This is a genomic window from Extensimonas perlucida, from assembly GCF_007655255.1.
Lineage (GTDB): Bacteria > Pseudomonadota > Gammaproteobacteria > Burkholderiales > Burkholderiaceae_C > Extensimonas > Extensimonas perlucida.
The window spans coordinates 218,982-274,098 of the sequence record NZ_VMYE01000001.1 but is presented as its reverse complement, the minus strand read 5'-3'; the positions used below and the strand labels follow the sequence as shown (position 1 = coordinate 274,098).

Genomic DNA, 55,117 nt, shown 5'->3' with positions numbered 1-55,117 from the left:
CTGCATTGGCGAGGCCGGGCGCATGATCGAATACGGCGATGCTGACGTGGTGGTTGCCGGCGGCACCGAGGCCACGGTATCGCCGCTCGGGGTGGGCGGTTTTGCCGCGATGCGCGCGCTCTCCACGCGCAACGACGATCCGCAAACCGCTTCGCGCCCCTGGGACAAGGACCGCGACGGCTTCGTGCTCGGCGAGGGCGCGGGCATCATGGTGCTCGAATCCTACGAGCACGCCAAGGCGCGCGGCGCGAAGATTTATGCTGAGCTGACGGGCTTTGGCATGAGCGCCGACGCCGGCCACATCACGGCGCCGAACATGGACGGCCCGCGCCGCGCCATGCTCAACGCGCTGCGCAACGCGGGCGTGGCGCCCGAGGCGATCGATTACCTCAACGCACACGGCACTTCGACACCGCTGGGCGACGTCAACGAGACCAAGGCGATCAAGGCCGCGCTCGGCGCGCATGCGCACAAAGTCGTGGTGAGTTCGACCAAGTCGATGACGGGCCATTTGCTCGGTGGAGCCGGTGGCGTGGAGAGCGTGTTTACGGTGCTCGCGCTGCACGAGCAAAAAATTCCGCCCACGATCAACCTGCTTGCGCAAGACCCCGAGTGCGACCTCGACTACTGCGCCAACGTCGCGCGTGACGCAAAAATCGAAGTCGCGATGAAAAACAATTTCGGCTTCGGCGGCACGAACGGCACCTTGATTTTCCAGCGCGTCTGAACGGCGCGCCGGTGTACCGCCCGCCAGCCCACCTTGCCGTCAGGCTGTCAGGCCGTCTTTTTCTGCAAGGGCTGATGCGCGTGGCATCCCAGCAAACACCCCCTCCTGTGCAGTACCCCGTCGGGCGCACGCGGCTGCTCGGCGTGGCTTTGCTGGCGCTTGCTGCGGCGGGCTGGGTGCTGCTGGCCTTGTGGGCCGTGCAAGGGGCCGGCGGCTTGCCCTGGCGCGTCGCGCTGGCGGGTGTGCTGTGTCTGGCCTGTAACGCCTGCGCACTGCATTTTTGGCGCCGCCTGCCGCAAGGCGTGCTGCATTGGGATGGCCAGCACTGGTGCTTCGAAAATCGCAGCGCAGGTCGAGGCCAAGGCCGCGGGCCGGGCGCTGCGCCCACCGAGGGCGCCCCTGAAGTGCTGCTGGACTTGCAAAATCACCTCGCGCTGCGCTGGCGCAGCGCGCTGGGGCGCAGCAGATGGCTTTGGCTCACGCGCGCGTCCGATCCGGCATGCTGGCCGGACTTGCGCCGCGCCGTGCACGCACGTACCTTGGCCTTGGGCGCGCTGCCCGGGACGGATACGGCAAGTGCGGACAATGCCCGGGACGCATCCCAAGACGAGGCACGACCAGCATGAGCGCGCCCTCGCCCCCACCCCCACGCCCACCTCCTCCTGCAGCGCCCGACAGCGACCTGCCGCTGGTCGAGCGCGCGCGCGCGGGCGATCAACATGCATTTGCGCTGCTCGTGCACAAATACCAGCGGCGCATAGAGCGCCTGATCGCGCGCATGGTGCGCGATACCGATCTGGTGCCCGACATCGCGCAGGAGACTTTCCTGCGCGCCTACCGCGCCCTGCACCAGTTCCGCGGCGACGCGCAGTTCTACACCTGGCTGTACCGCATCGCGGTGAACACCGCGAAGAAGGCGCTGCTCGAATTGAAGCGCAACCCCGTGGTGTATGAAAACGCCGCAGCCCCCGCCAGCGCGGACGAAGAAACTTTTCGCCCCGAGCCGGAACCAACGAGTGCCGAGACCCCGGAAGCTGAACTCGCGGCGCGCGAGGTGGCGGCTGCCGTGCAGGCCGCCGTGGCGGCACTGCCCGAAGACCTGCGCGAGGCTTTGCTGCTGCGCGAGATCGAGGGCCTGAGCTACGAGGAGATCGCCGCGGCCATGGGCACGCCCATAGGCACGGTGCGCTCGCGGATTTTCCGGGCGCGCGAGGCGGTGTCGGCGCGCGTGCGCCCGCTGCTCGAAAACCAGTCGGGCAAACGCTGGTGAGTGGCGACCGGGTGCGCGGTGAAGCGGAACCAAAAGGTGCAACTATGGCGGAAGATGCGATCGATGCAGTGAGACAAGCGGAACTGCTGTCGGCCCTGGCCGACGGCGTGTTGGAAGGCGAAGAACTGGCGCAGGCGCTGGATTTGGCCGCGCACAGCGAGGCGCAGCGGACTTGGCAGGTTTATCAGCTCGTGGGCGACATGCTGCGCGCGCCCGAGCTCGCGGCGTATGGCCGCAGCGCGCTCGCCGAAAAGGTGTGCGCGCAGCTCGCGCAACAAGCGCTGCGGCTACAAACCGCGTCGGAGGATGCGGTGGGGGATGCGGCAGAAATGGTGGCCGTTGCGGCACCGGTGCGCACCGAGGCGGCGAATGCGGCGCAGTTCCACTGGAAGTGGATCGTAGGCCTGGCATCCATGGCCACGGTGGCCGTGGTCGGCTGGGGCGTGTTCGGCGCGCTGCGCGAGCAGGGTGCCTCCGCCGTGCAGCTGGCAGCCAGTCAGCCCGCAGCACCTCTGGTGGCGGTAGCCGATCCCAACGGTGCAGCGCAGCCCATGCTTCGCGACCCGCGGCTCGACGAGCTGCTCGCGGCGCACCAGCAGTACGGTTACACGCCGGCCCTGCAAATGCCGGCGGGCTTTTTGCGCAACGCGGCGTTCGAATCTGCGGGACGGCGGTGAACCTTCACCGCCAGAGTCCGGCACGGATGTTTGAAGCTCGTTTGTGCAGGGACGTCGAAAAATGGGCCGAGCGAAGTGACGGCCCGTGTGGTGTCCCCGCCCTTCTGTATGCGCCGAGGAGCGCAGCGCCCGGCGGAAAAAGGGCGCGCGATTGTTTGAGCGAAGCGCAGCGCAGCGAGTTTCGCGCGACCCCGCCGGGAGCGAGCACCGCAGGTTGCCCTGACCGCCGCGAGGCGGGCAGGGACGCAGACAGTAGGGTCGCCTTCTTTTGCCTTCTTTTCTTGGCGAGACAAGAAAAGAAGGTGCGCCGCCGGGCGCAACTCCCGGCATCCTCCCTGGGCCCCATCACCCGTCCTGAGAAATGGGCAGCGGAACTCAATTTTTTTCTAGGACTTACGCAAACAATGGAGCATCTGGGTATTTTTCCATGGGGCGAACGCATTGCCTAAGCCCGATTTGCGTAAGTCCTGTTTTCTTGTTTTTGCGCTTCGTTCCGTTGCGGGCCGCTACCCGTTTTGCACCACGCGCTTTTCCAGCAGGCGCACGAGCGTGTGCAGCAGGCGGTTTACGGGCGTGTCTAGGCCCAGCGCTGCGCCGCGGCGCACGATGTAGCCGTTGAGGTGGTCGATCTCGCTGCGCCGCCCGCGGGCGAGGTCTTGTGCCGTCGAGGAGGTCTGCGTCGGCATGCTCGCGGCGAGCTGGCGCACGCTGTCGTAAAGGCTCTCGGGCAAATCGACGCCACTCGCGCGCGCCACGGCCAGGCATTCGCGCACGATGTCGTCCATCACCTGCGCCACGGGCAAGTCGGGGCTTTGCACGATCTCGCCGTAGCTGAGCTGCGTGAGCGCCGACAAGGGGTTGTAGCCGCAGTTGAGCACCAGCTTGGACCAGAGCGCGCGCGCCACATCGTCGGAAATCTGCGTGGGGATGCCCGCGGCTTGCAAGGTGGCGGCAATCTGTGCGCTCGCAGGCGAGGGCGCGAGCACCAGCTCGCCGCGGCCGCGGTGCAGCACATGGCCGGGCCCGGCCATTTCGGCGGCGACATAGACCACGGCGGGCAGCACGAGGTGCCGCGGCAGCAGCGACTGCAGACGCTCGGCGTTGTCCACGCCGTTTTGCAGGCTCAGCACGATGGCGCCGGGGCGCAGGTGCGGGGCCATCGCGCGCGCGGCGCTTTCGGTGTCGGTGGACTTGACGCAAAAAAGCACCCACTGCGCGCCTTGCACGGCGCTAGGCTCGGTGCTTGCAGCCAGCGCGACGCGCTCGGTAAACGCCTGGGTCTGCAGCAGCAGCCCTTGCGCGTGGATGGCCTGCACATGCGCGGGGCGGCCGATCAGCACCACCTCGTGCCCGGCGCGCGCGAGCATGCCGCCGTAGTAGCAGCCCACGGCGCCCGCGCCCATGACGGCGATGTTGGTGCGCCCGGTTTCAAGCATGAAATTGCCCTCTAAAGCAGATGTAGCAAGCGCTGGAAGCTACTGAATACGTAGTCATTGGCGCGCGCGCAGCCCCTGCACCAGTGCACCAAGCACAATGCCCGCCAGCGCCCACAGCAGGCTCCAGTTGCCCGCGCCCAGGCCCGCGATCGCCGGCCCCGGGCACACGCCACACAGCCCCCAGCCGATGCCAAAGAGCGCCGCGCCCACGGCGGTGTCACGGTTCCAGGCGCTCGGGTGGGTATAAAACTGCCCGCCGAGCAAAGGGCGCGTGAGCAGGCGCGGCGCGAGTTTGTAAGCCAGCAGCGTCACGAGCACGCCGCCGCCCATCACGAGCGCCAGGCCAAAGTCCTGCAGGCGCAGAAAGCTCAACACCACCTCGGGCCGGATCATGGTGGAAAGCGCCAGGCCAAAGCCGAACAGCGCGCCCGCAAGCAGCGTGGCGAGCCAGCGCGCAGGGGTCAGGGATGTGCCGCTCATGCCAGCCACCTCGCGACCAGGTTCGCGGTGATGAAAGCCGTGGCCATGAAGGTGAGCACGGCCAGCAGCGAAGGCCACTGCAGCGAGCCCAGCCCGCAAATGCCGTGGCCTGATGTGCAGCCATTGCCTAGCCGCGCCCCGTAGCCCACGAAAAATCCGCCCACGAGCAGTTGCCACACGGGCACGCTGGTGCTTTGCGGCGCGCCCTGCGCAAAGCCCTGCCACCACACGAACGCGCCCAGGATCAGCCCCAGCGCGTACACCAGGCGCCACGCGCGCGAGCCGGTAAAGCGCTCCTGCTGGAAAAACGGCCGCCGCAGCACATACGACCAGGTCGAGGAAAACACCGTGCTCATGCCGCCGATCAGGCCCGTGCACACAAACAGCAGCGCCACGCCGGCGCCAATGCAAAGCCCGCCGAGCAGGTAATGCTGCCAGCCGAGCGGAAACAAGGTAAGGAGGGAGTTCATGGGGCGCGATTATGCGCAACAGGCGGCGAAATGCGCTGAGCGCGGATGTGCTCGCCTCTGCCCGTTTCACAGCGGCTCATGCAGCGATGGTTTCAGCGCGCGCGGCACGCGCGAGCGCCATCACCTCGGCTGCGGGCAGATGTTTGAGGCGGTGGTCGCTCCAGACCTGGCGCCAGCGGCGTGCGCCGGGCAGGCCGTGGCGCAGGCCCAGCATGTGGCGGGCGATGGCGTACCACGGTGTACCGTGCGCGGCGGCTTCGCGCTCCATGTAGCGCACCATGGCTTCTTCGACTGCCTCGTGCGTCAGCGTGGAGGGCGCGGCGCCGAAGTAGCGCGCGTCCCAGCCCGCGAGCCACCAGGGGTTGTGGTATGCGGCGCGGCCCACCATGACGCCGTCCAGCCCCGCGTCGAGCTGCGCCTGCACGGCTGCGTCGGAATCCAGGCCACCGTTCACGACGATCGTGAGCGCGGGGAAGTCCGCCTTGAGCTGGCGCGCAACGTCGTAGCGCAGCGGCGGAATTTCGCGGTTTTCCTTGGGCGAAAGGCCCTCGAGCCAGGCGTTGCGCGCGTGCACGATGAACACGCGGCAACCGGCTTCGGCCACCGTGCCGACGAAGTCGCGCACGAAGGCATAGCGCTCGTCGCGGCCTATGCCTATGCGGTGCTTGACGGTGACGGGCACCGATACCGCGTCGGCCATGGCCTTGACGCAGTCGGCCACGAGCTGCGGCTCGTGCATCAGGCAGGCGCCGAACGCGCCGCGCTGCACGCGCTCGCTCGGACAGCCGCAATTGAGATTGACCTCGTCGTAGCCCCAGCGCTCTGCCAGGCGTGCGCACTGCGCGAGATCGGCGGGTTCGCTGCCGCCCAATTGCAGCGCGACGGGGTGCTCCTCTGCAGAAAAAAGCAAATGCCGCGTCACGTCCCCGTGCAGCAGTGCGCCCGTGGTCACCATTTCGGTGTAAAGCCGCGCATGGCGGCTCAGCAGGCGGTGCAGGTAGCGGCAATGGCGGTCGGTCCAGTCGAGCATGGGCGCGACGGACAGGCGCCAAGAGGACGTATTTCCTCTACGATCTGTTCCTGACTTCATATTTTCTCCACAAGGTCATCATTACAAACCTCGTGGCGTCCATTTTTCGGGGGCCAGTTCACACAAAGCAAAACGCCAGCCCAGAGGCCGGCGTTTTGCTTTGAATCAAGCGAAGAAGCCGCGCAAGGCAGCCTCTGCTGGATTAGAACGAGTGGCTGATACCAAACTCGTAGGCGTTGACGGACTCGCCGGCATTGATCGTGACGCCAGACAGGCCGCTGATGCCGGTGCCGCGCTTGGCAACACCGTCGTTCGAGACGTGCGAGTAGGTGCCGTACAGCGCGGTGCGCTTGGACAGGTTATAGACATAACCCAGCGAGTACTGCTTGGAGTCATTGTCGGCGACGAGGTTGTCGCTCTTGTCACGCAGGTCGTTGTACGAGAAGCGCACCACGCCAGGGCCCACGGGAGCAGTCAAACCAACCAGCCACATTTGGTACTTCTTCTCAGTCAGAACGCCTGCCGACTTGGCCTTTTCCTGGTTCCACATCACGAAGGGCTTGATCACGCCGAAGTCGTAGCTGGCGCCGATGCCATAAGCCTCTGCGTCCTGCAGGAGAGCGGAGCTTGCCAGGGCAGGATCCTTGTCGGACAAAGCATTCTTCTTGATCTTCATGTAGTCGGCGCCGATGTTCAGCGGGCCGTTGGCATAACCGCCACGCACACCATAGCCATCGCCGTTGTTGGTCATGTTGGTGTTATACAGAGCAGCACTGCCAGCCTTCTCACCGAAGATGTATTGCACTTGGCCGTAGAAACCGCCGAGGTTGGAGGGCAGGAAGTAGCTGATCGTGTTGCTCTTGCGATCGTCGATGCCGGTGATCTGGTTCTTCATCAGGCTGCCGGAGCCAGTAGCCTCGAACGGATCGAAGGCCAGCAGATTATTGTAGTGCGCCGTGTTGTCACGGCCAAGGCGGACTTCACCCCAGTTGTCGCCCATCAGGCTGATGGTCGAGCGGCGCTTGAATTGCAGACCGCCGCCGTAGGCGCCGTTCTTGTTGCCGTCGCCGGTGTCAGCGTTGATGCCGCCTTCAAGCCAGAAGCCAGCCTTGAGACCACCGCCGAGGTCTTCCACACCACGAACGCCCAGACGGCTGGTCTTGAGGCCACCGTTGGTCAGGCCGGTCACCGAGTTGGTGCCAGAGCTGTGCCCCACACCCACGTCCATCACGCCAAACAGGGTGACGGAAGATTGCGCCATGGCAGCGCCAGAAGCTGCCAGGACAGCCAAGGCGATCAGAGACTTTTTCATTGCGAATACTCCTTTGGGTTAAACATGTGGCGCCGGCTTGGATACCAAAACGGTGCAGCAACCGCACCGCAACCCAGCCGGGCAACGACCTCCTTGATCGGGAAGCTGTTGTTATTGCACCAGACGCAGGCGCATTGCGCAAAAGAAAATCGCAGTCTAGGGTCAACCCGTTGCTGCATCGCAACAGTTCCGCCATTTTTGAGGCGATCGTTCTGATGTCATATTGCAAAAATACGACCTAAGCGATTGATCTATCTCTATAAAACATCCTCCCTCGACCAGCGTTCGCAGTGCGCCCCCTACAATGCGCCCGGATTGCTCTGATGCCCCTGAAAAGGGCAACAGCATTTTCTGTGCCACCAAATTTCCCTCTCGCCTCCCTATCCAGTCCCGCTCCATGGATTCCTTGCTCACCGCCGCCGACACGGCATTGCGCACCTTGTTCGCCAACCCAAAGGCTGCAGAAGAATCGCCCGCGGCATTGGCTGCACCTGCCAGCGAACAGACGGACGCAGCGCTCTCGCCCGAAGAAAAGCGCCTCGCGGGTGCGCTGATGCGCGTGAACCACGTGGGTGAGGTCTGCGCGCAGGCGCTCTACACGGCGCAGGCGGCCGTCACGCATGACGCTGCCTTGCGCCAGCACCTGCTTCAGGCGGCGCGCGAAGAGCTCGACCACCTCGCGTGGACGCGCGAGCGCATCGATGCTCTGGGCGCGCGCCCCAGCCTGCTCAACCCGCTGTGGTTTGCGGGCGCGTTCGCGATCGGCCTGGTGGCGGCCAAGGTCAGCGACCGTGTGAGCCTGGGTTTCGTGGTCGAGACGGAAAACCAAGTGTCTGCGCACCTGCAAAGCCATTTGCAGCGCCTGCCAGCGCAGGATGCGGCCTCGCGCGCCGTGGTGGCGCGTATGAAGGACGACGAGGAGCGCCACGCCGCGAACGCGCGCGCCGCCGGCGCAGTCGAGCTGCCGCCGCCCGCGCGCGCGCTCATGAGGCTCGCCGCCAAGCTCATGACGACGACGGCGCACTTCGTTTGATGGGCGGCGCCAGCAGCGGCGCTCAAATCTGGACGCTCAGACTTCCACGATCTCGAAGCCGGTGCTGATCTGCGCGGTCTTGCCCAGCATGATGCTGGCCGAGCAGTATTTGTCGTGGCTCATGGCGATGGCGCGCTCCACGGCGGCGGGCGGGATGCCCTTGCCCGTCACGGTGAAGTGCATGTGGATGCGCGTGAACACCTTGGGGTCGGTGTCGGCGCGCTCGGCCGTGAGTTTGACGCTGCAGCCGCGCACGTCGTGGCGCCCGCGCTTGAGGATCAGCACCACGTCGTAGGCCGTGCAGCCGCCCGTGCCCGCGAGCACGGTTTCCATGGGGCGCGGCGCGAGGTTTTGGCCGCCGTTCGTGGGGTTGGCGGCGTCGGGCGCGCCGTCCATGGCGAGTACGTGGCCGCTGCCGGTTTCTGCCACGAAGCCCATGGCCGAGCGCGTGCCGGCCGCGCCGGTCCAGGTGACTGTGCATTCCATCTCAAGATTCCTCCGCTTGGTGTGTGCCGCTTTTGCGACATATTTCGTTCATGAAGTGAATTTTTGCTGCATCGCAGCAAACGCTGTGCTACAGTTACGCCATGCGTTGGTTCTTTGGTAGCAACGCCTCGATTGTCTCCTCCATCTCCTCAAAGGATGGATTCAGCCCCGGGCCGCAATGCCTGGGGCTTTTTTTTGCCTCTTTGACGGCTGTCTTGCGCCTTTTTCGGCCACCGCCACGGCCTAGGAGCCTGTCGGACTTTGGAATCGTCGGCTGCGAATGCGCCGCAGCGGCCCATTTTTTACCGTCTTCTTGCCCCATAGCACCACTATGGGGCGGCGAATCCGGCAAAAACTGGTCTCGCTGGGGCGCATTCTCGCTTTCGACGCCCAAAGTCCGACAGGCTCCTATGATGGCGGCCCCGCGTGCGCGGGCATCCGGCTGACCTTCACCATCGACCCATGAGTTCGCACCTGACCCCCTTCGACTACCTGAAAAAAATCCTCACCGCACGCGTCTATGACGTGGCCGTGGAGTCGCCGCTGGAGCCCGCGCGCAACCTGAGCCGGCGCCTGCACAACAAGGTGCTGCTCAAGCGCGAGGACCAGCAGCCCGTGTTCAGCTTCAAACTGCGCGGCGCGTACAACAAGATGGCGCAACTGAGCCCCGAGCAGCTGCAGCGCGGCGTGATCTGCGCCTCGGCCGGCAACCATGCGCAGGGCGTGGCCATGAGCGCACAAAGGCTGGGCACGCGCGCGGTGATCGTCATGCCCACGACCACGCCGCAGCTCAAGATCGACGCCGTCAAAACGCTGGGCGGCGAGGTGGTGCTGTGGGGCGACAGCTATTCCGACGCCTACGCGCACGCTGTGGCGCTCGAACGCGAACAGTGCCTGACTTTCGTGCACCCGTTCGACGACCCGGACGTGATCGCGGGTCAGGGCACGATTGCGATGGAGATCCTGCGTCAGCTGCAAAGCCTGGGCAGCAACCGGCTCGACGCGGTGTTCGTCGCGATCGGCGGCGGCGGGCTCGTGAGCGGCGTGGCGAACTACATCAAGGCCGTGCGCCCCGAGATCAAGGTGATCGGCGTGCAGATGAACGACTCCGACGCCATGCTGCGCTCGGTGCAGGCGCAAGAGCGCGTCACGCTGGCCGACGTGGGCCTGTTTTCGGACGGCACGGCCGTGAAGCTCGTGGGCGAGGAGACGTTTCGCATCACGCGCGGGCTGGTCGATGGCTTCGTGAGCGTGGACACCGACGCGGTGTGCGCGGCGATCAAGGACGTCTTCGTGGACACGCGCAGCATCGTCGAGCCCGCAGGAGCGCTCGCCGTGGCGGCGATCAAGCAGTACGTGGCGCAGCACAAGACGCGCGGCGAGACCTACGCGGCCATTTTGTGCGGCGCGAACATGAACTTCGACCGCCTGCGCTTCGTGGCCGAGCGCGCCGAGGTCGGCGAGGAGCGCGAGGCGCTGCTGGCCGTGACGATTCCCGAAGAGCGCGGCAGCTTTCGGCGCTTTTGCGAGCTCATCGGCAGCCTGCCCGGCGGGCCACGCAACGTGACCGAGTTCAACTACCGCATCAGCGACGCCGCGCTCGCGCATGTGTTCGTGGGCCTGACCACGCACGGCAGGGGCGAATCGAAAAAAATCGCCCAGCACTTCGAGCGCCACAATTTTCGCGCGCTGGACCTCACGCACGACGAGCTTGCGAAGGAGCATTTGCGCCACCTCGTGGGCGGGCCTTCGGCGCTCGCGCAGGACGAGCGCCTGCTGCGCTTCGTCTTTCCCGAGCGGCCTGGCGCGCTGCTGAAATTTTTGAGCCTGATGCAGCCGAGTTGGAACATCAGCCTGTTCCACTACCGCAACCAGGGCGCGGACTATGGTCGCATCCTCGTGGGCCTGCAGGTGCCGCCCGAGGGCGATGCGCTGTTCGCGGAGTTTCTGGCCACGCTGGGCTACCCCTGGGTGGAGGAGACGAACAACCCCGCGTACCAGCTTTTCTTGCGCTGAATTTTGCGCCAAATCGGCCTTTAGCCCATATTTGACGAGCGCTTGCAGCTATCGATTCAGGAACCCCGCGATGCGCCAAGCCCTGCGCCACTACCTGCTCGCGCTGCAGTTTTTCACACGCATCCCCATCACGGGCCGGCTCGCGCACTGGGTGGGTTACAGCCCGGCCCTGCTGCGCGCGAGCGCTGCGCATTTCCCGGGCGTGGGCTGGATCGTCGCAGGCGTGGCGGCGCTCGTGTATGCGGCGCTCGCCCTGGCGCTGGCGCCCAAGCCCTGGGCGAGCGCGGTGGCGGCGGTGTTTTGCACCATTGCCACGGTGCTGCTCACGGGCGGCTTTCATGAGGATGGCCTGTGCGACGTGGCCGACGGGCTGGGGGGCAGCTTGGCGCGCGAGCGTGCGCTCGAAATCATGAAGGATTCGCGCATCGGGGCCTATGGTGCGATGGCGCTGGTGCTCGCGCTGCTGGCCAAGGTCAGCCTGCTCGCGCTGCTGGGCGCGCAAAGCCCCGCGCCTGCGCTCGCGGCGCTCGCGGGTGCACACGTGCTGTCGCGCTTGTGGCCGCTGCTCCTCGTGCGCACGCTGGTGCATGTGGGTGACAGCGCACGCTCCAAGAGCAAACCCTTGGCCGACCAGATCAGCGCCAGCGCGCTCGCCGCGGCTTTTTTGTGGTGTTTGATGCCGCTGGCGCTCGTCTGGTGGGCGCAATCAGCTTTGTTTTTGGTAGCGGCTTGCACGCTCAGCGCACTCGCCGCGGCGTGGCTCGCGTGGCGCTTTGCGCGGCGCCTGCAGGGCTACACGGGCGACTGCCTGGGCGCCGTGCAGCAGGTCGGTGAGATCGGCTTTTACCTGGGCGCGGCGCTGGCCTGGTAATGGTGCAGCACCTGGTAGCGCGTGCCCACGGTTTTCTGGGGCGCACTGGGCGCCAACACGGGGCACGATTCGACGAGCGCATAGCGCGTGACATGCCAGCGCACAGGGCTTGCGAGCGGCGCAGGGACGGGCCCGTCGTAGCGCCGCGCGAGCGTGACGTGTGGGCGGAACGCGCGCTGCTCTACGGGCAGGTCCAAACGCCGCAGCGCCGCGCCCAGCGCCGCGTGCAAGTCCGCGAGCGCGGGCGGCGGCTCGTCGGGCAGCGCCACGAGCGTGCCACGCGGCCAGCGTTCGCAGCGGCGCAAGGCCAGATCGAAGGGCGCAAAGGGCACGCGCAAACCCTCGACCAGCGCCGGCAGCCGCTGCCGCGGCAGCGCGCCCAGAAAATGCAAAGTCAAGTGCATCTGCTGCGGTGGCACCCTGCGACCCGGCGCGGCCTCTGGCGCCAGACCGAGGCGTTGCGCCAGGGCAGTGGCCCAAGCAGCCGTAGGCCACAGCGCAAGGAACAGGCGTGCGGTGGCAGGCGCGGCTGGGGGTGCAGCCGTGGACTGCACAGCGGGGGCGGGCGAGGAGCGTGCGGCGGGGGACATGGAGCGCAGTGCTTTACCGTCACGACTTACGCAAATCGGGGTTAGGCAAAACGTTCGCCCGATGGCAAAACACCTCGCCGCATCCTTGTTTGTGTAAGTCCAGACCGTGTATCTTTCAACCCAGATTGTTCATGAGGACGCGGGACGATGGCTATAGCCGGGAGGCATCCATATAAGAAGTCCATGGCCGGTGCCATGGACGCCGAAGCAGCGGCCAAAATGGCCGGCAGACGTCCGCCAGCGCCCGCGTAGGTGCGCAGCACCGCCTCATGGACAATCTGGGTTCAATCATGCCCTGGAACGCAGACCACTACCCCGTCGCTATGCGGCACTTGAGCACACCTGCGCGCCGCAAGGCCATAGAAATCGCCAACGCCTTGCTCGCTGAAGGGATGGACGAAGGCCGCGCGATCCGCATCGCGATCGCCAAGGCCAAGGAATGGGCCGCGCACCACGGTTTACCCGTGCACGACGACGCATGGGATGGCACACGCGATGCCTGAAAACGCCTCGGCAAGCGCGGCGGGCGGCGCGCAATTGTGGCTCGTGCGGCATGCGCGGCCGCTCGTGGCGCCGGGCGTCTGCTATGGGCGCCTCGACGTAGCGGCCGATGCTGCGGCCACGCGCGCGTGTGCGCAGCGCCTCGCGCAGGCGCTGCCGCAGGGTATGCAGGTGGCTTATTCGACGCTACAACGATGTGAGCTGCTTGCGAAGTATCTACGCGCGCTACGGCCAGATTTGACCTATAAACCCGAGGCGCGCCTGTGCGAGCTCGATTTCGGCCAGTGGGAGGGCCGCGCCTGGATCGACATCGGCCAGGCGGCGCTGGAACACTGGGTGCAGGACTTTGCCACGCACCGCCCCGGCGGCGGCGAAACCTTGGCGGAGATGCTGGCGCGCGTCGCGCAGGCGCTGCAGCAGGCGCGCGCGCAGGCCCGCCGGATGGGGCAGTCGCAGCTGTGGATCACGCATGCCGGCGTGGCGCGTTGCGTGGCCTGGCTACAAGCGCAGGGCTACGCGCACGACCACACCTTGGACGGCGTGCGCCTGCCCCAGGCCCATGAATGGCCGCAGCAGACTCTGGCGTGGGGGGAGTGGCAGCAGATCGCGCTGCGCTGAGGGCAGAGGGCAGCGCGCAGCGCGCGCCTCAAGGCTTGCGCGGCAGCTCGAGCGTGAGCGTGGCCGGGCCGCCGGGCGGGCCCAGGCGCGCCTCGCGCGGGCCGAGCGCGAGCAGCACCAGGCCATGCTCGACCTGCGCGCCCACGCGGTACGGTTTGGGCGGCTTGCCATCGACCGCGATCAGCGCCGCGCCGCCGCCGCTTTGCTGCCCCGCGAGCACGCCGATGAGGGCGAAGCGGCTCGCGAGCGAGGGTTGCGGCGCCGCGGCAGCCAGCGGCGCCGCGCCGGCGCCGAGCAGGCGCGCGATCGCCTGCATGTCGGGCGCGGCAGGGGCCGTGGCCACGGCGGGCAGTGCAGCCTGCTCGGGCCGGCCCGCCAGGCGCAAGCCCCAATAGGCCACGCTCGCCGTCGCAAGCAGCCACAGCACGAAGGTGGCCAGGCGCACGCCCCAGGCGGCCCCGCCAGGGGGCGCCGAGGCGCCGCGCGCCGCAAAGGATGGAAAGCGCAACATGCGGGGATTATCATGCACAAGCTTGCCGCGCTTGCCGCGGCGGCTTTTGGCCTTTTCACCCACGACTAACGCAAATCGGGCTCAGGCAAGGCGTCCGCCCCATGGCAAAACACTTCGCTGCATCCTTGTTTGCGTAAGTTCCGTCACCGTTCGTTCCCCAGAGTTCCTGCCGTGCCTTTTCCTACCCTCCGCTCCCGCCCTACCGCCACCCGCCGCCCGCGTACGCAGCGCGGCTTCACGCTGATCGAGCTCATGGTGGTGCTGGTCATCATCGGGGTGCTGGCCGCGCTGATCGTGCCCAACGTGCTCAGCCGCACCGACGACGCACGCGCCACCGCGGCGCGTACCGACATTGCCAACCTCGTGCAGGCGCTCAAGCTCTACCGCCTCGACAACCAGCGCTACCCCACGGCCGAGCAAGGCTTGCAGGCGCTGGTCAGCAAGCCCGCCACGGGCCCGGTGCCGGGCAACTGGCGCCCCTACATCGACAAGCTGCCCAACGACCCCTGGGGCCGGCCTTATCAGTACCTGAACCCGGGCATCAAGGGCGAGATCGACGTCATGTCCTTCGGCGCGGACGGTCAGCCGGGCGGTGAAGGCAAGGACGCCGACATCGGCAGCTGGCAGTGAAAATTATCATTTGTATAGCTACTAGCGCTTGTCCATCGTGCCTTTGCGGCATTTTTCATTGAAAAAGCAAAGCGGCTTCACGCTGCTCGAACTGCTCGTCGTGATCGCGATCATGGCGCTCGCGACGGCGGGCGTGAGCCTGTCTTTGCGCGACGGCGGCCAGGCGCAGCTCGAGCGCGAGGCCGAGCGGCTCGCAGCGCTGCTCGAAGCGGGGCGGGCGCAGTCGCGCGCGAGCGGCGTGCCCGTGCGCTGGCGCGTGCTCGCGCAGGGCGGCTTTCGCTTCGAGGGTCTGCCGCAGGGCAGCAGCCTGCCGCAGCAATGGCTGGACGCACGCACCACGGTGCTGGGCGCGGACAGCCTGCTGCTGGGCCCCGAGCCGCTGATCGCGCCGCAGCAGGTCGTGCTCACGCGCGCCGACCTTGCCGGCCCTGCGCTGCGCGTGGCCACGGACGGCTTGCATCCATTTCACGTCGAGCCGCTGCCATGAGCCCCGCGATGCCACCGTGCGCACGCCGTGCGCGACGCCCACGCCGCGGCGCCAAAGGCTTGCGCCGCCTCCAGCCAAGCCTCCACTCCAGCTTACATGCCCGTGCCCACTTCAATCCACGGCGCAGCGCCGGCTTCACGCTGGTCGAGGTGCTGGTGGCGCTCGCCATCGTGGCCACGGCGCTGCTTGCGGGCGTGCAGGCGACGAACGCGCTCACGCGCCATGCGCAGCGCGAGGCCGACGTGCTGCTCGCGCAGCTGTGCGCCGAAAACGAGCTCGTCAAGGTGCGCCTGGCGCGCCAGATGCCCGACGTGGGCGACAGCACCCAGGCGTGCGCGCAGGCCGGGCGCGAGCTCGCGGTGGCCGTGCACGTGCGCCCCACGCCGAACCCGAGCTTTCGGCGTGTGGAGGCGCAGGTGTTCGACGAGGGCGCGCACCCCGTCCTGCGCCTGGCGACCATCGTCGGGCGCTATTGAACAAGCCGCACCGCGCCGCCATGAACGTCTTGCGCTGCCTCGCCTTTCGCCCACTCCCGCGCCCGGCGGGCCCGGTGCGCAGGCCCCGCGGGCGCGGCGCACCGCAGGCTCGCCTACGCAGCCCGCACGGCTTCACGCTGATCGAGCTGCTCGTGGCGCTGGCGCTCATGGCGCTGATGGCGCTCATGAGCTGGCGCGGCATCGACGGCATGCTGCGCACGCAGGGGCAGACGCGCACCCGCGCCGACGCGCTGCTGGTGCTGCAGACGGCGCTGGGCCAGTGGGGCGCAGACCTCGACGCCATGCTCGCGCTGCCCTACTCCGTGCCCATAGACTGGGACGGCCAGGTGCTGCGCATCACGCGGCGCAGCAGTGCGCCCAGCGACGAAGGCGCGCTCGTGGTCGCCTGGACGCGCCGCGGTACGGCGAGCGGCGCGCAGTGGCTGCGCTGGCAGTCGCCCCCGCTGCGCACGCGCGCCGCGTGGCAGCAAGCCTGGCAGCAGGCCGCGCAATGGGCGCGCAACCCCAGCAGCGCCGACCAGCAGCGTGAAGTGGCGCTGCTGCCCATAGACGGCTGGCAGATTTTTTATTTCCGCGGCAATGCCTGGTCGAACCCGCTCTCGAGCAGCGGCGCTGCGGCACCCGCCAGCGCAAGTCCAGGCGCGGCCGGCCTGCCGCTTTTGGGCACGCCCGGCACCACAGCCACTTCGGCCATGCCCGACGGCGTGCGCCTGCTGCTCACGCCTAGCCCCGGGCAGGCGCTCGCGGGCCAGATCACGCGCGACTGGGCCAGCCCTTTGCTCGGAGGTGGCAAGTCGTGAACGCCATGCACACCAAGCACGCGCGCCAAAGCCCAGCGCTGCAGCCCGCGCAGCGCAAACTGCCCGTCCGATCCCGACGCCCGCAGCCGCCGGGGGCCAGGCCGCGCGGCGCGGCGCTGCTCGCGGCCATGCTCACGGTGACGCTGGTGGCCACGCTCGCGGCGACGGCGCTGTGGCAGCAGTGGCGCGCGGTGGAAGTCGAAACCGCCGAGCGCGCGCGCGTGCAGGCCGCGTGGATCATGCTCGGCGCGCTCGACTGGTCGCGCCTGATCCTGCGCCAAGACGCGTCTTCGGGCGGCGCCGACCACCTGGGCGAACCCTGGGCCATGCCGCTGCAGGAAGCGCGCCTGTCTTCGTTCCTCGCGGGCGAGGGCAACGCGGCCCCGCCCGAGGACGCGAGCACCGACCTCAGCGACGCCTTTCTGTCGGGCCAGATCCTGGACCTGCAAGGGCGTCTGAACCTCAGCAACCTGGTGCTCGGCGGCAAGGTGCAGGAGACGGCGCTGCACCAGTTCGAGCGCCTGTTCGCCAACCTGGGCCTGCCTGCGGCCGAGCTCGACTTGCTGGTGCAGGCCTTGCTGCAAACGCAAGCGCCAGCCAACGCCGAGAGCGACACGCCGCTGCTGCCGCCCAGCGTGGCGCAACTGGGCTGGCTGGGCCTCGCGCCCGCCACGGTGGCCGCGCTCGCGCCCTACGTGGTGCTGCTGCCGCAGCAAACACCCGTCAACCTGAATACCGCGCCGGCCGAGGTGCTGCAGGCCGCGATAGCAGGCATAGACCGCGCCGACGCGCAAAGGCTGGTGCAGGCGCGCGCGGGGCGCCATTTCAGCAACCTCAACGAAGTGCGCGACCGGCTCGGCGCCAAGGCCGTGGTCAGCGACAGCCTGCACAGCGTGGCCTCGGCCTTTTTCGAGGCGCGCGGGCAGTTGCGCCTGGGCGAGATCGTCGTGGGCCAGCGCTCGCTGCTGTACCGCCAAGGCGTCAACGTGCGCACGCTCTGGAGCGAGCGCGGGGCCTTTCCGCTGGTCGCGGACAGCGCCGGCGCTGCCGACACAGTGAACCCCTAAAATGGCCCGCCCTCCTACCGCCCCATGAGCACGCTGATCGTCTCCCTGCCCGCCGCGCCGGCCCAGCCTGGGCCCAGCCTGGCCTATGCCTACACCCTCACAGCCGACGGCCACACGGCGCTGCAGCATGGCACGGCTGCGGCGCCGCTGCTGCCCGCGCCCGCGCGCCCCGGCGGCGAGGTAGTGGCCGTGGTGCCGGTGCAGGCGCTGTCGTGGCAGCGCGTGCAGTTACCCGCGGGCGTGGGCCTCGCCGGCCTTTCGGGCGCGCTGCCCGCTGGCATGGGCAGCGCCGCGGCGCGCCTGCGCAAGGTGCTCGAAGGTCTGCTCGAAGACCGGCTGCTCGACGAGCCCGCGCAACTGCACTTTGCCGTGGCGCCGGACGCCGCGGCCGCAGCGCGCGCCGGCGCGCCGCTGTGGGTGGCCGTGTGCGAGCGCGCCTGGCTGCGCGCGCACCTGCAGGCGCTCGAAGCCGCAGGCCGCGCCGTGGCGCGCGTGGTGCCCGAATTCGCCCCCGGCGCCACGGCCAGCGGCGCCGCCGAGGTGCATGTGCTCGGCTCTCCCGAAGACCCCTGGCTCGTCATTTGCGGCCACGGCGCCGAGCAATCCGTGCTCGCGCTGCCACTCTCGCCCGAGAGCTGGCACCAGTGGGCGATGCCCGCGCTCGGCGGCGCGCCGGGCGGCGCTGTAGCCGTGGACGGCGGCGCGCCCGTGCTTGCCGAACCCGCCGTGGCCGCGCTCGCCGAAAAGCTGCTCGGTGCTCCTGTCACACTGCACACGGCGAGCGCACGCGCGCTTGCCGCGGCGCGCGGGCGCTGGGATTTGGCGCAGTTCGACCTCGCGAGCACCGCGCACACGCGCCTTGTGCGCAAGCTCGGCGGCGCGGCGAATGCCTTGTGGCACGCGCCGCAGTGGCGCGCCGCGCGCTGGGGCGCGGGCGTGCTCGCAGCGGCGCAGCTGCTGGGGCTCAACGCCTGGGCCTGGCAAGAGCGCCACGCGCTCGCAGCCAAGGAAGCCGCCGTGCGCGCCGCGCTCACCGCGAGCTTCCCGCAGGTCAAAGTGGTCGTCGATGCGCCCGCGCAAATGGAGCGCGAACTCGAATTGCTGCGCCAGCGCGCAGGCGCCGTGTCGGCACGCGACTTCGAACCCATGCTCGCCGCGGTGGCCGCAGCGCTGCCGCCGGGCCAGTTGCCCACGGCCATCGAATACAGCCTTGGCGAGCTGCACCTGCGCGGCCTCGCGCCCGGCGCCGACGAGCAAACCGCCCTGCGCACGCGCCTTGCCGCCGCGGGCTACGACTGCCGCCTCGAAGACGGCGCCTTGATCGTGCGCGCAGCGAAAACTCCGTGACCCCACCCATGCCCACTTCCTTCCCCTGGCAGGCACTGCAAAACCGTTGGCAAACGCTCGCCGCGCGCGAACGTGCTCTCGTGCGCGCCGCCGCCGCGATGCTCGCGCTCGCGCTGCTGTGGTGGCTGGCGCTGGCGCCGGCGCTCGATACGCTGCGCCGCGCCCCGGCGCGCCACGCGCAGCTCGATGCGCAGCTGCAGCGCATGCGCACGCTGCAGGCCGAGGCGCAGCAACTGCAGGCGCAAGCGCGCAGCGAGCCCGGCGACGCCCCCGCCGCGCTGCGCCGCAGCCTCGCGCAAACCCTGGGCGGCAGCGCGCAGCTCAACCTGCTGGGCGAGCGCGCCACCGTGACGCTGCAAGGCGCCCCGGCGCAGGCGCTTGCGCAATGGCTGCTGCAGGCGCGCAGCAATGCGCACGCCGTGCCCGTCGAAGTGCGCCTCGCGCGCAACGCTGGCGCATCCGCCGGGGCCGGTGCTGGCGCCGAGCCGCGCTGGGACGGCACGCTGGTGCTAGCCTTGCCCCAGCCGCCGGCAAACTGAACCGCATGACCATGGCCCGCGCCACCACACTTCGCTCGCCCGTTCGCCCGCCCGCGTCCGCGCGCCTGGGCGCTGCGCCGCACGCGCCCTGGGGCTGGGCCGTAGCGGGCGCCGGCGTGGGGCTGCTCGCGGCGCTCGCCCTGTGTGCGCCCGCGCAATGGCTCGCGCAGGGCGTGGCGCGCGCGAGCGCGGGGCGCGTGTTGCTGCTGCAGGCACGCGGCACGGTCTGGACGGGCTCGGCACAGTTCGCACTCAGCGGCGGCCCCGCAAGCCGCGACCGCGCCGCGCTGCCGGGCCGCGTGCATTGGCGGCTGCGCCCCGGCCTGCGCGGCCTGCAGCTGCAACTGCAGGCCGACTGCTGCACTACCGCGCCGCTGCAGGTGCAAGTGCGCCCACGCTGGGGCGGCGCCGCCGTGCGCGTGCAAGACCAGCAAAGCGACTGGCCCGCAGCCATCCTCGCGGGGCTGGGTGCGCCCTGGAACAGCCTGCAGCCGCAAGGCCGGCTGGTGCTGCGCACCCAAGGCTTGCAAGCCACGTGGGCCGCGGGCCGGCTGGTGCTGCAGGGGCAGGCGCAGCTCGATCTGCTCGACTTTTCCTCGCGCCTGGCCACGCTGCGGCCGCTGGGCAGCTACCGGCTGCTGCTGCAGGGTGGCGAAGTGCCCACGCTGCAACTCAGCACGCTGGACGGCGCGCTGCGCCTGCAGGGCGCGGGCCAATGGGTGGGCCAGCGGCTGCGCTTTTCGGGCGAGGCCAGCGCCGCGCCCGAGCGCGCCGCGGCGCTCGACAATCTGCTGAACATTCTCGGGCGGCGCGACGGTGCGCGCGCCCTCCTCTCCTTGGGTTGACCGTATGCGCTCCTCGTTTGCTCCCCTGTGGCCAAGGCCCTGGCATCTTGCTTTGACTTCCATAGCTGCCAGCGCTTTGCTGATAAGCGCTAGCGGCCCAATTCATGCTCAAAATTCCGGCTCCAGCAGCGCGCAGCGCAGTGCGGACGGCGCCAGCGTGCGCCCCGGTGAGCCCGTGACGCTCAACTTCGTGAATGCCGACATCGAAGCCGTGGCGCGCACCATGGCCACGATCACGGGGCGCAACGTGGTCGTCGATCCGCGCGTCAAGGGCCAGCTCAACCTCATCACCGAACATCCCGTGCCGCCCGCAGCCGCGTTCCAGCAATTCCTCGCGGCGCTGCGCCTGCAGGGCTTCACGGTGGTCGAGTCGGCCGGGCTCTACAAGGTCGTGCCCGAGGCCGAGGCCAAGCTGCAGGGCGGCAGCGTGGCCGTGTCGGGCGGCGGCGGGCGCGGCGGCGCGACGGCGGGCGTGCCTGGCGGCGGGCAGATCGTCACGCAAATCTTCAAGCTCAATTACGAAAACGCGAACAACCTGGTGCCCGTGCTGCGCCCCTTGATCAGCCCGAACAACACCATCAACGTGAGCCCCGGCACGAACGCGCTGGTCATCACCGACTACGCCGACAACCTGCAGCGCCTCGCGCGCATCATCGCTGCGATGGACGTGGCGAATGCGAGCGACGTCGAGGTGATTCCGCTCAAGAACGCCGTCGCCTCCGAGCTCGCGCCGCTGGTCTCGCGCCTGATCGAAGGCAGCAGCACCAGTGCCGCCGCGGCGGCGCCAGGGCAGGCGCCGGGCCAGGGCGACGGCGCGTTCAAAACCACGCTGCTCGCCGAGCCGCGCAGCAACGCGCTGATTCTGCGCGCGGCCAACCCCGCGCGCGTGGCCCTGGTGCGCACGCTGGTGCAAAAGCTCGACCAGCCGCCGCTGCCCGGCAGCAGCGCCGCAAGCGGCAACATCCATGTGGTCTATCTGAAAAACGCCGACGCCGTGAAGCTCGCCGCCACGCTGCGCGCCGCCGTCGCCGCGATGGACACGGGTGCCAACGCCACGGCTGGCGGCGCTGCGGCGGCCGCCAGCGGCAGCAGCCCCATGCTGCGCACCGCAGCCGCGACGGGCCTCGCCGGCAGCCAGGGCAGCGGCGCCATGGGTGGCATGGGCGCGGGCCTGGGCAGCGGCGCCACCTTGAGCAGCGGCGCGAATGCCAACCAGCCCTCCACGGGCGGCATGATCCAGGCCGACCCGACGACCAACTCGCTCATCATCACCGCGCCAGAGCCGCTGTACCGCCAGCTGCGCAACGTGATCGACCAGCTCGACGGGCGGCGCGCGCAGGTGCTGGTCGAGAGCCTGATCGTGGAGGTGTCGGCAAGCAAGCTGGCCGAATTCGGCGTGCAGTGGCAGGCCATCCTGGGCAACAAGGGCGACGGCACCATAGGCGCCATAGGCACCAACTCGAACAACAGCGGCGCCAACATCCTGGGCGTTACCGGTGCCATCGCGAGCAATTCAGTCGCTGGCATTACCTCGCTGGCCAAGGGCATGAACCTGGCCATCGCGCCGCGCGTGGCCGGGCAGTATTACCTGGGCATGCTCGCCAACTTTTTGGAAAACAGCGGCGACGCCAACGTGCTCTCCACCCCCAACCTGATGACGCTGGACAACGAGGAGGCCGCGATCGTCGTGGGCAGCAACGTGCCCTTCGTGACCGGCTCCTACGCCAACAGCATGGGCAACAACACCGTGAACCCCTTCACCACGGTGGAGCGCCGGGACGTGGGCCTGATGCTGCGCGTGCGCCCCACGATCAACGAAAACGGCACCGTCAAGATGGCGATCTACCAGGAGGTCTCGAAGATCGACAGCGCCACAACCAAAGACCCCAACGGCCCCACCACGAGCAAGCGCTCGATCGAGTCCAACGTGCTGGTCGAAGACGGCGGCATCATCGTCATCGGCGGTCTGCTCGAAGACAGCTACGCGCAGGCCGACGACAAGGTGCCGCTCTTGGGCGACATTCCGGGCCTGGGCAACCTGTTTCGCAACACCAACCGCACGCGCACCAAGACCAATCTGATGGTGTTCCTGCGCCCCATCGTGGTGCGCGACGCCAGCACGAGCGAGGCGCTCATGACCGACCGCTACGAGGCCATACGCGCCGTGCAGCAGGCCGCGCAGCCCGAACAGCGCGCACTGCTCAACGCCGTCTCGGGCGCGCCGGTGTTGCCTGCGCTGCCCATGCAGCCGGCCAAGACATCGCCGACCACGGGTGCCACGCCCGCCACGCCTGCCGCTGTTGCCCCCACCACGCCAGCCGCCGCGCCAAGCGCCACCCCAGCGCCCGCTGGCGGCAGCCAGTAAAACCCATGCGCTACCCCCTGCCCTACGCATTCGCGCGCAGCGCGCAACTGCTGCTCGAAGACGACGGCCAGCAGCCCGTGCTCTGGCACGGCCCCGCGCCCGACGCCGGCGCGCTCGGCGAAGTGCTGCGCAAATACGCCGTGCGCCGCCTGCTGCCGCTTGACGCCGCGGGCCTCGCGCAGCGCATCAGCGCGGCCTACGCGCAGGGCGAATCGAGCGCCGCCGCGGTGGTCAGCGAAGTCGAGTCCGACGCCGACCTCTCGCGCATCATGCAGGAGCTGCCCGCGGTCGAAGACCTGCTCGAAGCCGCCGACGACGCGCCCATCATCCGCATGCTCAACGCGCTGCTCACGCAGGCCGCGCGCGACGGCGCGAGCGACATCCACATCGAGCCCTACGAGCGCCACAGCAGCGTGCGCTTTCGCATCGACGGCGACCTGCGCGAGGTGGTGCAGCCGCACCGCGCGCTGCACGCCGCGCTGATTTCGCGCCTCAAGATCATGGCCGACCTCGACATCGCCGAAAAGCGCCTGCCGCAGGACGGCCGCATCAGCCTGCGCCTGGGCACGCGCGCCATCGACGTGCGCGTCTCCACGCTGCCCAGCGCGCACGGCGAGCGCGCCGTGCTGCGCCTGCTCGACAAGAGCGAGAGCCGCCTGAGCCTCGAAGCCGTGGGCATGCAGGGCGAGGTGCTGCGCCGCTTCGAGGCGCTGATCGCGCAGCCGCACGGCATCATCCTCGTCACCGGCCCCACGGGCTCGGGCAAGACGACCACGCTGTACGCCGCGCTCGCGCGCCTGGACGCCGCGCACAGCAACATCATGACGGTGGAAGACCCGATCGAGTACGAGCTGCCCGGCGTGGGCCAGACGCAGGTCAACCCCAAGATCGACCTGACCTTCGCCAAGGCCCTGCGCGCCATCCTGCGCCAGGACCCGGACGTGATCATGATCGGCGAGATCCGCGACTTCGAAACCGCGCAGATCGCGATCCAGGCCAGCCTCACGGGCCACCTCGTGCTCGCCACGCTGCACACCAACGACGCCGCGAGCGCCGTCACGCGCCTCAATGACATGGGCGTGGAGCCGTTCCTGCTCAGCAGCTCGCTGCTGGGCGTGCTCGCGCAGCGCCTGGTGCGCAAATACTGCAGCGCCTGCCACGGCCAGGGCTGCGACGCCTGCGGCCACACCGGCTACGCCGGGCGCACGGGCGTGTTCGAGCTGCTCGTGGCCGACGAAACCATCCGCGCGCAGATCCACGCGCAAGCGCCCGAAGCCACCATCCGCGCCAGCGCCCTCGCCGCCGGCATGACGCTGATGCGCGACGACGGCGAACGTCTGATCGCCGCAGGCATCACGAGCCGCGAGGAAGTGCTGCGCGTGACGCGGGATTGAGCATCAAATTGGGCCATAGCGCCCGTCTTGCTTGCGCTGGTCGCTATGTTTTTGAGATTCCCGCCTGAATCGATCGGGTTCTGAAAAGCGAGATCAACCGTATTCGCTGCGACGCTTCACGCCCGCCGTGGCCGCAGCACCAGACCCAGCCCGGCCATGATGGGCAGCGCGCCGAGCAGGTCAGACAGGGGGATGCGTTCGCCGAGCAGCAGCACTGCGAGCAAGGTGCCGAACAGCGGGTTCAGCAAGTGGAAGCTGCTCGCGCGGGCAGCGCCGCCATGGCGCACCAGCCACAGCAGCATCAAGGTGGTGCCGATCGACACCACCACCGCGAGGTACAGCAGGCTGCCGAAAAATGCCGCGCCCGGCAGCACGGCCAGCCCCTCGCGCCACCAGGCGAGCGGCAGCAGCACGAGGCCGCTCACGGGCAGCTGGATCAGCGCGATGCGCCACGGATCGAGCCGGCCCGCGATCTGCCGGTACAGCAAGGTCGAAACCGACAAGGCCACCGTGCCCAGCAGGATCAGCGCCACGCCGTGCAGGTCGGCAGCCCCCGAGAGCGCCCGTGCGCGCATGATCCACACCACGCCCGCAAAGCCCGCAGCGAGCCCCGCGGCGGCGCGCCAGCCGAGCCGCTCGCGCAGCGCCAGCGCCGCGAGCGCCGAGGTCATCAATGGGCTGGTGCTCACGAGAATGGTGGTGAGCCCCGCGGGCACCGTGCGCATGCCCACGAAGGCCAGGCCCAGATAGACGGCATTGTTGAGCAAGCCCGCAAGCGGCGCCACGAGCCCATCGCGCCGTTGCTGCGCTTTGCGTGCATGTTCGGGCTGCCCCACGGCGCCGACACCATGCGCACCACCGGGCACGCCACCGCGCACATCACCGCGCACACTGGAGATCGGCCACACCAGCAGCCCCGCGAGCAAAAAGCGCAGGCTCAGCAAAGTCAAAGGCCCACTCGCTGCCATGCCAACCTTGCCCGCGATGAAGGCCGAGCTCCACACGAAGCTGAACAGCGTCCCCATCAGCGCGAAGCGCAGTAGCGAAACCGGGGGCGGCGCAGCTGCAGGAGTGGCGACAGAAGCGACGCCGGGAATTGCAGGACGGTGCATGCGGATTTCCTCTCGGAGTGGCGCGCGACCCGCGCACCTTGCGCACGGCTCGCTGCGCGAGCTTATCAATGTTTTTGCCACTTTGCGCTGATGTATCCAGCGCAAGCAGCTATGAAAACATAAGCAAAGGACGCCTGCCCCCGATGTTACACAAGGCAGAAAAATGTGGACTCGGGCAACAGCAGGAAAGATTGCTGGCCCTGGCCGCCTTGCTGCGGTGCAATGAAGCCTCGTTCAACCACTTGCTTGAAAGGAGCTTTCATGAAAGCACAGCAACGATGCCTTTTCCCGTTCGAGACGCGCAGCGTGATGCTTTTTGCAGCCCTGACCCTGGGCGGCCTGGGTGCGGCGCAGGCGCAGGGCAACGCGCCCGCACCACAGTGGGGGCCATCGGGAGCATCGGAAAAATCGACGCCACGCGCGAATGCACAGGCCGCCAAGCCCGAGAGCAGCCAGACCGGCGCCCCCACGGACGGCCAGGCCAGTGGCCAGACCGATGCCGTGGACGAGGCTTTCGAGCGCGCCGACGCCAACCAGGATGGCCAGCTGAACCCGCAAGAGGCCGCCACGCTGCCCGCGATCGGCCAGCGCTTCCAGGCGCTCGATGCAGACCGCAACGGCATGCTCTCACGCGCCGAATTCGCACGCGGCGCGCAGCCGTAAGCCTTTATCCCAGATTGTTCATTAGGACGGGGAATGGCCATTCCCCGTCATTGCGAGGGCCGAAGGCCCGCGGCAATCCATGGGGCCGTCGCCACAGCGCCTGCGCACGCTGCAATGGACGGGACTGGATTGCCGCGCCCCTGCGGGGCTCGCAATGACGGGTTTCCTTGCAGCGGCCAAAATGACCGGGAGCCGCCCGCCAACGCCCGCGTAGGTGCGCAGCACCGCCTCATGGACAATCTGGGTTTATTGTTTCGTTTTCACTCGTGCCGCAGCGCCTCGATCGGGTCGAGCCGCGCGGCGCGGCGTGCGGGGAAGTAGCCGAACACCACGCCGATGGCTGCGGAAAACGCGAACGAAAGCAGGTTCACGCCCACGTTCACGGTGTAGGGCACGCCCATCAGGAAGGCCAGGCCGAGCGAGGCCAGCGCCGCGAGCACGATGCCCACGAGGCCGCCGAGCGCGGCCAGCACCACGGCTTCGATCAAGAACTGCATCAGCACCTCGCCCTCGAGCGCGCCAATGGCCAGGCGCAGGCCGATTTCGCGCGTGCGCTCGGTCACGCTCACGAGCATGATGTTCATGATGCCTATGCCGCCCACGAGCAGGCTCACCGCGGCCACGGCGCCGAGCAAGGTGGTGAGCACGCGCGTGGTGCCCGAGAGCGTGTCGGCGAGCTGCTTGGTGTCGAGCACGTTGAAGTTGTCCTCGTCGGTGCTCGCGAGCTTGCGCCGCTCGCGCAGCAGCTGGGTGAGGCTGGCCTTGACGCGCTCGGGGTCGCTGCCGTCCTGCATGGACACGAGCAGCGTGTTTACGCGCGTGTTGCCCGTGACGCGGCGCTGGTAGGTCTTGAGCGGCATGAGCACCACGTCGTCCTGGTCGTTGCCGAACGCGCCCTGCCCCTTGGAGCCGAGCACGCCTATGACCTCGCACGAGAACGCCTTCACGCGCAGGTACTCGCCGAGCGGGTCGCCCGATTCGCCAAAGAGCTCGCGCCGCACGGTCTCGCCGATCAGGCACACGGCGGAGCCGGCGCGCAGTTCGGCGTCGCTGAAGTCGCGGCCCGCGCGCACCGTCCAGTTGCCCACTTGCAGCCAGGCGTTGGTGCTGCCCGTGACGATGGTGGTCCAGTTGCGCCCGTTGGCGACCGCGGTGGTGCTGGTGCGCGCCTCGGGCGCCACGGCGGCGATGCCGCCGATCTGCTGCGCGATGGCGTCGGCGTCCACGTCCTTGAAGGCCGGCGCACCACCGCCGCCGCCGGGGCCCATGCGCTGGCCGGGGCGGATCTGCAGCAAATTGGTGCCCAGGCTCGCGATCTGGTTCTGGATGGCCTGCGTGGCGCCATTGCCCAGCGTGACCATGGTGATGACCGCGCTCACACCTATCACTATGCCCAGCACCGTGAGAAAGGAGCGCAGCAGGTTGCGCCGGATCGAGCGCAGCGCGAGCAAGATGGTGTTCAGCAGCATCTCAGGCGCCCCCCTCGCTTGCCGCAGCCGGGGCGGGCTGGTTGGCCTGGGTGGGCAGCGCCTCTGCCGCCGTGACGCTTTTGTGGCCCGGGCGCAGCATCAAAGGTGCGGGGTTGGGGGCGTCGCGCTCCACCTGACCATCGACGAAGTGCACGATGCGCCGCGCGTAGTCGGCCATGTCGTGCTCGTGCGTGACCATGAGCACGGTGATGCCGTGCTCGACGTTCAGGCGCCACAGCAGCTCCATGATTTCGTGGCTGCGGTGCGTGTCGAGGTTGCCCGTGGGCTCGTCGGCGAGCAGCACCACCGGCGCCGTGACGATGGCGCGCGCGATCGCCACGCGCTGCTGCTGCCCGCCCGAGAGCTCGGCCGGCGTGTGGTGCTCCCAGCCCTTGAGGCCCACGTCCGCGAGCGCCTGCGCGGCCGCGGCGTGGCGCTTGGCCGCGGGCTCGCCGCGGTACAGCAGCGGCAGCTCGACGTTTTCGAGCGCGGTGGTGCGCGGCAGCAGGTGAAAGCCCTGGAACACGAAGCCGAAGTAGCGCCGCCGCAGCAGCGCGCGCTCGTCGCGCGTGAGCCCTTCGACATGCACACCGCGAAACAGGTACGCGCCCGTGCTCGGGTGGTCCAGGCAGCCGAGGATGTTCATGGCCGTCGATTTGCCCGAGCCGCTCGGCCCCATGATGGCCACGAAGTCGCCCTGCTGCACGTCGAGGCTGATGCCCTTGAGCGCCTGGAAGGCCAAAGCCCCTTCGCCATAGACCTTGGTCACACCGCGCAGGCCGATCAAGGGCTGTGATAGCGGCGACGAAGGTGGCTGGGGCGGCGCGGCGCCTTGCGCTGCGCTCATGGCTTGGCCCCGGCGCGGCGCTGATCGACGATCACGGCCATGCCGGGCTGCAGGCCACCGCCGCTGACTTCGGTCACGCGCCCGTCGCTGATGCCCACCTGCACGCGCACGGGCTGCGGCTGGCCGTCCTTGAGCAGCCACAGCTGGCGCTCGTTGCCGCCCTGCGCAAGCGCCGCGGGGCCCTTGGCCACGGTGCCGGCCTTGCGCGCGTTGCGCGGCATGTGCGGCATGAGCTGCGCCATGATGCCGCCGCCCGAACCACCAGACCGCGTCGCGCCCGGCGTGGACGCCGCGCCAGCCCCTGCCACCGCACCGCCCGCCTGCGTGGGCGTGAAGCGCAGCGCCGTGTTGGGCACCAGCAGCACGTCCTTGCGCTCGGTGGCGACGATGGTCGCGGTGGCCGTCATGCCGGGGCGCAGGGCCAGGTCGTGGTTGTCCACGTCCAGCCAGGTGGTGTAGGTGACCACGTTGTCGGTCTTGGTCGAGCCGAAGGACACGCGCGTGACCTCGGCCGGAAAGCGCCGCGTGGGGTAGGCGCTGACCGTGAAGCTGGACGGCTGCCCCACGCGCACCACGCCCACGTCGGCCTCATCGACGTCGGCATAGACGCGCAGGTGCCTCAGGTCTTCGGCGAGCGTGAGCAAGGTCACGGCCTGCAGCGACGCGGCCACGGCGTTGCCGGGCTCGACCGTGCGCGCGAGCACCACACCGTCTATGGGCGAGCGGATCGAGGCCTTGGCGAGGTTGGTCTCGTCGGTGGAAAGCGCCGCGCGCGCGTCCTGCACGCTGGCGCGCGCGCTGGCCTCGTCGGCGCGTGCACGCTCCAGCGTCGCGAGGCCCGTGTCTAGCTCGGCCGCCGAGGGCACCTTGCCGCCCGACAGGCGCGCCACCTCTTGCAGGCGCGCGTAGTTTGCCTGGGCCTCTTTGGTCGTGGCCTCGGCCTGCGCAAGCCTGGCCTGCGCCGCGGCGAGCGTGGCGCGCGAGCGCTGCACCTGCGCTTCGAGCTTGGCGGTGTCGAGCACGATCAGCACCTGGCCCTTTTGCACGCGGTCGTTCACGTCCACGAACACGTCGCGCACCGTGCCCGAGAGTTCGCTGCCTATGGCCACCGAGCGCGTAGGCTGCAGGATACCGTTGGCCATCACGCTGAGCGTGAGGTTGCCGCGGCGCACCGTTTCGGTGACGTAGCTCGGCGCGGCGCTGGCGCTTTGCTGCACACGCCAATAGTAGCCACCGCCCGCCACGAGCACGAGCGCAAACAGGCCCAGCCAAACGCCAGGGCGCTGCCACCAGCGGCGCACCAGGCCGTCGCCGAGCAGTTTTTTCAGCTCGGCCACATCGGGCCGGGTCTGTGCCGCGGGCGCTGCAGCCGGTGCCGGGGAAGCCGAAGAATCAGAAGATGTCATGGGGGTGCCAACAAACAAAAACCAGGAGATGGAGCGCACTAGGTCGGGACAGGCGGCCGGGCCTCATTGCGGCGCAGAGGCGTTCGTCCAGCCGCCGCCCAGCGCTTTGTAAAGGCGTACATGGTCAGCCGCGACGCTGGCCACGCTGCTCGCGACGTTGTCCTGCGCCGTGAGCAGGGTGCGCTGGGTGTCGAGCAAGGTCTGGAAGTCGATGCGGCCGCTGCGGTAGTTCTGCTCGGCCAGCAGCGCAGCGTTGCCTGCGGCCTCGGCGGCGGTCTGCAGATGCGTCAGGCGCAGGCGCTCGTTGCGCAGCGCCGCGAGCGCGTCTTCCACGTCCTGCAGCGCGGTGAGCACGGCGGCCTCGTAGTCGCTGCGCGCCTGCGCGAGCACGGCCTCCTGCACGCGCACCTGCGCGCGCGCGGCGCCGCCGTCGAAGATGGGCGCCGTGACGCTCGCAAGCAGGCCGCGCGTCACGGCTTCGCCCGTGTCCAGCGCGCCGAACGTGAGCGCGCTCAGCCCCAGCGAGCCGGCGATGTTGAAGCGCGGATAGCGCGCCGCGTCGGCCTGCAGCACGCGTGCGAGCGCCGCGGCGATGCGCTGCTCGGCGGCGTGCACGTCGGGGCGCTGGCGCAGCACCACGGCGGGGATTTCGAGCGCCAGGTCGGCGCTCGGCGCCGGCACGGCGGCCGGCGCGGCCAGCAGCGCATCGAGCGCCGCGGGCGCCTGCCCGGTGAGCACCGCGAGGCTGTGGCGCGACTGGTCCAGGCTCGCCTGCAGCGCCGGGATCATCGCCGCCGTCTGCTCGGCCACGGTGCGCGCCTGCTCCACCACCTGTGAGGTGGTCAGGCCCGCCTGCATGCGCCATTCGGTCAGCTGCAGCGTCTGGCGCTGCGTCAACAGGTTGCTGCGCGCGATCGCCAGGCGCTGCTGCAGTCCGCGCAGGTCGATGTAGTTGACCGCCACCTCGGCCGCGAGCGCCACCTGCACGGCGCCCAGGTTGGCTTCGGCGGCGCGCGCGTCGGCCTCGCTCGCCTGCAGCGCGCTGCCCAGGCGGCCAAACAGGTCGGGCTCCCAGCTTGCGTCGAAGCCGGCCTGAAACTGGTTGCTCGTATTGCCCGCAGCACGGCTGCGCTGCGCCGAAGCCGAGGCGTTCAAACTCGGGCGCAGCGCCGCGGCCTGCACATCGACCTGCGCACGCGCCTGCTGCAAGGCCGCGAGCGCGCTGCGCACGCTGGGGTTGGCCTGCAAAGCCTGCTGCACCAGCGTGCTGAGCTGCGCGTCGCCAAAGCGCTGCCACCACTGCGCGAGCGCGGCCGCGTTGCCGGGCAGCAGCGCGGGGCGGGCGGCATCGGCTGAGTTGGGTGAGGCAGGTGCGGGGGCGCCCGGCGCTGGCCCGCCAACGCTCGCATCTACGCTGGCAACCGCGGGCGCCGACCACGCTGCGGGCAGCGCCACCGCGGGCACGGGCTGCTCGGGCGGCACCCAGTGCGCGCAGCCCGCCAGCAGACCCAGCAGGCCCGCGCCAAACGCCGCCCGCCAGAGGGCCTGGGCGCGCGCGCCTGCCCTGCTGCGCGCGGGCAAAGTCGATGTGCGGGTCGATGTGCTGTGCATGGGGCGATTGTGGCGGGCAAATTTATCGCCTCTGGACCCTTGTGGTGAACCCGCGGTAAAGACGCCCGCCAGAAGACTCTTGATTCGATAGCAAAATCATGTGCATGAAACTCAGCAATTGCGCCTTACCATCAAGCACAAGAAGCTATCAAAAAGAGACCGATTTTTATGGATTTTCCGCCTCCAGCGCATCGAGTGGCCAGCGCGGTTTGACGTCGAAGGCATAGTCGGTGCTGGCCTGCTGCCGGCCCGCCTGCAGGCGCATGGCCGCGGCCAGCGCGATCATGGCGCCGTTGTCGGTGCACAGGTGCAGCTCGGGGTAGTGCACGCGCACGCGGCGCGCCGCGCAGGCGGCGTCGAGCTGCGCACGCAGGCGCCGGTTCGCGCCCACGCCGCCGGCCACCACCACGCGCGTGAGGCCCGTCGCATGCAATGCGGCCAGCGTCTTGTGCACGAGCACATCGACGATCGCGGCCTCGGTGCTCGCGGCCAGGTCGGCTTTGCGCGCCTCCAATGCATCACCGAGCTTCTTCGCCTGCGTGAGCACCGCGGTCTTGAGCCCGGCAAACGAAAAATCGAGGTTGCCGCTGTGCAGCAGCGGGCGCGGCAGCGCAAAGGCCTTGGCGTCGCCCTGCTGCGCCAGCAGCGAGAGCGCCGGCCCACCCGGGTAGCCCAGGCCCAGCAGCTTGGCCGACTTGTCGAAGGCCTCGCCGGCCGCGTCGTCTATGGTTTCGCCCAGCAGCGTGTAGCGCCCCACGCCATCGACGCGCATGAGCTGCGTGTGCCCGCCCGACACGAGCAGCGCGACGAACGGAAACTCGGGCGGGTCGGCGCTCAAAAATGGCGAGAGCAAATGCCCCTCGAGGTGGTGCACGCCCAGCACCGGCCGCCCCAGCGCCGCCGCCAGCGCGCAAGCCACGCCCGCGCCCACCAGCAGCGCCCCAGCCAGCCCCGGCCCGCGCGTATAGGCCACCACGTCCACGGCCGCCAGCGGCACGCCCGCCTGCGCGAGCACCTCCTCGGTCAGCGGCAGCACACGGCGGATGTGGTCGCGGCTCGCAAGCTCTGGCACCACGCCGCCGTAGGCCTGGTGCATGGCGATCTGGCTGTGCAGCGCGTGCGCCAGCAAGGCCGGCACGCCACCGCCAGGCTGGCAGCGCACCAGCGCCACGCCGGTTTCGTCGCAGGAGGTCTCTATGCCAAGCACTAGGAGCCTGTCGGACTTTGGGATCGTCGGCTGCGAATGCGCCGCAGCGGCCCATTTTTTACCGTCTTCTTGCCCCATAGTGCCGCTATGGGGCTGCGAATCCGGCAAAAACTGGCCTCGCTGGGGCGCATTCTCGCTATCGACGCCCAAAGCCCGGCAGGCTCCTAGGGCGTCGGCGGGCAGGGCGGAGGGCAGGCTAAGGGGGGCGCTCATAGGGGCGTGAGTGTAGGGCTCGGCCTGGGGGTGCCTAGGAATGTGAGGTGCTAGCAGCCTGTCGGACTTTGAGTGGAATGAAGACGGTGACTTTTGCGCCGCGTTGATTTGCATCGTCCGTGAAGTCGAGTTGAATTTCCGCACCCATGCGACTGGCAATCGTTTGGACGATGGAAAGTCCAAGTCCAGAGCCCATCTGCTCGCTGCCCAGCGTGCGATAGAAGGGATCAAAAACCCGGTTCCGTTCGGCCAGCGGAATACCGGGCCCGTTGTCCTGAATACGCAGCTCTGCCTTCCCGTTCGATACAACCACGGAAAGGTCCACACGCCCCCCTTCTGGCGTGTAGCGGATGGCGTTATCGACCAAATTCTTGATCACGGTGATCATGTCCAACTCGCTCGCCCAGACTTCTGCGTCCTGCGTGCCTTCGACACCGATGTCAATCTGCTTGGCCTCGGCCAGCGGCATGCTGTCTTCCAGCACGCGGCGATAGATGCTCTGAATGGATACCGACGACTTCGGCAAGTCGCTAGCCGACTGCGCCCTGGCCAAGGTCAGGAGCTGATCCAGCAGGCTGCGGCTGCGCGCTATCCCTTGGCGCAGCACTATCAGCCGTTCGCGTGCCTGGCCGGACATTTCCGTTTCTGCCAGCCGTTCCGCTTGCAGCGAAAGGGCGGTCAGCGGCGAGCGCAACTCGTGCGCGGCATCCGCCACAAAGCGGCGCTGAGATTCCATCGACTGACCAACCCGGGCGAGCAGACGGTTGATGGCCACGGCGAACGGGCGCACCTCGATTGGCAGGCGGCGGTCTTCGATGGGGTGCAGTTCCTGCTCGGCGCGCAGGTCAATTTCCTTGGAGAGCGCCGCAATGGGCCGGAACATCTTGCGCACCAGGTCAGCGACGATCAGCAACAGCATTGGCATAAGAACCAGGAATGGCATCACCGTGCGCAACGCCCCATCACGGGCGATCTCATTGCGAAAGCCTGCTTCCTGCGCCACGGCAATGCGTTCGCCGGCAGCCGTCGTCTTGACCAGTACGCGAAAGGCCTGACCGCTGACCTCCAGCGTGTGCAACCCATCGGCCAGTGTCGTCGGCAGGGAAAGTGTGCCACCTGCATCCACGCCTGCCGCAGACGAACTGGATTCCCCCAAGCGCTGGACGATTACGCGCGATTCTTCATCGGCATCCTTGGGCCGGGTATCGGCGGTCGGCGCGGCTGGCGACAGATGCTGACTATCCATAAGCTGCGCCACCTGGCGCAAAACATCGTCCTGTAGCTCATGGGCCTCGTCGAACGCCGACATGAACGAAAAGACACCTGCCACGACGGCCACCACGAAGATGGCCAGCGACAGGGTGAAGGACAGCTTGAGCTGAACCGATTCGTTCAAGCGCCTCTTCAGACCCTTTTTGAAACCATCCATCCGACCCCCCTGACGTTCTTGATGACCTCGCTGCCCAGCTTGCGCCGCAGGGCATGGATCAGATATTCGACAGCATTGCTTTCAACCTCTTCCCCCCAGCCATAGATGCGATCCTCCAGCTCGCTGCGCGAGAGGATGGCCCCCGGGCGTACCAGCAAGGCTTGCAGCAGCGCGAACTCGCGGTTGGATAGTTGCAGCGGAGGGCCGCCATTGACGCTGGCCTCTTTGGTGGCTGGATCGAGCGACACCACGCCATTGCTGAGCACCGGCGCTGCGGTGCCGCCCTTGCGCCGCAGGACAGCGCGCATCCTGGCCAGCAACTCCGCCATCTGAAAGGGTTTGGACACGTAGTCGTCGGCCCCTCCATCCAGGCCGCGCAGGCGATCATCCAGGCCATCACGCGCCGTGATGATGAGCAAGGGGATCGGGTTGTCCTTGGCGCGGAGGTTGGCCAGCACCTCCAGCCCATCTTTGCCGGGCAGACCCAGATCGAGCAGCACCAGGTCATAGTGCTGGCAGCCCAGCGTCGTGAGCGCCGTCTGCCCGTCCTTCACCCAGTCGGCTGCGTAGGACGCATCCTTCAATGCGCTCTGGATCGCGTCACCGATCATGGAATCGTCTTCGACCAACAGAATCCGCATCGCCTCTGTCCTCAATCGGGGGTGAAAGCTCGATGGACGCGATCTATCACCTGAGTGACCAGGATAGCCACAAGCATGAAGGCCAGCAGCGCTGCCGATGCCGAGTAACGGCTCAAGGCCAAGCCCCCTGCGGTCACCGGCTTGTCCAGAAAATCGCCTACCACGGCACCCAGCGGCCGGGTCAGCACGAACGCCGTCCAGAACAGCAGCGTGCGGGATACCCCTGTCCAGAAATAAGCTGCCACGACCAAGGCAAGCAGCCCACTGAACACTAGCGACGCATTGGCGTAGCCCAGGCCCGCCGTATCGGCAGTCCAGTCACCCAGTGCGGTGCCCAGCGTCTGGGAGAACATGATTGTCAGCCAGTAAAACGCTTCCGCCTTGGGTGAGCTGACCGTGCTCGCCGACACGGAGCCGAGGGTGCGATGCCAGACGAAGAGTGAGCCGAGCAGCAGGGCCAGCAGCAAACTCGAACCGCCAGCGTACCCGATCCCGAGCGAACGATCCGCAAAATCGGCCAATGTCGTGCCGACCGTGGTGGTAGCGACGATGGTGCTCCAGTATAGGAAGGGATGGAAACGCTTGGCCTTGACCTGTGCTACCACGGTGGCCAGAAAGATCGCTCCGAAGATGCCCGTGCTGAGCAGGTAACCCAGGTTCATGGACATCGAGACGGCATCGCCGCCGGTTTCGCCAAGCGTCGTGGCGGCAATCTTGATGATCCAGAAGCCCAGCGTGACTTCGGGTACCTTGGCCAGCGCGTGCTCAGTGGCTGGTTTCATGGGGCACGCTCACTTTCCTTGGAGGGCGTCGAAGGTTTTCAGCAGGGCGGCCATCGCTGCCTTGCAGTCGGCCTGACTCGGCGTGTCGGCACGCAGCGCCGCAAGTGATTCGTCGATGGCCTTGTCGAGCACATGCCAGTCATCAGCTGCTCGTGGTTTCAAACCCGCCTCAGCGGAGTCCCATGCGACTTCCAAATCCTTGATGCGAGCTTTGGCAGCGGGCAAGTCTCCCTTATCCACGAGGGCGGCTACGTCGGCAGCAATGCTGCGGAAGGCCGACAGGTCGCCGAGCTTAGAGGCGGATGTGCCTTGCGAGGCCGAGATACTCTGGCCCGGTGTGGTCGATGCTGCGCTCGCGCTGTTCTGATCGGCTGGCTTGGAACAACCGACTGCCAGAGCCAGGAGTACGGCCGCTGAAACAGCGACGACAGAGCGTACGATTGATTGCTGATTGGTCATGCTTTTCTCCTTGTGTAGTGGGAAGCGGGCTATTCAGAGAGCTGGGTAGAGCGGCTTGCGTTCATGCCGATCTGTGCGACAGCCACCAGCAAGACGATCACCGAGAGGAACAGGGCGCTCGTCCACATAGCACCCATGCCAAGGCCGCCATAGGTCTTGGCTTGCGTCAGCAAATCGCCGAGCGCGGCCCCGAAGGGACGGGTCAGGATGTAGGCAATCCAGAAGGTCAACACGGCATTGCCGCCCATGCGCCAGGCGGCGTAGGTGATGCCGATCAGCGCTCCGAAGGCCACCGCTCCCCAGGTAAATCCCAGGCCCAATGCCTCGGTCGCCAAATCGCCAGCAGCAGTGCCCAGCGCAAACGTGCAGAGAATGGCGGCCCAATAGAACAGCTCGCGGCTGCGCGTCACGATGTCGTGGATGGACAGGGTGCGCTCGACCCGATACCAGACGAAGAAGATCGCGGCAAGCGCCACGGCGAACGCCAAGGTGCTGACGTACAGGCTGACGCCGAGGCCATCGGTCAGCAGGTCGGTGATCTGGGTGCCGACCACGCTGACCAGTACTACCGTCAGCCAGTAAATCCAAGGCGTGTAGCGGCGGGTGCGCAACTGGGCAAACAACGCTGCCGCCAGCAAAGCAGCCATCATCGCGCGGGTCATGCCTTGGCCCAAGCCCGCGTTGACCGCCAAATAATCGGCCCCGGTCTCACCCACCGTGGTGGACATGATCTTGATGATCCAGAATGACAGCGCGACTTCCGGAACTTTGTTGAGCCAGCCTGTAGAGCTGCTCGTGGGCAATTTGTGCATGGTGTCTTCCTGTTGAGATTGGGTTGTCGTCAGTTTGAACACGCAGACTTAGCCCGCCCATAGGCTCACTCGCGCACCCATCCCAGCGCGATCAGCGTGCCAAAAATTCTGCGATGGATGCCGCAGGCAAGCCGGTAGCTCGGCTCCAGATACCACCGCACTTCGCGCAACGTCAGCCACGACGAGATTGCTGCGACGGCAGCAGCCCCGAACATATCGAGCGGGAAGTGAACCCCCAGATAGATGCGTGCCCAAGCAATGGGGATTCCCAACAAGGCCGAGCCGATACCTGCGATTCGTTGGCCCCGTTGCAGCATGAGACTGAACGCGACCGCCCACCACAGCGTCAGGTGATCGCTTGGAAATGAGGAATCGGCGACATGGGGAACGAGGGTGTGGCCCAGGCCGATAATGAAAGGCCGGGGATGTGACCAAGCCAGGCCGATGACTTGGTTGATGAGTAGGCCCAGCAATCCCGACGCGGTTGCGACAAGCATCGCCTTGCGGGTGTCCTCGTTGCCGCATAGCCAGCCGATGCCGATCAGGAAGGGGATCGTCCAGATAAACCATTCGGCAAGGAAGATGGCTGGCATCAGCGCCAGAGCGCTGGGATGCTCCGACGCGTTGAGCCAGAGAAACAATGTTTGGTTGAGTGATTCCATGAGGTCTGCGGGCCGGATCGCCGCATAGTGGGGGCGATCCGGCCATCCTTGCAGGTCGTCTGTTTTATTCGTCGTGATCGTCATCGTGATCCGCCTTGTCTTCGGCAGACCCGATGACCGTGCCCTTGTCGGCATCGACCCGAACATCGAAGACCTTGGCTCCGCTGACGACCTCTACGTCATAGACCCAGCCCTGCTTCGAGTTCTCGTACTCGGCGCGCGACGCTTTGCCGTTCGCGTGTTGTTCGGCTACGGTCACGGCCTGGACGAGCGGAATCCTGGCCTTGGTGACGCTCAAGGCATCATTCTCCATGTCGCCTTTGGCGGCGTAGGCGACTGCGCCGGTTGCAGCGAAGACGATGGCCAGCAGGGAAAGTTTGGTGTAGCGATACATGATGTTCTCCAAAAAAGTGCAGGAATTTGCACAGCAAAGAAGGTACGCAACCAGACTTAGCTGCTGCTGAGCGCAATAAAAATTTGTTTCTGCCCAACTTGTCCATGAGGCGGTGCTTCGCACCTATGCGAGCGTTGGTGGACAGCCAACGGTCATTGGGATCACTGCTTCGCCAACCGCCCCGTCATCGTCCCGTGTCCTCATGAAAAATCCCGGTTCTATGCGCATCCCCGGCGTGCTTCTTGCTTTTTTGCGGCGATGACCGAAACCCTGCGCATCGTGGTCGTGGCCCCCGATCTGGCCGTGAGCGACCCTGACGACGAGCACGCCCTGCTGCAGGCCGAGCGTTCGCGCGCGCTGCGCATAGGGCTGCTGGAAAACGGCTACAACCTCGTCGCCACGCTGCCCGCCGACGTGTTCCTGAGCGAGCGCCTGGCCCAGCTGCAGCCCGATTTGATCATCGTCGATGCCGAAAGCGAGGCGCGCGACGCCCTCGAGCACGTGGTGTTGGCCACACGCGCCGCGCGCCGCCCCATCGTGATGTTCACCAACGACGAAGACACCTCGCACGTGCCCGCTGCCGTGGCTGCGGGCGTGACGGCCTACATCGTGGCCGGGCTGGCGCCGCAGCGCATCCGCCCGATTCTGGAAGTGGCCTTGGCGCGCTTTGCCCATGACGAGGCGCTGCGCGCGGAGCTGGCACAGGCGCGCAACGCGCTTTCGGAGCGCAAAACCATAGACCGCGCCAAGGGCCTGCTCATGCAGCGCCAGGGCCTGAGCGAGCAGCAGGCCTACGACAAGCTGCGCAAGCTGGCCATGGACAAGGGACTCAAACTCGGCGAGCTGGCGCAGCGCGTGCTCGACGCAGCGGACTTGCTCGGATAGCCAGGGCATACCCCACGATGGTGCAGTGCACAAAACCCGTGCCCCTCCGCGGTGCCCTGCGCCCGCCCCACGTCCTGCAGGTCTAAATCGCCCAAAGCGCCCATTCGGCGGTCATTAAAAGCTACTCTTTCAAGAGCACACCGAGCGCCAGATAAGACTGGCATGCCGCTTGCTTTGAATAGCCAAGACCAACGCAGGTCTTGCAGGCGGCCCCACCCAACGGCGGGTGGCGGCAGCCCCTTACCGGACAAAGGCGTCCCCATGCGTTTGCGCGCTGCCGCTGGCAGGCGTGAACGGCATGAGGACGCCTTTTTGTTTTTGCCTTTTCAACACCCAACCGAAGGAAGCGCTCCCATGACCGAATTGTTGAAAACCAGCCTTCAGCGCCGCACCGTGTTGCAGGCAGCCACCGTGGGCGCGCTGGGCGCCGGCCCTGCGCTGCGCGCGCTCGTGCATGCCCAGGGCTCCGATGCCCCCGAGAAAAAGGAGGTGAAGATCGGCTTCATTCCGCTCACCGACTGCGCCAGCGTAGTCATGGCCAGCGTGCTGGGTTTGGACCAGAAGTACGGCGTGAAGATCATCCCCAGCAAGGAAGCCAGCTGGGCCAGCGTGCGCGACAAGCTCGTGAGCGGCGAACTGGACTTCGCCCATGTGCTGTACGGCCTGGTCTATGGCGTGCAACTGGGCATAGGCGGCCCCAAAAAAGACATGGCCGTGCTCATGACGCTCAACCAGAACGGCCAGGCCATCACGCTGAGCAAAAAATTGGCCGAGCAAGGCGCCACCGACGGCCCCAGTCTGGCCAGGCTGATGCGCGGCGAAAAACGTGAATACACCTTTGCCCATACCTTCCCCACGGGCACGCACGCCATGTGGCTTTACTACTGGCTCGCGGCCAACGGCATCCACCCGCTGAAGGACGCCAAGGTGATCACCGTGCCGCCGCCGCAAATGGTGGCCAACATGCGCGTGGGCAACATGGACGGCTTTTGCGTGGGCGAGCCCTGGAACCACCGCGCCATCATGGACGGCATAGGCATCACCGCCGCCACATCGCAGGCCATCTGGCCCAGCCACCCCGAAAAGGTGCTGGGCACCACGGCCGAGTTCGTGCAGAAGAACCCGAACACGGCGCGCGCCGTCACCGCCGCCATCCTGGAGGCCAGCCGCTGGATCGACGAAAGCCTGGCCAACAAGAACAAGATGGCCGAGACCATCGCCGCCAAGGCCTACGTGAACACCAGCGTCGATGCGATCAACCAGCGCATCCTCGGGCGTTACCAGAACGGCCTGGGCAAGACCTGGGACGACCCGCTGCACATGAAGTTCTACGACGGCGGCGCGGTGAACTTTCCCTACCTCAGCGACGGCATGTGGTTCCTCACCCAGCACAAGCGCTGGGGCCTGCTCACGGCCCACCCGGACTATCTGGCCGTGGCCAAAAAGGTCAACCGTATCGACGTTTATCAGCAGGCCGCCACCGCCGCCAAGGTGCCGCTGCCCAAGAGCGCCATGCGCAGCCACAAGCTGATCGACGGCGTGGTCTGGGACGGCAAAGACCCCGCCAGGTACGCCGACGGCTTCCAGCTCAAGGCTTGAGAACAGGTTCTGAGCGGCTGCACCCGCCCCACATCCCATCACCCCTCCTTCTTTTCCCCCAGGAGCCTGCCATGGTCAGCGCCGTCTTTCACTCCCCGCCGCACGCCCCTCCCACCGCCGGGCCTGCACCCCAGCCCGCCCAGCCAGCCCCGGCGCCGGCCCGGTCCACGCCGCGCACGCCGCCGGCCAAACCCAATGCGAGTGCCTGGTCACGGCGCCTGTGGCTCGCGCTGCTGCCGCCGCTGTGTGGGCTGGGCCTGCTGCTCGGCGTGTGGGCGTTGGTTTCGACCGCCACCGGGCACAGCATCCCCACGCCGCAGGAGACCTGGGCGCAGGCGCGGCAGGTGTTCAGCGACCCGTTTTACCGCAACGGCCCCAACGACCAGGGCGTGGGCTGGAACGTGCTGGCGTCACTGCAGCGCGTGGCTCTGGGTTTCGGGCTGGCGGCGCTGGTGGGCATTCCGGCGGGCTTCGTGATCGGGCGTTTTCCCTTTTTGCAGCGCATGTGCAACCCCTTGGTCAGCCTGCTGCGCCCGGTGTCGCCGCTGGCCTGGCTGCCCATAGGGCTGCTGGTATTCAAGGGCGCCCACCCCGCGGCCATCTGGACGATCTTCATCTGCTCGATCTGGCCCATGCTCGTCAACACCGCCATCGGCGTGCAGCGCGTGCCGCAGGACTACATGAACGTGGCGCGCGTGCTCCAGCTGTCGGAGTGGAAGATCGCGACCAAGATCCTTCTGCCCGCCGTGCTGCCCTACCTGCTGACCGGCGTGCGCCTGGCCGTGGGCACCGCCTGGCTGGTGATCGTGGCGGCGGAGATGCTGACCGGCGGCGTGGGCATAGGTTTTTGGGTCTGGGACGAGTGGAACAACCTCAACGTCAAGAACATCATCATCGCCATTTTCGTGATCGGCATCGTCGGCCTGCTGCTCGAATACGCCCTCGTCAAGCTGGCCACGGCACTGACTTTCGAAGAGGTGCGCACATGAACGATGCCCTGCACCGCAAATTCATCCAGGTCCAGGGCGTGGCCCAGACCTTCCACACGGCCAAAGGCCCGTTCCCGGCGCTGCGCGACATCGACCTGTGCATTGCCAAGGGCGAGTTCGTCGCCCTGATCGGCCACTCGGGCTGCGGCAAGTCCACCTTGCTCAACCTCATCGCGGGCCTGACCACCCCCACCGAAGGCGTGCTGCTGTGCGCCAACAAGGAAGTCAAGGGCCCAGGGCCGGAGCGCGCCATGGTGTTCCAGAACCACTCGCTGCTGCCCTGGCTGACTTGCTTCGACAACGTGCACCTGGTCGTGGAGCGGGTGTTCGGCGCGCGCGAAAGCAAGGCCCAGCTGCGCGCGCGCACCGATGCCGCCCTGGCCCTGGTGGGGCTGACGCACGCGGCGCACAAGCGCCCCGGCGAAATCTCGGGCGGCATGAAGCAGCGCGTGGGCATTGCGCGCGCCTTGTCGATGGAGCCGCAGGTGCTGCTGATGGACGAGCCCTTCGGCGCGCTCGATGCGCTGACCCGCGCCAAGCTGCAGGACGAGCTGCTGGACATCGTGGCGCGCACGCACAGCACCGTGGTCATGGTGACGCACGACGTGGACGAGGCCGTGCTGCTGTCCGACAAGGTGGTGATGCTGACCAATGGTCCGGCGGCCACCATTGGCGAGGTGCTGAGCGTGCCGCTGCCACGCCCGCGCAGCCGCGTCGCACTGGCCGAAGACCCGCAATACCAACACTGCCGCAAAGCCGTGCTGGACTTTCTCTACACCCGCCAGGCGCATGTCGAACATGCGGCCTGAGCCCGCGCCCCAGGAGACTGCCATGGAAATGCAAATCCCCCCGCAAGCCAAAATGAAACTCGTGCTCGTCGGCAACGGCATGGCCGGCGTGCGCACGCTCGAAGAGCTGCTCAAGATCGCCCCCGACCTCTACGACATCACGGTCTTCGGCGCCGAGCCGCACCCCAACTACAACCGCATCCTGCTCTCGCCCGTGCTGGCCGGCGAGCAGACGCTCGACGAGATCGTCCTCAACGGCTGGGACTGGTACACCGAGCACGGCATCACCCTGCACGCCGGCTTCAAGGTGAGCGCGGTGGACAGGCTGCGGCGCCTGGTCACCGGCGTCAACGCCGCGGGCGAGGTGCGCAGCGCCAGCTACGACCGCCTGATCCTCGCCACGGGCTCCAACCCGTTCATGCTGCCCATCCCGGGCACCGCGCTGGAGGGCGTGCTCGCCTACCGCGACATTGCCGACACCCAGGCCATGATCGCCGCCGCAGCCCAGTACCGCCACGCCGTGGTCATAGGCGGCGGCCTGCTGGGGCTGGAGGCGGCCAACGGCCTGATGAAGCGCGGCATGCACGTCACCGTGGTGCACGTGGGCGAATGGCTGATGGAGCGCCAGCTCGACGCCGTGGCCGGCAAGATGCTGCAAAAGTCGCTGCACGAGCGCGGCATGCAGTTCCAGATGAGCGCACAGACGCAGGCGCTGCTGGGCCATGAGGGGCGCGTGTGCGCCGTGCGCCTGCAGGACGGCACCGAACTGCCCGCCGATCTGGTGGTGATGGCCGTGGGCATACGCCCGAACACGGCCCTGGCCGAAAGCATGCGCCTGCACGTCAACCGCGGCATCGTGGTCAGCGACACGCTGCAAACCGTGACCGACCCGCGCATCTACGCCGTAGGCGAATGCGCGGCGCACCGGGGCATTGCCTACGGGCTGGTGGCGCCATTGTTTGAGCAGGGCAAGGTCTGCGCGACGCACCTCGCAGAGTTCGGCATCGGGCGCTACAGCGGCTCGCTGACCTCGACCAAACTCAAGGTCACGGGCATAGACCTGTTCAGCGCGGGCGACTTCCAGGGCGGCAAGGATGCCGAGGAGATCATCCTCAGCGACCCCATGGGCGGCGTCTATAAAAAACTCGTGCTCAAGAACGACAAGCTCGTCGGCGCCTGCCTGTACGGCGACACGGTCGATGGCAGCTGGTACTTCAAGCTGCTGCGCGAAGGCCGCAGTGTGCACGACCTGCGCGACCGCCTGATGTTTGGCGAATCGAACATCGGCGACACCGGCCACGAGGGCCACAACAAGGCCGCCGCCATGGCCGACTCGGATGAAGTCTGCGGCTGCAACGGCGTGACCAAGGGCACCATCTGCAAGGCCATCAAGGAAAAGGGCCTGTTCACGCTCGACGAAGTGCGCAAGCACACCAAGGCCAGCGCCAGCTGCGGCTCGTGCACCGGGCTGGTGGAGCAGCTGCTGATGTTCAGCGCCGGTGGCGACTACTCCGCCACGCCCAAGCTCAAGCCCCTGTGCGGCTGCACCGAGCACGGCCACCAGGCCGTGCGCGACGCCATCCGCACGCACAAGCTGCTCTCCATTCCCGAGGTGTTCCGCACCCTTGCCTGGCGCACGCCCAATGGTTGCGCAAGCTGTCGCCCGGCCATCAACTATTACCTCCTCAGCACCTGGCCCAAGGAAGCCAGGGACGACCCGCAAAGCCGCTTCATCAATGAACGCAGCCACGCCAACATCCAGAAAGACGGCACCTACAGCGTGGTGCCGCGCATGTGGGGCGGCGAGACCAGCGCCGCCGAGTTGCGCCGCATCGCCGACGTGGTGGACAAATACCGCATCCCCACCGTCAAGGTCACCGGCGGGCAGCGCATCGACCTGCTCGGCGTCAAGAAGGAAGACCTGATCCCCGTCTGGCGCGACCTGGGCATGCCCAGCGGCCACGCTTACGCCAAGGCGCTGCGCACCGTGAAAACCTGCGTGGGCAGCGAGTGGTGCCGCATGGGCACGCAGGACAGCACCCAGATGGGCAAGGACCTGGAGCACGCCTTCGTGGGCATGTACGCGCCGCACAAGGTCAAGTTCGCCGTCAGCGGCTGTCCGCGCAACTGCGCCGAGGCCGGCATCAAGGACGTGGGCATCATCGGCGTCGATAGCGGCTGGGAGATGTACGTGGCCGGCAACGGCGGCATCAAGACCGAGGTCGCGCACTTCCTCACCAAGCTCAAGAGCGCCGAGGAGGTACTCGAATACACCGGCGCCTTCTGCGAGCTGTACCGCCAGGAGGGCTGGTACCTCGAGCGCACCGTGCACTTCGTTGCCCGGGTGGGGTTGGACTACGTCAAGCAACGCATCCTCGACGATGCCGCCGGCCGCCAAGCGCTGTGGGCGCAGCTGCAGCAGGCCCTCGCCGACGAGCCCGACCCCTGGGCCGCGCTCGAGCAAGCCCAGGTGGACACACGCCAGTTCGAGCCGCTGATTACAAGCAAAATCGCTGCCTGAGGCACATGTAGCAAGCGCAGCAAGCTATCAATTCAATATCACACCATGCAAGGAAGCGCCATGACCGAATGGATCCCCGTCTGCCGCGTGAGCGACATTCCCGTGCTCGGCGCGCGCCGCGTGGCGCGCGCGCAGGGCCTGGACGTCGCCCTGTTTCGCACCGAGGCCGATCAGGTTTTCGCCCTGCTCGACCGCTGCCCACACAAAGGCGGCCCCCTGTCGCAAGGCATCGTCTTCGGCACCAGCGTGGCCTGCCCGCTGCACAACTGGACCATCCGCCTGGATAGCGGCCAGGCGGCTGCGCCCGACGAAGGCTGCACGCCGCGCTTTGCCGTGCAGGTGCAGGGCGACAGGGTCTGCCTGCGCGCCGACGAACTGGCCCACCACGCCACCGAACTCAGCCGCCCGCCCGCTGGCCCTGCGGCCACGCGCAACTGCCAGCAGCCATGCACATGACAGAAACCCGCTCCACCTGCCCGTACTGCGGCGTGGGCTGCGGCGTGCTCATCGCCTCTGATGGCACGCAGATCACCGGCGTGCGCGGCGACCCCGAGCACCCGGCCAACTTCGGCCGCCTGTGCACCAAGGGCGCCACGCTGGCCCTCACGGCCGCGCCCCACGTCGCGCGCCAGACCCGCCTGCTGCAGCCCCTGCGGCGCCTGCAGCGCCAGGGACCGGCGCAAGCGCTCGGCTGGGACGCAGCCCTGCAATGGGCCTGCGACCGCTTTGCACACACCCTGCGCACGCACGGCCCCGAGGCCGTGGGCTTTTACCTGAGCGGCCAATTGCTCACCGAGGACTACTACGTCTTCAACAAGCTCGCCAAGGGCCTGATCGGCACGCCCCACCTCGACAGCAACTCGCGCCTGTGCATGAGCAGCGCCGTCGCCGGCTACAAGGCCACGCTGGGCGCCGACGCCCCGCCCGCCTGCTACGACGACTTGCAGCATGCGCGCTGCCTGTTCATCGCGGGCAGCAACGCCGCCTACGCGCACCCCGTCCTGTTCCGGCGCATCGAAGACGCCAAGCGCGCGCGGCCCGCACTGAAGATCATCGTCGTCGATCCGCGCCGCACCGACACGGCCGAAATCGCCGACCTGCACCTGCGCATAGAGCCCGGCACCGACGTCATGCTCCTGCACGGCATGCTGCACCTGATGCTGCGCGAAGGCTGGACGGACACGCGCTTCATCGCCGCCCACACACACGGCTTCGAAGACTTGCAAACCCTGGTGCGCGACTACCCGCCGCAGCTCGTGGCCCAGGTCTGCGGCATCAGCGTGGACGCGCTGACCCTGGCCGCGCGCTGGTTTGCCGGCATCGAACCCGGCGAGTCGCGCCAGCCCACGCTAAGCCTCTACTGCCAGGGCCTGAACCAGAGCAGCAGCGGCACCGCCAAAAACACCGCGCTGATCAACCTGCATCTGGCCACGGGCCAGATCGGCCGGCCCGGCGCCGGGCCGTTCTCGCTCACCGGCCAGCCCAACGCCATGGGCGGGCGCGAAGTGGGCGCGCTCGCCCAGCTGCTGCCCGGCCACCGCGAACTCGCCAACCCGGCGCACCGCGCCGAGATTGCCGCGCTGTGGGGCGTACCCGACCTGCCGCAGCGCCCGGGCAAAACCGCGGTGGAAATGTTCCAGGCCGCCGCCGATGGAGAAATCAAGGCGCTGTGGATCGCCTGCACCAACCCCGCGCAGTCGCTGCCTGACCAGGCCACGGTGCGCCGCGCCTTGCAGCGTGCCGAGTTCGTGGTGGTGCAAGAGGCTTTCGCCACCGCCGCCACCTGCGACTTCGCCGACCTGCTGCTGCCCGCCACGACCTGGGGCGAAAAAGAGGGCACCGTGACCAACAGCGAGCGCCGCATCTCGCGCGTGCGCGCCGCCGTGCCGCCGCCGCGCTCCACCGACTCCACCGACCCCACCGACCCCACCGACAATGGCCCGCGCCACGACTGGGCCATCGCCGTGGACTTTGCGCACCGCCTCGAAGCCGTGTTGCGCCCCGGACAGGCAACGCTCTTTCCCTACCCCCATCCCGAATCGATCTGGAACGAGCACCGCGCCGCCACGCGCGGACGCGACCTGGACATCACCGGGCTGAGCTACGCCGCGCTCGAACTCGCGCCCGCCCAATGGCCCTGCCCCGCAGGCGCGGCCTCGGGCGCGGCGCGGCTGTACGCGGACGGCATCTTTCCCACCGCCGACGGGCGTGCCCGCTTCGACGCGCAGCCCTACCAGCCCGTGGCCGAACCGCGCGATGCACGCTACCCGCTGGCGCTGACCACCGGGCGCCTGCGTGACCAGTGGCATGGCATGACGCGCACGGGCACGCTGGGCCGGCTGTTCGGCCATGTTCCCGAACCCGCGCTGGAACTGCACCCCCAGGACCTCACACGCCACGACCTGCAACCGGGCGATCTGGTGCACGTGGCCAGCCGCCGCGGCAGCCTCATCGCCCCCGTGCAGCCCAGCGATGCCCTGGCTCCCGGCCAGGCCTTCATGGCCATGCACTGGGGCGCGGAGTTTCTTGGCGGCAGCGGTAGCGGCAGCAATGCAAGCCCGGGCAGCGGCGTGAATGGCCTCACCGGCGCAGCGCTGTGCCCCCGCTCCAAACAGCCCGAGTTCAAGCACAGCGCCGTGCGCATCACCAAAGCCGCATTGCCTTGGTCACTGCTCGCCATGGCCTGGCTGCCCGAGGACGACGTGCTTACCACCCACGCGGCGCTGCGCACGCTGATGCCGCAGTTCGCTTTTGCGGCCTGCGTCCCTTTCGGGCGCGAGCGCAGCGGGGTGTTGCTGCGCGCCGCCGCCCCTGCAGCCCCGCCCGACGCCGTGCTGACCCAGATCGAACAACTGCTCGGACTTGCCGATGCACACGCGCTGCGCTATGCCGACCGCAAGACCGGCCAGCGCCGCACCATGCGCCTCGCCCCGTCGGGCGGCGACCTGCTGCTGCAGGCCTTCGTGCTGGCGGGCGACACCCGTGCCGAAACCTGGCTGCGCCCGCTGCTGCAGGACGCCCTGCCCGCCCAGCCCTACGGCCGCCTGCTGCTGGCCCCCGGCGCCCAGGCACCCATCACCCTGGCCGCCACCAGCCCCCAGGTCTGCACCTGCTTCAACGTGCGCGAAGACGCCATCCTGTCCTGCCTCGCCAGCTGCCACGGCAGCGAGGAAGGGCGGCTGGCAGCCCTGCAGCAGCAACTGCAATGCGGCACCAATTGCGGCTCCTGCATCCCGCAATTGCGCCGCCTGGTGCGCCGCAGCCTGCCCAGCGCCGCTGCAGCGGCATGACACAAGGCCCTGTAAGGCATATTCCTATATAACCAGTTTTCATCAGCACCCCGCAACAATGCACACCATGGGTATCAGTCACTACCTCAAAGAAATCGGCCGCGGCGTGCGGGGCGCGCGCGCCTTGACGCGCGAGCAGGCCGCGGACTTGTTCGCGCAGGTGCTGGACGGCAGCGTCAGCGACCTGGAGATCGGCGCGTTCTGCCTGGCCATGCGCATCAAAGGCGAAACCGCAGCCGAGATGGCCGGCTTTCTCGATGCCACCGAGGCGCGGCTCAACGCCTTCCCGGCCAGCGATCGCCCTCTGGTGGTGCTCCCCAGCTACAACGGCGCGCGCAAACTGCCGGTGCTCACGCCCTTGCTGGCGCTGCTGCTGGCACGCGAAGGGCTGCCCGTATTGCTGCACGGCATGCGCACCGAGGCGCGCCGGGTTACGGCACAAGAAGTGCTCCTTGCGCTCTACATACCTGCGCTGGAAGCTCCCGAAAAAATAGCAAACGGCACGCTCGCCCACATCTCCACGGCCCAGCTGCAACCGGGCCTTGCGCGCCTGCTCGCGGTGCGCGAGGTCGTCGGCCTGCGCAACCCCGGCCACAGCGTCGCCAAGCTCATCGCGCCCAGCACGGGCCCGACCCTGCTGGTCGGCAGCTACACCCACCCCGAATACCTCGAGGTGCTGTGCGGCACCTGCGCACTGCGCGGCATGAACGCCCTGCTCTCGCGCGGCCTGGAGGGCGAAGTCTGCGCCGACCCGCGCCGCGCGCCGCGCTACGACGCCTTCGTGCATGGCCAGCACCTGCCTGTGCAAGCGCAGCAGCCCGGCACCGCGCCCGAAGTGCCGGGCCTGCCCAGCAGCATAGACGCGGCCAGCACCGCGCACTACACCCGCGCCGTGCTGGCCGGCGCACTGCCCATCCCGCCAGCCCTGGCCCAGCAGGTGGAATACATCGTGCAGCTCAGTCGCAAAGTCGCCTCAAACACCAGCGCTGCCCGCACCGCCTGAAGAGCCCCCGCCACCGAACCCGCATCAAGGACCCTGCCATGACCGAAAACATCGCCTCCTCGGCCCACCCGCATCCTGGCAGCTGCACCCTGGTCGGCGCCGGCCCGGGCGACCCGGAGCTGCTCACGCTCAAGGCGCTCAAGGCCATCGAAGCCGCCACATTGCTGCTCGTCGATGACCTGGTGAGCGACGCCATCCTGGCCTACGCCGCACCCAGCGCGCGCATCGTGCACGTGGGCAAGCGCGGCGGCTGCAAAAGCACGCCGCAGTCCTTCATCGAAAAGCTCATGCTCCAGGCCGCGCGCGCCGGCGAAACCGTGGTGCGCCTCAAGGGCGGCGACCCGTTCATCTTCGGCCGCGGCGGGGAAGAAGTCGAGCGCCTGCGCGCCGCAGGCGTGCCCGTCACGGTGGTCAACGGCATCACCGCCGGCCTCGCGGGCATGACCGCGCTGGGCGCGCCGCTCACGCACCGCGCCCACGCGCATGGCGTGCTCTTCGTCACCGGCCACGCCCAGCCCGGCGCGCCGGGGGTGGACTGGCCCCTGCTCGCGCACACCGCGCACGCCGCGCGCCTCACGCTCGTGATCTACATGGGCATGCGCCACGCCGGCGAGATCGCGCAGGGCCTGCTCGCCGGCCTGCCCGCGCACACGCCCGTGGCCGTGATCGAACACGCCAGCCTGCCCACGCAGCGCCACGCCACCGCCACCCTGGCCACGCTGCCGGCCACCATTGCCGCGCAGGGCCTGGCCAGCCCCGCGGTGATCGTGGTCGGCGACGTGGTGCGCGGGATTGCCGCGGCGGGGCAAAATCGGCAAGATATAGCGCATCTTGGGCCCATGGCCATGGCCGGTTGAGCGTCTTTCCGGCCCGTTTCGGTCATCGGCCTTTTTGCCCGCCTCTTCTCTCCATAGGCCCATTGCCATGACCGCATCCCCTGACTCCAGCCCCGACTTTGCGCAAGTGCGCGCCTGGCTGCAGGCCGCGCAGCACGTTGCCGTGCTGACCGGCGCAGGCATGAGCGCTGAATCGGGCATCCCCACGTTCCGCGACACGCAGACCGGCCTGTGGGCGCGCTTCAACCCCGCCGAACTCGCCACCGAAGAAGGCTTTCGTGCCCAGCCCGAGCTCGTCTGGAACTGGTACGCCGAGCGCCGCGCCGCCATGGCCCAGGTCAAACCCAACGCCGGCCACTACGCCATCGCCGCCTACCAGCAGCGCCACCCAGGGCGCCTCACGGTGATCACGCAAAACGTCGATGGCCTGCACCAAAAAGCCGGCAGCACCGACGCCCTGGCGCTGCACGGCAACATCTTTCAAGACCGCTGGCTCGACCTGTGCTTTCATGCGCGCCACAGCGGCCGCGTCTGCGCCGCAAGCCACGCCCAGGCAGACAACCCACCGCGCTGCCCCGACTGCGGCAACATGCTGCGCCCAGATGTCGTGTGGTTCGGCGAGATGCTGCCTCCGGCCACGCTGCACGCCGCCGAGCAGGCCGCGCAGCGCTGCGCCTTGATGCTCGTGGTCGGCACCTCGGGCGAGGTCTATCCGGCCGCAGGGCTCGCGCACCAGGCACGCCAGGCTGGCGCCAAGGTGGTCGTCGTCAACCCGCACGCGAGCGAACTCGACGGTGTCGCCCATCGGGTGCTGCGCGGCACCGCGGCGCAGACGCTGCCGAGCCTGCTCGCAGATGGTGTCTGAACCCCGCCGTTGGAGCGACCCCAGGAGCATCCGCAGCGCTCTGACCGTTCGCTGCTGCGCGCACCTGCCCCATGAGGAAACTGCGCACGCCCCGTATGATCCAGCGGGCTCCTAGTTAGAATGCCCCATTCCTGATTCCACTTGCGGACATGACCTCCTCTCGCGTCTCTCTCACCGGCAGCATCGTCGCCCTCGTCACCCCCATGCACGAAGACGGCAGCGTGGACTACGCCACGCTGCGCAAACTCATAGACTGGCACATTGCCGAAGGCACCGACTGCATCAGCGTGGTCGGCACCACGGGCGAATCGCCCACCGTGAATGTCGAAGAGCACTGCGAAATCATCCGCGTCGCGGTCGAGCAGGCCGCCAAGCGCGTGCCCATCATGGCGGGCTGCGGCGCCAATTCCACCGCCGAAGCGATCGAACTCGCGCGCTTCGCCAAAAAAGTCGGGGCCGACAGCCAACTGCAGGTCGTGCCCTACTACAACAAACCCACACAGGAAGGCCAGTACCGCCATTTCAAGGCCATCGCCGAGGCCGTGGGCGACCTGCCCGTCATCCTCTACAACGTCCCCGGCCGCACGGTGGCGGACATGCAGCACGACACCGTGCTGCGCCTGGCCCAAGTGCCCGGCATCATCGGCATCAAGGAAGCCACGGGCAACATCGAACGCGCGCAGTGGCTGATCCGCGAGCTGCCGCAAGGATTTGGCGTGTATTCGGGCGACGATCCGACGGCCGTCGCGCTCATGCTCTGCGGCGGTCACGGCAACATCAGCGTCACGGCCAATGTGGCGCCGCGCCTGATGCGTGAACTCTGCGCCGCGGCGCTCGCCGGTGACGTGCGCCGCGCCATGGAAGTCCAGTTCCGCCTGATGCCCGTGCACAAGCAATTGTTCGTAGAGGCCAACCCCATCCCGGTCAAATGGGCCATGGCGCGCATGGGCTTGTGTGGCGCCACGCTGCGCCTGCCCATGACGCCGCTGCAGTCTGCCTACGAAGCGCAGGTAGAAGCCGCGCTGCGCGCCAGCGGCCTGCTGTAAGCACCTCCTTCCAAGATTCTCAGAGGATTTCCGCGTGAACCATTCTGCACGTTGCGGCCTGCTGGGCCTTGCCCTGGCCTTGTCCGCATGCTCTGTTCTGGAGAGCGACAAAGTCGATTACAAAAGCGCCACCAAGGCATCGACACTCGAAGTGCCCCCTGACCTGACCCAGCTGTCGCAAGAAAGTCGCTACGTGGTGCCGGGCGGGCCCGTTTCCGCGGCAGCATTCGAAGCGGGCAAGGCCACGAACAAGGCCGAGGCCGAATCCAAGACTGCCGTGGCGCAGATCGCCGACGTGCGCATCGAGCGTGACGGCGAGCGGCGCTGGCTCGTCGTCGATCGCCCCGCCGACAAGCTCTGGGACCCGGTGCGCACTTTCTGGCAGGAAAACGGCTTCAACCTCGTGCTCGATCAGCCGGAACTCGGCATCATGGAAACCGACTGGGCCGAAAACCGCGCCAAGATTCCGCAGGACTTCATCCGCTCCACGATAGGCAAGGTGTTCGACTCGCTCTACTCCACCGGCGAGCGCGACAAATTCCGCACCCGCCTCGAACGCAACGCTGCAGGCGGCACCGAGATCTACATCACCCACCGCGGCATGGAAGAGGTTTATGCGAGCTCCACCAAGGACTCCACCGTCTGGCAGCCGCGCAAGTCCGACCCGGAGCTCGAAGCCGAATTTTTGCGGCGCCTGATGGTCAAGCTCGGTGTGAGCCAGGAACAAGCCAAGGCCGTGGCCGCTGCACCCGCGCCCAAGGCATCGATGGCGCGCCTGGCTACCGTCAACAGCGCGCCCGTGGTGCAGATCAATGAAGGTTTCGACCGCGCCTGGCGCCGCGTCGGCCTCGCGCTCGACCGCACGGGCTTCACCGTGGAGGACCGCAACCGCAACGAAGGGCTGTATTTCGTGCGCTACGTCGCGCCCACCGCCGAGAAGAAAGAGCCCGGCTTTTTCGGCAAGATTTTTGGCAGCTCGGATGCCGCGCCGCCGCTCAAGTACCGCATCCGCGTACAGGCCGAAGGCAACACCAGCACCGTGTCCGTGCTGAACGAAACCGGTGCCCCCGAATCCTCGGCCAACGCGGAGCGCATCCTGAAGGTGCTGGTGGAAGACCTGCGCTGAGTGGCGGTCAGTGGGCGCGCCGCCGGTGCGCCCGCTTACTGCTTTGGGGCCTCGTTTACCAGCACAAAAAATCGCGCGCAGCGTTCGCGCATAAAAAAACCGCTTCATGCATTGAAGCGGTTTTTTTATGGCGGCAATCGGATTGCCGCCCAGCGGACTGCACCCCCTTAGAGCGCAGTCTGCCCTCTGTACCGTGCTTACTTGGCAGCGGATGCGTCGGCGGCGGGAGCAGCGGATGCGTCAGCAGCAGGTGCAGCAGCCGGGGCTTCAGCAGAAGCCGGTGCAGCAGGCGCTTCAGCCGGAGCGGGAGCCGGAGCAGGAGCAGGAGCCTCGGCAGGTGCCGGTGCGGGCGCAGGAGCTTCTTCCTTCTTGCCGCAAGCGGCGAGGGCGGCGGCAGCGATCAAGGTAGCCAGGACGAGAGAGTTTTTCATTGCAGTTTTCCTAGTTGACAGATGAAATGGAAACACCATCGCGACAGATTCCTCTAGCCATCTACGCGCTGGCAGGATGCACTTGGGAGTTCATCGATGCACAAAAATGGATTATAGGGAGATTCGTCAATACCCACTAACACTGAGACGCCTTGAAAGGCGAACACTGTTGCATCCAAGCACTTTCCCGGTGCATGTTGATTAACAACGTTACAACCCCAGCGTGGTTGACGGAAAACCCGGCGCGCTCTTGTTGTGCACCCATTCTTCGAGCGACTCACGCACGGCCACGAGGCGCTGTGGCGCTGCGCTCATCACCCCGGCACAGTGCGCCACATCGAGCCGCTGCAAGACCCACCCCGGCGACCACCACACGCTGGGAATCTCCAGCGGGTCGGCTCCGGCGCTGCGCCGACAGGTGATGATGTGCTCCCAGGTGGCACGCCAGCGCACGAAACGCGCATGTCGCCGGATCACCTCGTCGTAAGTGCAGGCAAGCATGGTGAAGCGCCTGCCATTGCTTGCCCAGGCCTGCAGCGCATCGATGACGGCGCGTTCTCCCAAGGGCCAGTCATGGAAATTGGCATCGCTGACGATGATTTCCTTCCAGCCAGCTTGCGCCGCCATGGCAAAGGCAGCGCGCACCTGCTCCACGAAAACCTCGCGTCCGGCAAAACGCCCTGTGGGCAATTCGGTCGGGCCACCTTCTTGCGGTATCGAGACGACATCGGTCATAAAGGCTACTCCTCATCGCTGCAAGCATGCGCCCAGCCAGCCTCGCACCACGAAGCCAGAAGCTCCAGCGCCTCTTTGCTGGCGCGCGCCAATTCCTGTGCCTGCAGCCGGCGCGCGTCGGCCAGGCGGCGCATCAAGGAGGCATCACGCCCGGCAGCCAGATAGCTCTCGCCGTTGATGAACAGGTGGTGCGCGTCGTAGAGCATGCGCGTGCGGCGGTCCAGCACGACGCCGCCTTGCAGAATCCCGCCCACGGTGGGCTCGAACCACACGCTGGGCTTGGGCTCGCTCAGGTATTCGCCCAGCGCGCGCTCCAGTATCCAGGGCTGCGCCAGCGCACGTTGCACCGCAGCGTGCGCAAATTGCTGGAGTTCTTCGGGCATCGCGGCAGGATGGACCGCAGCTTGCTGCCCGGCATCACGATAGCGATGTTCCGGCGCCTCCTGTTCAGCTGCGCTTTCCGCAACCCGCAGCAGCAGCTCCTGCGCGAGCTCCCGGCGCTGCGGGGCGCGAAAGCCGATCGAATACGTCATGCACTCGCCCTCGGCCACGCCGTCATGGGCATAACGGGGCGGCAAATAGAGCATGTCGCCAGGCCCGAGCACGAATTCTTCCTCGGGCTCGAAGTGCGCCAGCACCTTCAGGGGAATGTCTTCGCGCAAGCGCAGGTCTTTCTGGCGCCCGATGCGCCAGCGGCGCCGCCCATGGGCCTGCAGCAAGAATACGTCGTAGCTGTCGAAGTGCGGCCCCACGCCACCGCCATCGGTCGCATAGCTGACCATCAAGTCGTCAAGCCGGGCGTCGGGCACGAAGCGGAACTGCTGCATCAAGGCGTGTACCCGCTCATCATGCAAATCTACGCCCTGCACGAGCAAGGTCCAGCGCGGCTGCGCCAGCGGCGGCAGTGCACGGCGCGCAAACGGGCCATGGCGCAGCTGCCAGGCACCGTCCGTGTGCTGCACCAGCCTCGACTCCACGCCCTCCTGGCCTGCCAGCGCAAACAGGCCGGCGCGCAGCACTGGCGGCGCGAACCCGGCCAACGCCTGCCGCACGAGCAAAGGTTTTTTCTGCCAATGGCGGCGCATGAACTGCGCCGGGCTCAGGCCGCCCAGCAGGGCGAGGGGTTGTTGAATATCCATGAAAATAGACGCATTTAAACGAGCCACAATGGCTCACGAAACGGCAATTCTCCTATGGAAATCACCCCCCAATGCGTGGTCGCGCTCACCTGGACCTTGAAGGACACCTTGGGCGACGTCCTTGACGTGCTCGATGACCCGGTAGAGTTTCTGGTAGG

57 protein-coding genes (2 of these 57 only partly in view) are annotated in these 55,117 nt (G+C 67.7%); 33 read left to right on the top strand and 24 right to left on the bottom strand.

Going from position 1 to position 55,117, the window contains the following annotated elements:
• The 4 genes from fabF to FK527_RS01495 form a co-directional block, all read left to right on the top strand.
• Nucleotides 1-727, top strand: partial view of a beta-ketoacyl-ACP synthase II gene (gene fabF, locus FK527_RS01510; RefSeq protein WP_144728966.1) — the 3' portion only. The gene continues 518 nt to the left of window position 1, outside the view; the window shows 727 of its 1,245 coding nt (coding positions 519-1,245); the start codon falls outside the window, past its left edge; the stop codon is at nt 725-727.
• Nucleotides 728-801: 74 nt separating this feature from the next.
• Nucleotides 802-1,353 (top strand): hypothetical protein, encoded by a 552-nt coding sequence (locus FK527_RS01505; RefSeq protein WP_144728964.1) that lies wholly within the window; start codon nt 802-804, stop codon nt 1,351-1,353.
• Entirely contained in the window at nt 1,350-1,997 is a 648-nt protein-coding gene (gene rpoE, locus FK527_RS01500) for an RNA polymerase sigma factor RpoE (protein ID WP_144728962.1), read from the top strand. The genes FK527_RS01505 and rpoE overlap by 4 nt, the downstream gene beginning before the upstream one ends.
• 68 nt (nt 1,998-2,065) lie before the next feature.
• Entirely contained in the window at nt 2,066-2,674 is a 609-nt protein-coding gene (locus tag FK527_RS01495) for a sigma-E factor negative regulatory protein (protein WP_246072617.1), read from the top strand.
• A 506-nt stretch (nt 2,675-3,180) separates the two neighbouring features.
• On the opposite strand, the gene FK527_RS01490 is transcribed toward FK527_RS01495, so the two are convergent.
• The 5 genes from FK527_RS01490 to FK527_RS01470 all read right to left on the bottom strand — a co-directional run bounded on the left by FK527_RS01490 (nt 3,181) and on the right by FK527_RS01470 (nt 7,402).
• Entirely contained in the window at nt 3,181-4,110 is a 930-nt protein-coding gene (locus tag FK527_RS01490) for a ketopantoate reductase family protein (RefSeq protein WP_144728958.1), read from the bottom strand.
• Between the two features lie 54 nt (nt 4,111-4,164).
• Nucleotides 4,165-4,590, bottom strand: coding sequence for a DUF6691 family protein (locus tag FK527_RS01485; RefSeq protein WP_144728956.1), 426 nt, complete (start codon nt 4,588-4,590; stop codon nt 4,165-4,167).
• Complete coding sequence (locus FK527_RS01480; protein WP_144728954.1) at nt 4,587-5,060, bottom strand: YeeE/YedE family protein; 474 nt, start codon at nt 5,058-5,060, stop codon at nt 4,587-4,589. Before FK527_RS01480 ends, FK527_RS01485 begins: the two co-directional genes overlap by 4 nt.
• A 76-nt stretch (nt 5,061-5,136) precedes the next feature.
• Nucleotides 5,137-6,150, bottom strand: a complete 1,014-nt coding sequence (gene dusA, locus FK527_RS01475; protein ID WP_144728952.1) for a tRNA dihydrouridine(20/20a) synthase DusA — start codon at nt 6,148-6,150, stop codon at nt 5,137-5,139.
• Between the two features lie 142 nt (nt 6,151-6,292).
• Nucleotides 6,293-7,402, bottom strand: a complete 1,110-nt coding sequence (locus FK527_RS01470; protein ID WP_144728950.1) for a porin — start codon at nt 7,400-7,402, stop codon at nt 6,293-6,295.
• 397 nt (nt 7,403-7,799) lie between these two features.
• Between FK527_RS01470 and coq7 the strand changes: the two genes are divergently transcribed.
• Nucleotides 7,800-8,435 carry a 2-polyprenyl-3-methyl-6-methoxy-1,4-benzoquinone monooxygenase gene (gene coq7, locus FK527_RS01465; protein ID WP_144728948.1) on the top strand — a complete coding sequence of 212 codons (636 nt, stop codon included), beginning with the start codon at nt 7,800-7,802 and terminating at the stop codon, nt 8,433-8,435.
• A gap of 36 nt (nt 8,436-8,471) precedes the next feature.
• Here the strand turns inward: coq7 and FK527_RS01460 are convergent, their stop codons facing one another.
• On the bottom strand, nt 8,472-8,921 hold the full coding sequence (locus tag FK527_RS01460) for an OsmC family protein (protein WP_144728946.1): 450 nt from the start codon (nt 8,919-8,921) through the stop codon (nt 8,472-8,474).
• Nucleotides 8,922-9,383: 462 nt separating this feature from the next.
• On the opposite strand from FK527_RS01460, the gene ilvA reads away from it, so the two are divergent.
• Both ilvA and FK527_RS01450 read left to right on the top strand, forming a co-directional pair.
• On the top strand, nt 9,384-10,937 hold the full coding sequence (gene ilvA / locus FK527_RS01455; protein ID WP_144728944.1) for a threonine ammonia-lyase, biosynthetic: 1,554 nt from the start codon (nt 9,384-9,386) through the stop codon (nt 10,935-10,937).
• A gap of 70 nt (nt 10,938-11,007) precedes the next feature.
• Nucleotides 11,008-11,808 carry an adenosylcobinamide-GDP ribazoletransferase gene (locus tag FK527_RS01450; protein WP_144728942.1) on the top strand — a complete coding sequence of 267 codons (801 nt, stop codon included), beginning with the start codon at nt 11,008-11,010 and terminating at the stop codon, nt 11,806-11,808.
• Here the strand turns inward: FK527_RS01450 and thpR are convergent.
• Nucleotides 11,781-12,398: an RNA 2',3'-cyclic phosphodiesterase gene (thpR, locus tag FK527_RS01445; RefSeq protein WP_144728939.1), complete on the bottom strand. Its 618-nt coding sequence runs from the start codon at nt 12,396-12,398 to the stop codon at nt 11,781-11,783. The genes FK527_RS01450 and thpR overlap by 28 nt on opposite strands.
• A 290-nt stretch (nt 12,399-12,688) precedes the next feature.
• Between thpR and FK527_RS01440 the strand changes: the two genes are divergently transcribed.
• Together FK527_RS01440 and FK527_RS01435 are read left to right on the top strand one after the other, a co-directional pair.
• Nucleotides 12,689-12,901 (top strand): DUF2188 domain-containing protein, encoded by a 213-nt coding sequence (locus FK527_RS01440; protein ID WP_144728937.1) that lies wholly within the window; start codon nt 12,689-12,691, stop codon nt 12,899-12,901.
• Nucleotides 12,894-13,517: a histidine phosphatase family protein gene (locus FK527_RS01435; protein ID WP_144728935.1), complete on the top strand. Its 624-nt coding sequence runs from the start codon at nt 12,894-12,896 to the stop codon at nt 13,515-13,517. Before FK527_RS01440 ends, FK527_RS01435 begins: the two co-directional genes overlap by 8 nt.
• A 28-nt stretch (nt 13,518-13,545) precedes the next feature.
• Here the strand turns inward: FK527_RS01435 and FK527_RS01430 are convergent, their stop codons facing one another.
• Entirely contained in the window at nt 13,546-14,028 is a 483-nt protein-coding gene (locus FK527_RS01430; protein WP_144728933.1) for a type II secretion system protein N, read from the bottom strand.
• 252 nt (nt 14,029-14,280) lie between these two features.
• On the opposite strand from FK527_RS01430, the gene gspG reads away from it, so the two are divergent.
• From gspG to FK527_RS01380, 10 genes are read left to right on the top strand one after another with little or no spacing between them, the layout of a single operon-like run.
• Nucleotides 14,281-14,658, top strand: a complete 378-nt coding sequence (gene gspG, locus FK527_RS01425) for a type II secretion system major pseudopilin GspG (protein ID WP_246072637.1) — start codon at nt 14,281-14,283, stop codon at nt 14,656-14,658.
• Nucleotides 14,659-14,686: 28 nt separating this feature from the next.
• Nucleotides 14,687-15,145, top strand: a complete 459-nt coding sequence (locus FK527_RS01420; RefSeq protein ID WP_246072616.1) for a prepilin-type N-terminal cleavage/methylation domain-containing protein — start codon at nt 14,687-14,689, stop codon at nt 15,143-15,145.
• Between the two features lie 59 nt (nt 15,146-15,204).
• Nucleotides 15,205-15,621, top strand: coding sequence for a type II secretion system minor pseudopilin GspI (gene gspI, locus FK527_RS01415; RefSeq protein ID WP_281287812.1), 417 nt, complete (start codon nt 15,205-15,207; stop codon nt 15,619-15,621).
• Between the two features lie 20 nt (nt 15,622-15,641).
• A complete protein-coding gene (locus FK527_RS01410; protein ID WP_144728929.1) occupies nt 15,642-16,442 on the top strand; it encodes a PulJ/GspJ family protein in 801 nt (266 codons plus the stop codon).
• A gap of 5 nt (nt 16,443-16,447) precedes the next feature.
• Nucleotides 16,448-17,509: a type II secretion system minor pseudopilin GspK gene (gspK, locus tag FK527_RS01405; RefSeq protein ID WP_186298352.1), complete on the top strand. Its 1,062-nt coding sequence runs from the start codon at nt 16,448-16,450 to the stop codon at nt 17,507-17,509.
• A 24-nt stretch (nt 17,510-17,533) separates the two neighbouring features.
• The gene (gspL, locus tag FK527_RS01400; protein WP_144728927.1) at nt 17,534-18,856 is read left to right on the top strand and encodes a type II secretion system protein GspL; all 1,323 of its coding nucleotides are present in this window, start codon (nt 17,534-17,536) and stop codon (nt 18,854-18,856) included.
• 8 nt (nt 18,857-18,864) lie between these two features.
• The gene (gspM, locus tag FK527_RS01395) at nt 18,865-19,395 is read left to right on the top strand and encodes a type II secretion system protein GspM (protein ID WP_144728925.1); all 531 of its coding nucleotides are present in this window, start codon (nt 18,865-18,867) and stop codon (nt 19,393-19,395) included.
• A 5-nt stretch (nt 19,396-19,400) separates the two neighbouring features.
• Complete coding sequence (gspN, locus tag FK527_RS01390; RefSeq protein WP_425460389.1) at nt 19,401-20,240, top strand: type II secretion system protein N; 840 nt, start codon at nt 19,401-19,403, stop codon at nt 20,238-20,240.
• A 4-nt stretch (nt 20,241-20,244) separates the two neighbouring features.
• Nucleotides 20,245-22,605, top strand: coding sequence for a type II secretion system secretin GspD (gspD, locus tag FK527_RS01385; RefSeq protein WP_144728923.1), 2,361 nt, complete (start codon nt 20,245-20,247; stop codon nt 22,603-22,605).
• A 5-nt stretch (nt 22,606-22,610) separates the two neighbouring features.
• Nucleotides 22,611-23,999, top strand: coding sequence for a GspE/PulE family protein (locus FK527_RS01380; protein WP_144728922.1), 1,389 nt, complete (start codon nt 22,611-22,613; stop codon nt 23,997-23,999).
• 116 nt (nt 24,000-24,115) lie between these two features.
• On the opposite strand, the gene FK527_RS01375 is transcribed toward FK527_RS01380, so the two are convergent.
• Nucleotides 24,116-25,111, bottom strand: a complete 996-nt coding sequence (locus FK527_RS01375) for a DMT family transporter (protein WP_144728920.1) — start codon at nt 25,109-25,111, stop codon at nt 24,116-24,118.
• A 261-nt stretch (nt 25,112-25,372) separates the two neighbouring features.
• Between FK527_RS01375 and FK527_RS01370 the strand changes: the two genes are divergently transcribed.
• Complete coding sequence (locus FK527_RS01370) at nt 25,373-25,774, top strand: EF-hand domain-containing protein (protein ID WP_144728918.1); 402 nt, start codon at nt 25,373-25,375, stop codon at nt 25,772-25,774.
• Between the two features lie 260 nt (nt 25,775-26,034).
• Here FK527_RS01370 and FK527_RS01365 read toward each other — a convergent pair whose 3' ends face one another.
• The 12 genes from FK527_RS01365 to FK527_RS01310 form a co-directional block, all read right to left on the bottom strand.
• On the bottom strand, nt 26,035-27,243 hold the full coding sequence (locus FK527_RS01365; protein ID WP_144728917.1) for an ABC transporter permease: 1,209 nt from the start codon (nt 27,241-27,243) through the stop codon (nt 26,035-26,037).
• Nucleotide 27,244: 1 nt separating this feature from the next.
• Entirely contained in the window at nt 27,245-28,090 is an 846-nt protein-coding gene (locus FK527_RS01360) for an ABC transporter ATP-binding protein (RefSeq protein ID WP_144728915.1), read from the bottom strand.
• On the bottom strand, nt 28,087-29,496 hold the full coding sequence (locus tag FK527_RS01355; RefSeq protein WP_144728913.1) for an efflux RND transporter periplasmic adaptor subunit: 1,410 nt from the start codon (nt 29,494-29,496) through the stop codon (nt 28,087-28,089). Before FK527_RS01355 ends, FK527_RS01360 begins: the two co-directional genes overlap by 4 nt.
• A gap of 63 nt (nt 29,497-29,559) precedes the next feature.
• Nucleotides 29,560-31,107 carry an efflux transporter outer membrane subunit gene (locus tag FK527_RS01350; protein ID WP_144728911.1) on the bottom strand — a complete coding sequence of 516 codons (1,548 nt, stop codon included), beginning with the start codon at nt 31,105-31,107 and terminating at the stop codon, nt 29,560-29,562.
• Nucleotides 31,108-31,273: 166 nt separating this feature from the next.
• A complete protein-coding gene (gene tsaD, locus FK527_RS01345) occupies nt 31,274-32,527 on the bottom strand; it encodes a tRNA (adenosine(37)-N6)-threonylcarbamoyltransferase complex transferase subunit TsaD (protein ID WP_246072615.1) in 1,254 nt (417 codons plus the stop codon).
• Between the two features lie 34 nt (nt 32,528-32,561).
• Entirely contained in the window at nt 32,562-33,956 is a 1,395-nt protein-coding gene (locus FK527_RS01340; protein WP_144728909.1) for an ATP-binding protein, read from the bottom strand.
• Nucleotides 33,932-34,597, bottom strand: a complete 666-nt coding sequence (locus FK527_RS01335; RefSeq protein ID WP_144728906.1) for a response regulator transcription factor — start codon at nt 34,595-34,597, stop codon at nt 33,932-33,934. Before FK527_RS01335 ends, FK527_RS01340 begins: the two co-directional genes overlap by 25 nt.
• 11 nt (nt 34,598-34,608) lie before the next feature.
• Complete coding sequence (locus FK527_RS01330) at nt 34,609-35,379, bottom strand: COG4705 family protein (RefSeq protein ID WP_144728904.1); 771 nt, start codon at nt 35,377-35,379, stop codon at nt 34,609-34,611.
• Between the two features lie 9 nt (nt 35,380-35,388).
• Complete coding sequence (locus FK527_RS01325; protein WP_144728901.1) at nt 35,389-35,838, bottom strand: hypothetical protein; 450 nt, start codon at nt 35,836-35,838, stop codon at nt 35,389-35,391.
• Between the two features lie 29 nt (nt 35,839-35,867).
• On the bottom strand, nt 35,868-36,650 hold the full coding sequence (locus tag FK527_RS01320) for a COG4705 family protein (RefSeq protein ID WP_144728899.1): 783 nt from the start codon (nt 36,648-36,650) through the stop codon (nt 35,868-35,870).
• Between the two features lie 65 nt (nt 36,651-36,715).
• Entirely contained in the window at nt 36,716-37,312 is a 597-nt protein-coding gene (locus FK527_RS01315) for an undecaprenyl-diphosphatase (protein WP_144729406.1), read from the bottom strand.
• A 64-nt stretch (nt 37,313-37,376) separates the two neighbouring features.
• Nucleotides 37,377-37,706: a PepSY domain-containing protein gene (locus tag FK527_RS01310; protein ID WP_144728897.1), complete on the bottom strand. Its 330-nt coding sequence runs from the start codon at nt 37,704-37,706 to the stop codon at nt 37,377-37,379.
• Between the two features lie 258 nt (nt 37,707-37,964).
• On the opposite strand from FK527_RS01310, the gene FK527_RS01305 reads away from it, so the two are divergent.
• The 12 genes from FK527_RS01305 (at nt 37,965) to bamC (ending at nt 52,654) form a co-directional block, all read left to right on the top strand.
• A complete protein-coding gene (locus FK527_RS01305) occupies nt 37,965-38,591 on the top strand; it encodes an ANTAR domain-containing response regulator (RefSeq protein ID WP_144728895.1) in 627 nt (208 codons plus the stop codon).
• 354 nt (nt 38,592-38,945) lie between these two features.
• The gene (locus FK527_RS01300; protein ID WP_144728893.1) at nt 38,946-40,190 is read left to right on the top strand and encodes a CmpA/NrtA family ABC transporter substrate-binding protein; all 1,245 of its coding nucleotides are present in this window, start codon (nt 38,946-38,948) and stop codon (nt 40,188-40,190) included.
• A gap of 71 nt (nt 40,191-40,261) precedes the next feature.
• Nucleotides 40,262-41,179: a nitrate ABC transporter permease gene (gene ntrB, locus FK527_RS01295; RefSeq protein ID WP_144728891.1), complete on the top strand. Its 918-nt coding sequence runs from the start codon at nt 40,262-40,264 to the stop codon at nt 41,177-41,179.
• Nucleotides 41,176-41,988: an ABC transporter ATP-binding protein gene (locus tag FK527_RS01290; protein WP_144728889.1), complete on the top strand. Its 813-nt coding sequence runs from the start codon at nt 41,176-41,178 to the stop codon at nt 41,986-41,988. Before ntrB ends, FK527_RS01290 begins: the two co-directional genes overlap by 4 nt.
• Nucleotides 41,989-42,010: 22 nt before the next feature.
• Complete coding sequence (gene nirB, locus FK527_RS01285; protein WP_186298351.1) at nt 42,011-44,488, top strand: nitrite reductase large subunit NirB; 2,478 nt, start codon at nt 42,011-42,013, stop codon at nt 44,486-44,488.
• Between the two features lie 60 nt (nt 44,489-44,548).
• On the top strand, nt 44,549-44,944 hold the full coding sequence (gene nirD / locus FK527_RS01280; RefSeq protein ID WP_144728887.1) for a nitrite reductase small subunit NirD: 396 nt from the start codon (nt 44,549-44,551) through the stop codon (nt 44,942-44,944).
• Entirely contained in the window at nt 44,941-47,778 is a 2,838-nt protein-coding gene (locus FK527_RS01275; RefSeq protein ID WP_144728884.1) for a nitrate reductase, read from the top strand. Before nirD ends, FK527_RS01275 begins: the two co-directional genes overlap by 4 nt.
• 67 nt (nt 47,779-47,845) lie before the next feature.
• Nucleotides 47,846-48,781 (top strand): DNA-binding protein YbiB, encoded by a 936-nt coding sequence (gene ybiB, locus FK527_RS01270; RefSeq protein WP_144728882.1) that lies wholly within the window; start codon nt 47,846-47,848, stop codon nt 48,779-48,781.
• Between the two features lie 38 nt (nt 48,782-48,819).
• Nucleotides 48,820-49,638 (top strand): uroporphyrinogen-III C-methyltransferase, encoded by an 819-nt coding sequence (gene cobA / locus FK527_RS01265; protein ID WP_144728880.1) that lies wholly within the window; start codon nt 48,820-48,822, stop codon nt 49,636-49,638.
• A 67-nt stretch (nt 49,639-49,705) separates the two neighbouring features.
• Nucleotides 49,706-50,482: an SIR2 family NAD-dependent protein deacylase gene (locus tag FK527_RS01260; RefSeq protein WP_144728878.1), complete on the top strand. Its 777-nt coding sequence runs from the start codon at nt 49,706-49,708 to the stop codon at nt 50,480-50,482.
• A 149-nt stretch (nt 50,483-50,631) separates the two neighbouring features.
• Entirely contained in the window at nt 50,632-51,528 is an 897-nt protein-coding gene (gene dapA / locus FK527_RS01255; RefSeq protein ID WP_144728876.1) for a 4-hydroxy-tetrahydrodipicolinate synthase, read from the top strand.
• 34 nt (nt 51,529-51,562) lie between these two features.
• Nucleotides 51,563-52,654: an outer membrane protein assembly factor BamC gene (gene bamC / locus FK527_RS01250; RefSeq protein ID WP_144728874.1), complete on the top strand. Its 1,092-nt coding sequence runs from the start codon at nt 51,563-51,565 to the stop codon at nt 52,652-52,654.
• A gap of 197 nt (nt 52,655-52,851) precedes the next feature.
• Here the strand turns inward: bamC and FK527_RS01245 are convergent, their stop codons facing one another.
• The 3 genes from FK527_RS01245 to FK527_RS01235 form a co-directional block, all read right to left on the bottom strand.
• Nucleotides 52,852-53,085 carry a hypothetical protein gene (locus FK527_RS01245; protein WP_144728872.1) on the bottom strand — a complete coding sequence of 78 codons (234 nt, stop codon included), beginning with the start codon at nt 53,083-53,085 and terminating at the stop codon, nt 52,852-52,854.
• A 210-nt stretch (nt 53,086-53,295) separates the two neighbouring features.
• Nucleotides 53,296-53,820 (bottom strand): hypothetical protein, encoded by a 525-nt coding sequence (locus FK527_RS01240; RefSeq protein ID WP_144728869.1) that lies wholly within the window; start codon nt 53,818-53,820, stop codon nt 53,296-53,298.
• Nucleotides 53,821-53,825: 5 nt separating this feature from the next.
• On the bottom strand, nt 53,826-54,959 hold the full coding sequence (locus FK527_RS01235; protein ID WP_144728867.1) for a cupin domain-containing protein: 1,134 nt from the start codon (nt 54,957-54,959) through the stop codon (nt 53,826-53,828).
• A gap of 54 nt (nt 54,960-55,013) precedes the next feature.
• Here FK527_RS01235 and FK527_RS01230 point away from each other — a divergent pair, with 54 nt between their 5' ends.
• A protein-coding gene (locus FK527_RS01230) for an FKBP-type peptidyl-prolyl cis-trans isomerase (RefSeq protein WP_144728865.1) crosses the window boundary here: on the top strand, nt 55,014-55,117 show its 5' portion. It continues 394 nt past the right edge of the window; the window shows 104 of its 498 coding nt (coding positions 1-104); it begins with the start codon at nt 55,014-55,016; the stop codon falls past the right edge of the window.

Excerpts from the sequence above, each read along its gene's own strand:
- FK527_RS01505 (WP_144728964.1), top strand. The coding sequence starts at position 802 with ATGCGCGTGGCATCCCAGCAAACACCCCCTCCTGTGCAGTACCCCGTC.
- rpoE (WP_144728962.1), top strand. The coding sequence starts at position 1,350 with ATGAGCGCGCCCTCGCCCCCACCCCCACGCCCACCTCCTCCTGCAGCG.
- FK527_RS01490 (WP_144728958.1), bottom strand. The coding sequence starts at position 4,110 with ATGCTTGAAACCGGGCGCACCAACATCGCCGTCATGGGCGCGGGCGCC.
- FK527_RS01485 (WP_144728956.1), bottom strand. The coding sequence starts at position 4,590 with ATGAGCGGCACATCCCTGACCCCTGCGCGCTGGCTCGCCACGCTGCTT.
- FK527_RS01480 (WP_144728954.1), bottom strand. The coding sequence starts at position 5,060 with ATGAACTCCCTCCTTACCTTGTTTCCGCTCGGCTGGCAGCATTACCTG.
- dusA (WP_144728952.1), bottom strand. The coding sequence starts at position 6,150 with ATGAAGTCAGGAACAGATCGTAGAGGAAATACGTCCTCTTGGCGCCTG.
- FK527_RS01470 (WP_144728950.1), bottom strand. The coding sequence starts at position 7,402 with ATGAAAAAGTCTCTGATCGCCTTGGCTGTCCTGGCAGCTTCTGGCGCT.
- coq7 (WP_144728948.1), top strand. The coding sequence starts at position 7,800 with ATGGATTCCTTGCTCACCGCCGCCGACACGGCATTGCGCACCTTGTTC.
- FK527_RS01460 (WP_144728946.1), bottom strand. The coding sequence starts at position 8,921 with ATGGAATGCACAGTCACCTGGACCGGCGCGGCCGGCACGCGCTCGGCC.
- ilvA (WP_144728944.1), top strand. The coding sequence starts at position 9,384 with ATGAGTTCGCACCTGACCCCCTTCGACTACCTGAAAAAAATCCTCACC.
- FK527_RS01450 (WP_144728942.1), top strand. The coding sequence starts at position 11,008 with ATGCGCCAAGCCCTGCGCCACTACCTGCTCGCGCTGCAGTTTTTCACA.
- thpR (WP_144728939.1), bottom strand. The coding sequence starts at position 12,398 with ATGTCCCCCGCCGCACGCTCCTCGCCCGCCCCCGCTGTGCAGTCCACG.
- FK527_RS01440 (WP_144728937.1), top strand. The coding sequence starts at position 12,689 with ATGCCCTGGAACGCAGACCACTACCCCGTCGCTATGCGGCACTTGAGC.
- FK527_RS01435 (WP_144728935.1), top strand. The coding sequence starts at position 12,894 with ATGCCTGAAAACGCCTCGGCAAGCGCGGCGGGCGGCGCGCAATTGTGG.
- FK527_RS01430 (WP_144728933.1), bottom strand. The coding sequence starts at position 14,028 with ATGTTGCGCTTTCCATCCTTTGCGGCGCGCGGCGCCTCGGCGCCCCCT.
- gspG (WP_246072637.1), top strand. The coding sequence starts at position 14,281 with ATGGTGGTGCTGGTCATCATCGGGGTGCTGGCCGCGCTGATCGTGCCC.
- FK527_RS01410 (WP_144728929.1), top strand. The coding sequence starts at position 15,642 with ATGAACGTCTTGCGCTGCCTCGCCTTTCGCCCACTCCCGCGCCCGGCG.
- gspK (WP_186298352.1), top strand. The coding sequence starts at position 16,448 with ATGCACACCAAGCACGCGCGCCAAAGCCCAGCGCTGCAGCCCGCGCAG.
- gspL (WP_144728927.1), top strand. The coding sequence starts at position 17,534 with ATGAGCACGCTGATCGTCTCCCTGCCCGCCGCGCCGGCCCAGCCTGGG.
- gspM (WP_144728925.1), top strand. The coding sequence starts at position 18,865 with ATGCCCACTTCCTTCCCCTGGCAGGCACTGCAAAACCGTTGGCAAACG.
- gspN (WP_425460389.1), top strand. The coding sequence starts at position 19,401 with ATGACCATGGCCCGCGCCACCACACTTCGCTCGCCCGTTCGCCCGCCC.
- gspD (WP_144728923.1), top strand. The coding sequence starts at position 20,245 with ATGCGCTCCTCGTTTGCTCCCCTGTGGCCAAGGCCCTGGCATCTTGCT.
- FK527_RS01380 (WP_144728922.1), top strand. The coding sequence starts at position 22,611 with ATGCGCTACCCCCTGCCCTACGCATTCGCGCGCAGCGCGCAACTGCTG.
- FK527_RS01375 (WP_144728920.1), bottom strand. The coding sequence starts at position 25,111 with ATGCACCGTCCTGCAATTCCCGGCGTCGCTTCTGTCGCCACTCCTGCA.
- FK527_RS01370 (WP_144728918.1), top strand. The coding sequence starts at position 25,373 with ATGAAAGCACAGCAACGATGCCTTTTCCCGTTCGAGACGCGCAGCGTG.
- FK527_RS01365 (WP_144728917.1), bottom strand. The coding sequence starts at position 27,243 with ATGCTGCTGAACACCATCTTGCTCGCGCTGCGCTCGATCCGGCGCAAC.
- FK527_RS01360 (WP_144728915.1), bottom strand. The coding sequence starts at position 28,090 with ATGAGCGCAGCGCAAGGCGCCGCGCCGCCCCAGCCACCTTCGTCGCCG.
- FK527_RS01355 (WP_144728913.1), bottom strand. The coding sequence starts at position 29,496 with ATGACATCTTCTGATTCTTCGGCTTCCCCGGCACCGGCTGCAGCGCCC.
- FK527_RS01350 (WP_144728911.1), bottom strand. The coding sequence starts at position 31,107 with ATGCACAGCACATCGACCCGCACATCGACTTTGCCCGCGCGCAGCAGG.
- tsaD (WP_246072615.1), bottom strand. The coding sequence starts at position 32,527 with ATGAGCGCCCCCCTTAGCCTGCCCTCCGCCCTGCCCGCCGACGCCCTA.
- FK527_RS01340 (WP_144728909.1), bottom strand. The coding sequence starts at position 33,956 with ATGGATGGTTTCAAAAAGGGTCTGAAGAGGCGCTTGAACGAATCGGTT.
- FK527_RS01335 (WP_144728906.1), bottom strand. The coding sequence starts at position 34,597 with ATGCGGATTCTGTTGGTCGAAGACGATTCCATGATCGGTGACGCGATC.
- FK527_RS01330 (WP_144728904.1), bottom strand. The coding sequence starts at position 35,379 with ATGAAACCAGCCACTGAGCACGCGCTGGCCAAGGTACCCGAAGTCACG.
- FK527_RS01325 (WP_144728901.1), bottom strand. The coding sequence starts at position 35,838 with ATGACCAATCAGCAATCAATCGTACGCTCTGTCGTCGCTGTTTCAGCG.
- FK527_RS01320 (WP_144728899.1), bottom strand. The coding sequence starts at position 36,650 with ATGCACAAATTGCCCACGAGCAGCTCTACAGGCTGGCTCAACAAAGTT.
- FK527_RS01315 (WP_144729406.1), bottom strand. The coding sequence starts at position 37,312 with ATGGAATCACTCAACCAAACATTGTTTCTCTGGCTCAACGCGTCGGAG.
- FK527_RS01310 (WP_144728897.1), bottom strand. The coding sequence starts at position 37,706 with ATGTATCGCTACACCAAACTTTCCCTGCTGGCCATCGTCTTCGCTGCA.
- FK527_RS01305 (WP_144728895.1), top strand. The coding sequence starts at position 37,965 with ATGACCGAAACCCTGCGCATCGTGGTCGTGGCCCCCGATCTGGCCGTG.
- FK527_RS01300 (WP_144728893.1), top strand. The coding sequence starts at position 38,946 with ATGACCGAATTGTTGAAAACCAGCCTTCAGCGCCGCACCGTGTTGCAG.
- ntrB (WP_144728891.1), top strand. The coding sequence starts at position 40,262 with ATGGTCAGCGCCGTCTTTCACTCCCCGCCGCACGCCCCTCCCACCGCC.
- FK527_RS01290 (WP_144728889.1), top strand. The coding sequence starts at position 41,176 with ATGAACGATGCCCTGCACCGCAAATTCATCCAGGTCCAGGGCGTGGCC.
- nirB (WP_186298351.1), top strand. The coding sequence starts at position 42,011 with ATGGAAATGCAAATCCCCCCGCAAGCCAAAATGAAACTCGTGCTCGTC.
- nirD (WP_144728887.1), top strand. The coding sequence starts at position 44,549 with ATGACCGAATGGATCCCCGTCTGCCGCGTGAGCGACATTCCCGTGCTC.
- FK527_RS01275 (WP_144728884.1), top strand. The coding sequence starts at position 44,941 with ATGACAGAAACCCGCTCCACCTGCCCGTACTGCGGCGTGGGCTGCGGC.
- ybiB (WP_144728882.1), top strand. The coding sequence starts at position 47,846 with ATGGGTATCAGTCACTACCTCAAAGAAATCGGCCGCGGCGTGCGGGGC.
- cobA (WP_144728880.1), top strand. The coding sequence starts at position 48,820 with ATGACCGAAAACATCGCCTCCTCGGCCCACCCGCATCCTGGCAGCTGC.
- FK527_RS01260 (WP_144728878.1), top strand. The coding sequence starts at position 49,706 with ATGACCGCATCCCCTGACTCCAGCCCCGACTTTGCGCAAGTGCGCGCC.
- dapA (WP_144728876.1), top strand. The coding sequence starts at position 50,632 with ATGACCTCCTCTCGCGTCTCTCTCACCGGCAGCATCGTCGCCCTCGTC.
- FK527_RS01245 (WP_144728872.1), bottom strand. The coding sequence starts at position 53,085 with ATGAAAAACTCTCTCGTCCTGGCTACCTTGATCGCTGCCGCCGCCCTC.
- FK527_RS01240 (WP_144728869.1), bottom strand. The coding sequence starts at position 53,820 with ATGACCGATGTCGTCTCGATACCGCAAGAAGGTGGCCCGACCGAATTG.
- FK527_RS01235 (WP_144728867.1), bottom strand. The coding sequence starts at position 54,959 with ATGGATATTCAACAACCCCTCGCCCTGCTGGGCGGCCTGAGCCCGGCG.